Origin of the sequence: Rhodococcus sp. KRD197 (assembly GCF_017168235.1) — a bacterium.
In the GTDB taxonomy this organism is placed as follows: domain Bacteria; phylum Actinomycetota; class Actinomycetes; order Mycobacteriales; family Mycobacteriaceae; genus Rhodococcoides.
In genome coordinates, this window is record NZ_JABFAO010000002.1 from 412,829 (window position 1) to 469,073 (window position 56,245).

Consider the following 56,245-nt stretch of genomic DNA (forward strand, 5'->3'; position numbering starts at 1 on the left):
AGCCCCAGTTGTTCGCCGCCTCCCTTTTTGCCGCCCCCCCTTTCGGCATCAATGGCTCATTGATGCCGTCTAGCCGTTGCGATGGCCCATTCATGCCGGGGCCGGGGAGGCCGGGGGCCGGCCGATTCAGCGCGCCCCAGGCCAGCAACAGGGCCGGCGCGATGAGCAGGGCGATGACGGCGCTGTATGCCTCGGGAGATGCGTAGGCGACGACGAGAGCGGTGGTCACTGCGCTGACGGCGACTGCCCAATCGATGCGGACGAGTTCTTTCCACAGCGTGAAGGCGAGCACTGCGGTGACGGCGAGAAGTCCGATCGCGAACGGCTTGAAGACTTCCCAGCCGTCCATCCCGAGAGCACTGCCGACGCGGCCGCCGAGCCAGAACCACCCGGCCGGGTAGAACGGCGGCATGTCGACGTACGTCATATCGCGCAGTGCCGCGGAATCGGTGAGTCGCGTCAGGTATTCGGTGCGGAACTCCTGGTCGACGGAGATGCCGAACAGGTACAGCTTGGTCGCTGCCAAGGGCATACCCAAGGTGACGGTCACGAACCCGGACAGGCCCGCCCAGGTCAGTACCTTCGCGAGCCAGGACAGAGTGCTACGACGGTAGAGAATGATCGCCGCAGCCAGAGCGGCAACACAGCCCACCTGCCCGAGCGTCGTCACCGCCCGAGTCACGTTGGACGAGTTGAAAGCGGGCCAGTCGACGAGCGAGAAGGCGTACAACCCGACCGCCGCGATCAGGGTCGCGACCAGAGCGGCCAGTACGCCGTCGACGGCCGTCCCGAGCGCTCGCCTCATCTAGATGGGGAGCTTGCGGAAGATCGGCCGGGGGACGTGGCGGAGCCCCATCATGACGAATCGGAACGGTGCCGGCGCCCAGACCAATTCCTTGCCCTTCTGCGACGCGGAGACCGCCAGCTTGGCGATGTCCTCCTTGTCGACCGTCATCGGGGCTTCCTTGACGTGGGAGCTGAACTTGGTGCGCACCATGCCCGGGCGGATGACGGTCACGCGTGGACCGAACTCGCGCAGTGCCTCACCCAAGCCCAGGTAGAAGCCGTCGAGGCCAGCTTTGGTGGATCCGTAGACGAAGTTGGAGCGGCGCACGCGTTCACCGGCGACCGAGGACATGACGATGATGCGGCCGTAGGCTTGCGCCTTCATCTTCTCGCCCAGCAGAACACCGACAGATACCGAGGCGGTGTAGTTGATGTTGGCCGTCAGGACGGCTTTGCGCTGGTCCTGCCACAGTTCTTCGGCGTCGAAATCAACGGCGAACGCGACGATGGCGACATCGACATCGCCCTTTGACCAGGCTTCGTCGATGACCTTCGGGTGGGATGCGGTGTCGAGGGCATCGAAGTCGATGACGTCGACGGACTTCGCGCCCTTGGCGGTCAGCTGGGCGACGGCGCTGTCACGGAGCGGATCATTCGGCAGTGCAGCGAGAACGACACGTGCCGGCGACTTCGACAGGTACTCCTCGGTGATCGCGAGACCGATCTCGCTGGTGCCTCCCAGGACGAGAATCGTCTGAGGATTACCGACGGCATCTATCGTCACAGTAGGTCCAATCTTCTGGCCATATCGGAGGCGAAAACGCCTGAGGGGTCGACGGATCGGCGGACCTTGATCCACTCGTCGATCCTGGGGTACATCGAGTGGAAGGTTTCGGCGTCGGTGCGCGAATCCTTCGCGGTGTAGAGGCGTCCGCCGAATTCGAGAACGCGCTTGTCGAGCTCGCGGACGAACTCGTTGAGACCCGGCTTGATCGGGAAGTCGACGCAGATGTTCCAGCCTGGAATCGGGAAGCTCAGTGGCGCCTTGTTTCCTGGCCCGAACAGTTTGAAGACATTGAGGAACGAGTAGTGACCGGACCGCTGGATGTCGACGATGATCTTCTTGAACTCGTCGACGGCCTCGGGCGGTACCACGAACTGGTACTGCAGAAATCCGTTCGATCCGTAGGCGCGATTCCACTCACCGAACATGTCGAGTGGGTGGTAGAACGCCGTGAGGTTCTGGACCTTGTTCCGGTAGTTGCCCGCCTTGAGGTACCACGCCTGGCCCACGGCAGAGAGCGTGAATTTGTTGGCCAACCCGTTCGGAAACACGTCCGGGAAAGTAACGAAAGGCTTGGCGTTGAAGCGCAACGGATCCTTCTGCAGTTTCTCCGGCAATTGATCCAATCGAGCCAGCGATCCCCGTGAGACAGCGGCGCGGCCGAGTTTCGGCGGCGCAGCGATGGCATCGAACCACGCGCTCGAGTAGTCGTAGTTGTTCTCGCTGCCGTCGCTGTGCAGCGCGATGGTCTCGTCGAGGTTGTGCGTCACGTCGCCGTCGGCAATGAAGTATGCCGTCTCGGTCGGCGTCATCTCGATCGTTGCGCGCAGGATGATGCCGGTCAGTCCGTTGCCGCCGACCGTCGCCCAGAAGAGCTTCGAATTTCTGCCCGACGGGGTGAGATGACGAACCTGGCCGTCCGCAGTGAGCAGTTCCATCGAGCGCACATGGTTGCCGAAGCTTCCGGCGCTGTGATGGTTCTTGCCGTGAATGTCCGTGCCGATGGCGCCACCGATGGTGACCTGTCGGGTGCCTGGCAGCACCGGTACCCACAGGCCGAACGGGAGCGCAGCGCGCATCAACTGATCGAGATTCACGCCGCCGTCGACGTCGACGATTCTGGTCGACGCGTCGATGCTGTGGATCCCGTTCAACGCCGTCATATCGATGACGAGGCCGCCGGAGTTCTGGGCATTGTCGCCGTAAGACCGGCCGAGGCCGCGGGCGATGACGCCGCGGCGAAGGTGCGCCGGCTTCGAGTCGTTCCGCTCGGCGACCTGCTTGACCGCGTTGGCGATGAGCTCGGGGTCAGAGGTCGAAAGCACTTCACCCGTGGACGGCGCAGTGCGCCCCCAGCCGGAGAGAGTGCGAGTCTGCGTGGGTAGCGACGCAGTGTTCCCGGCCTGTGGTTCCAGGGGGAAGAGTGCGTCGTCGGCTGTCGTGGACATCGTTCAAGAGGGTACCCGGTGTGTCCGACTCGTTCTGCAGGCTGCGGTCCTGGGCAGGAGAACGACTAGTCTCGGACCTCGTGTCCACCCCTGATCCCTCGCGAAACGACGACGAGCTCGAGCACCACATTCCGCTGCCCGTCGAGTTGCCGCTGACCGAGAACACCGCCGACGAGGCACTCGACTTCAAGACGCAGGTCGTCCGCTTCCTCGCGACGGGTGTGCTCTCGGCCATCTTCGACTTCTCGATCACCATCGCCCTGCAGTACGGGCTCGACCAGCAGCTGTCTCTCGCCAAAGCAGTGGGCTTCGTCGTCGGCACCACGGTGGCGTACCTCATCAACAGGCGGTGGACGTTCAACGCTGCACCGTCGCGTGCGCGCTTCATCGCCGTCGTGGTGCTCTACCTCGCCACTTTCGGGGTGCAGAACGCGCTGTATACCCTTTTCGGTCACATCTGGCCGGAGATGATTCTGTACAGCGCCGTGGCGTTCGTCATCGCCCAGGGCACCGCGACGGTCATCAACTTCGTCGTCCAGCGTGCGGTGATCTTCAAGATTCGCTAGCCGACGCTCATTCGCGCACGTTTCAGGCGTTCGCGCGGGTTGCAACGTGAGCGAACAGCTGGAAAGTGAGCGAATGCCGCCACCAGCCGCGCGCTCAGAGGTACTTGGGCAGATACCCGGCTTCGATGGCCTGGGCGAGTGTGGGCGCGGCCCGGTCTTTGTCGGAGAGGGTGTACTCCAGCGCTGTTCCGTCGCGGGCGAGGGTGGGCCAGTCGATCGCGAGGTCCGGATCCAATGGATTGATATCGCGGTCGAGCGTCGGGGTGTACTCGATCGAGCACAGATACATCACGGTCGAGCCGTCTTCGAGGGAGAGGATCGCGTGCCCGAGACCCTCGGGCAGATACACCGCCCGCCGATCGACATCGTCGATGAGCACACTGTCCCAGGTGCCGAACGTCGGCGACCCGACACGCAGGTCGACGATCACATCGAGAAACGCGCCACGGGTGCAGGTGACATATTTCGCCTGCCCGGGCGGGGTATCGGTGAAGTGAATCCCACGCAGCACCCCGGCAGCGGAGACCGAGCAGTTCGCTTGCTGCAACTCGAGCGGCCGACCGACAGCCTCCTCGAACGCGGAGGATTTGAACCATTCGAAGAACACACCGCGGTCGTCACCGAACTGGCGCGGGGTGAACTCGTACGCGCCGGGAATCTTCAGTTCACGAAAAGTCATTTCCTGCCTCGTTCGAGCAGGTCGAGCAGATACTGCCCGTACCCGGATTTGACGAGCTTCTCCGCGCGCTCGCGCAGTTCGTCATCGGAGATGAACCCGCGACGCCACGACACTTCCTCCGGCGCCCCGATCTTGAGACCCTGGCGTTGTTCGATGGTGCGCACATAGTTCGAGGCATCGAGCAGCGAATCGAAGGTGCCGGTGTCGAGCCAGGCCGTCCCACGCGGCAGTACCTCGACCGCCAACCGCCCGGCGTCCAAATAGTGGCGGTTGACGTCGGTGATCTCGTACTCGCCCCGCGCGGACGGTTGCAGGTCGCGGGCGATGGCAAGGACGTCGTTGTCGTAGAAGTACAGGCCGGGCACCGAGAAGTTGGACTTGGGGACCTTCGGCTTTTCCTCCAGCGAGATCGCTTTGCCTGCCGCGTCGAATTCGATGACGCCGTACGCGGAGGGGTCCTTGACCTCGTACGCGAAGACGGCCCCGCCATCGATGTTGCCGAAACGCGAAAGCTGCGAACCCAAACCGGGGCCGTAGAAGATGTTGTCACCCAACACCAGGGCGGCACTGTCGGTGCCGACGTGGTCGGCGCCGAGCACGAACGCCTGGGCCAGTCCGTTCGGGGTGTGCTGAACCTTGTAGGTCAGGTCGATGCCGAACTGCGATCCGTCACCGAGCAGACGTTGGAACTGTTCGCGGTCCTGCGGGGTGGTGATGATGAGAATCTCGCGGATGCCCGCCAGGATCAGCGTCGAGAGCGGGTAGTAGATCATCGGTTTGTCGTAGACCGGCACCAACTGCTTGCTGATCCCCATCGTGATCGGATGGAGCCGCGAACCCGTGCCGCCCGCCAGAATGATTCCCCGCATACCCGGCAGTCTCCCAGACAGGGGATGGCTTCGCGCACCCGCTGTCCGTGCCAGTGGATGCGAAACGGTTGTTCTGCGACCCTCCAGGCTCACCCCGACGGCCGGTCGCCGTGAGCATCGGAGCCAAGCCCGTGAACCTCGGGCAGAACGAGTTTCGCATCCACTTCCAGACCCGAACGAACACGCTCAGGCCGGTAGGGTCGTCACCATGAAACTGCTCGTGACAGGCGGCGCCGGGTTCATCGGCGCAAATTTCGTGCTCCAGACCGTCGCCGAGCGCCCCGATGCTCAGGTGACAGTCCTCGACGCACTGACCTATGCCGGAAACCGCTCGTCACTGGACTCCGTCGCTGACAAGATCGAGTTCGTCGAGGGTGACGTCGCCGATGCGGACGTGGTGAATCGGCTCGTCGCCGAGACCGACCTCGTCGTCCACTTCGCGGCCGAATCCCACAACGACAACAGCCTGAACAACCCATGGCCGTTCGTCCACACCAACGTCATCGGCACCACGACGCTGCTTCAAGCCGTCCGCGAGCACGACGTCCGCTACCACCACATTTCCACCGACGAGGTCTACGGCGACCTCGAACTCGACGATCCCGCCAGATTCACCGAATCGACCCCGTACAACCCGTCGAGCCCGTATTCCTCGACCAAAGCGTCGAGCGATCTGCTGGTGCGAGCGTGGGTGCGCTCGTTCGGGGTTCGTGCCACGATCTCCAACTGCTCCAACAACTACGGCCCGTACCAGCACGTGGAGAAGTTCATTCCGCGCCAGATCACCAATATTCTGGCCGGCACCCGCCCCAAGCTCTACGGCGCCGGCCAGAACGTCCGGGACTGGATCCACGTCGACGATCACAACCATGCAGTGTGGACGATCATCGACAAGGGCGAGATCGGCGAGACCTATCTGATCGGCGCGGACGGTGAGAAGAACAATCGAGCGGTCCTGGAAACGATCCTGGAAGAGACCGGACAGGCGGCCGACGCGTTCGATTTCGTTACCGACCGACCAGGCCACGATCTGCGTTACGCGATCGATTCGACCAAGCTTCGCACCGAATTGGGTTGGACACCGAAGTACGTGGACTTCCGCAGCGGCCTGAAGGCCACCGTGGATTGGTACCGCGACAACGAGCAGTGGTGGCGACCGCAGAAGGACGCCACCGAAAGCGGCTACGCCCAGAAGGAATCGGTGCTGCCCTAGCTTTTCGACATACGGTGGCGCAGCAGTAGATAGACAGCACGTCGCATGAACGAGGTGGCCAGTGCTTTTGCGTTGCCGATCCGAATGTCGTTCTTGGACAGCAGATCCGGCATCTGCGCGCCGAGGGATCGATGAAAGTCAGCGGCCTGGCGTGCCTGCTGGGTGGCTAGTTCCACGCTCCACTGACCGGCGCTGATTCGGAACGAGGCCAGCGGCTCGGGAATTGCCACGACATCGCCATGTAGCGCTACGCCGATGAAGGTGGCCTGGTCGATCAGGTAGGGGTGATCGTTGTCCCACAGTCCGATGTCCTGCAGCACATTCTGCTTCATCAATACGCATCCCGGTTCACCGAAGATGTTGGCGCCGGCGCGAACCGCGGTTCGCGCTGCCTCGCGTCCGGACACCAGACCGCTCAGTCCGCCGAGCCCTCTGGCTGCGATGACGGTCTTGCCGTTGGCATCGACAAGCGTGCGCTGCGACGCCACCAGCACAGCGGAGGGATGCGAATCGAACGCCGTGACCTGGGCTTCGAGCGACGTGGGGAATATAGTGTCGTCGCCGCAGACGAGTTTGACGAACTCGCCCGTGGCTTCCGCGGTGACACGATCCCAGTTTCGTTTCGCACCACCGCCGGCCTCGGTGGAGAGAACTCGGATGCGAGGATCGTCGTATTCCTCGATGATCGAGAGCGTCTCATCGGTGGACGAATGGTCGGCGATGATCAGCTCGAAGTCGGTGAACGTCTGCCGCAGAATCGATTCGATCGTCTCGGCGATGTACTCGGCGTTGTTGTACGCGGGAACGACGACAGATACACGTGGGCTCATGATGCTGGCTTTCTGCGAAACGAGAAGTCGCGGTAGCCGAAGAAGCTGACCACCGCCATTACTGCCGTGACGACCAATTGCGAAGGGATGGGCGGAAAATGAAGGAAGGACACTGCCACCGTCATCAACGATATGTTCGCGAGGAACGCACCGAAATTGACGACGAAGAACCGTAGTAGATCTCGGAAGAAGTGACCACGGACTCGGAACACGAGGTATCGGTACATGGCAAACGCGCACAACACGTTGCACAGGTAGCCCAGGACGATCGCGGCGTGATAGCCGTATCGTTCGCCGATGAGTAGTTGCCACACGATGAACCAGCCGGTACCGAGCGTGGTGTTGACGCCGCCGACGAGAAGAAACGCGAAAGGCTGGTTCTTGATGATGCGCATGAGCGGCCCGGGCGACCCGCTCATACCGGCGGGCGGTGCCGGCGTCTCCGGTTCGGTCATCGGCCCGCCCCGAGTGCCTGTCGGGTCGCTTGCAGGGTCGACGCGATACCGGCGGGTAGCGTGCGGTGACTGCGGCGGTCGATCTCGGGCCACACGGTCGAACGCAGGCGGAGGTCGCGACCTTGGAACGCAGCCAACGGTGACGCCGCGAGAACCACATTGGGCCGTCGGCGAAAGACTGTGCGGCAAGCACCCAGGATTGAACCGATAGTGACGGCCTGACCGGTTGCGAATATTTTGGTGGTGGGCGAGAAGGAGTTTCGAGCCGACAATGCAAGCGCGTCGGCCACCATCTCGGCAGCGTCCGAGACGAAGAGGTAATCGCGCAGGGTGTCCATCGGGACGTAGATCGACACGGGTGACGCCATCAGGTAACCGCGGCACAGATGCGAAATGAGTCCCTGCGGTTTACTGAGGTTCTGGCCGGGCCCGTACAGATTGGCGAAGCGGCCGACGACGACGTTGATTCCGGTGCGGATGCCGAAGGCTTCCGCGATCTTTTCGGAATCGAGCTTGGCACGGCCGTAATCGCCCAGCGGAACCGCACGGGTGCCTTCGTGATGCGGTGCTCCGACGGCTCCTGCGTAGACGCCTCCCGCCGAGGAGGCCAAGAAGACCGTTCCCGCCGATGTGTGCAGATCGCCGACCTGGTCGAGGACCTCCGCGATCAGCGCATTCTCCTGAGCGAATTCGGCTGCGCTGGTGCCGTTGACCCCGGCACCTGCTGCCCAGACGATGTTCCAGGCCCCGTCACCGACCAGCCCGAAGAATGCGGTGCAATCCTGTAACAGAGTATTTCTGGCCGATTCGTGGTCCGCCCACGGGACGCTGCTGGTGAAGACACAGTTGCCGCGTCGGCCGAGTTCACGGGTGACCGAAGAACCCAACAGACCGCCGCTCCCTACGATCCAGCTGTATGTCGTTGTCACGCTTGGGGGTCGGGCTCGGTTGGATCGGCCTTTCCCGTCCGACCCAGTGGGCCGTCGGCAGGATCGGCGACGATCAGGTACGGCGGCTTGCCCATCGCGGTCTTGACGTTGACACCGACGTATTCGGCGACGACGCCGAGCGAGAACAATGTCGCTCCGAAGCCGAACAGCAGAATAACCATGGTCGACGCCCAACCGCGGACCTCGGAGCCCAGGTCGAACAGTAGGTAAGAGGCCAAGACCCACAAGACGAGTGCCAGTCCGAGCACGGCGAACGCGACCCCGATGATGCTGACCATCCGAAGACCCTTGGTGCCGCTGGAGAGGACCATGCGCCAAAAGTGCGACAGCAGCGTCCGCAGGTTGTAGCCGGACCGACGGCCTTGCTCCTCGCGAAGTTCGACCGGGCTCGTGGTCACCTCACCGGCAATCCAACCGAGCGCTACGTCTAGGTATGCCTCCGATCCGGCGTACGCAGCGACCGAGCGTCCGACTTCTCCGAGGACGAGACGGTAGCTCTGGTAGCTGACAGTGTTGTCCGCGGCCATCGCCTTCGCGATGAGCCACTTCGACCCTCGTGAGGCGGCGTTGCGCAACAGACCGTGCGGTGCCGCATTGGTCGGTTTCGCGTACACCACCGAGGATTGCTGATCGAGTGCGGTATCGAGCAGGCCCCCGATGTCCGCTGGGTCGTGTTGGCCGTCCTCGTCCATCGTGACGATCCACTCACCACCGCTCGAGGCCATGCCGGCGAGGGTTGCGGGGTGCTGGCCGAAGTTGCGGCTGAGCCATACGCCACGGACGAACGTGTGTTCGGCGACGAGTCCGCGAATGACGTCGGCCGAGCCGTCGGGGCCGTGATCGAAGACGAGGAGTACTTCCTCCACGATCAGCGGGCGGCCACCAGGCGAGTGCGTGACCGAGGTCAACGGCAGTATTTCCTCGATGAGCGTGCGCAATGTGCGTTCACCCTGGTAGACCGGCACCACGATCGAGATGCGGTGCGGGTCGGTGGCCTTCTCGGACGGGGTGATCACGGGTTGTGAGCCTATCTGCTCAGCGCTGAACTACCACGTTCCGTGGCATCAGGATCGGTGATGTCCTCGATCGACAGTGTGGTGCTCGCGCGTTCCGATCGACGTCGGCGCACGTCGACGCCCACGAGCACGGCCAACATGAGCAGGCCGCCAGCAATTCCGACGAGTCCGAGTCGCTGCCCGGGCGGCCGGAACGAGATCTCGAGCTCGGCGTTGTCGGTGCCGGGCGGCAGGTCGACGTACAGGAAGATGTCGCCCAGGCCTTTCGTCTGCAGTGGCTCGCCGTTCAGGGTGGCGGAGTAGCCAGGCCAGGCCAACCGTGCGAACACGACGCTGCCGCCGGTTGGCGAGCTCACGGTGACCTTCTCCGAATCAGCGGTCGAGGATTGCGAGGCCGCCGTCGCGTCGACTGTGGCCACCACCCGGCCGATGTCGTCGGGAATGAGTCCGTCGACACGTTCGAGGACGTAGATCTGACGCGCGGAGTCGGCGGTCGGTGGGATCACCCATGTCCATCCGGGAGGCGCAGGCTGCGCGTTCGCCAGCGGGTACTGATTCTTCTGCAGAACGACCCGGTCGAGGCGCATCAGGTCTGCATAGGTCTTGCCGGTGAAGATCTCCGTCTGGAAGAGGCGGCGGAAGGCGTCGGGACAGCTCGATCCTTCGTGTTGGAGGCACAGCAAATTCGAGAAGTCGAGGTAGCCGACCGGGGTGTAGGCATTGACGTAGTCGAGCCCCAGAACCTTGGCCGAGTTGCCGTACACCTGCGAGTGCCACGGCAGCTGCGGGTCGTCGGCGCTGTCGGCGCTGACTTCGGTCAACGCACGGTTGCCAAGCTGGAGCGTCGCACCTTCCCATTCCGGGAACTGAGCCTTGGCCTCGGATTGGGTCGTCGGCAACCACCACTTGTCGAAGGGTGGGTCGTACGAGGCCACCTGATACATCGCGATGGGTGCGATGGTGACAAGCAGCAGAGCTGCCGTCGCACGGGTGGAGAAGCGGTGGGCGAGGAACAACGCGAGCGCCCCGAAGACTGCGATGAGGATGCCTGCTACCACGTGACGGCCGAAGAGTTCGGGACCGGAAGAGCCGGCTCGGAGCACGAGAATCACCGTCAGCAACGACGCGGCGAGTAGGCGTGGTCGAAAGCGCTCCAAGGTCCCGTATCGGCTGACGAGGGTGGTGACCAGGATCAACGCCGTGATCGCGACGAACGGGAGGATGCGTGCCGGCCATCGGATTGGTCCGATGTCGCTGGGACCAGCGGTGAAGACCAGCGCGAACACCAGCAGGATCAAGGGGGCCGTCAACTCACGCAAGGCCTCGGGCACCCGTCGCCATGCGATGAAGGCGAGTGCCGGGACGAGAAACCAGGCTATATAGGTGACGGGAGAGGCGGTCGTCTCACCGGACCAGGACTCGATACTGGTCACCGCCGTCGGGATGCTCGCAGTCAGTGTCTCCGACCAGGGAGCCGTCAGAAAGTTGTCGTTGAACGTGCCCTCCTCGCCACTGCGCCAGGTCACGGACGAGGTCAGGACGCCAGGGAGGAACGTGATCAATCCACAGGCGGCAGCGGCGATCCCGACGGCTGCGACGCGGAGGGCGGGTCTCCACTGGCGCTGGAATACGCGCTCACCGATGGCGACCGATCCAATCATCACACCGGCCATGACGGCTGCGTGGACGTAACCGACACTGATAGCCAGGTAGAGAAAAGCGAACGGCAGCAGTGGGCCGGACCGTCCTCGCGCGTAGGACACAGAGCTGGCCCATGCGTTCATGATCCAGGCGGTTCCGATGAGAGCCGTGATCCACGACGTGTTCTCGAAGAACATGGTGAATCCGACGAACGGCGCGCTGGCACCGGCTACCGCCGCCCAGGACGGCCGCGAGCCGTACGCCAGCGCGACACGGTAGACGCCCCATGCCAGGACGATCGAGAACCCGAGTTTGACTGCGGTGGCCAGCAACGTCAGGTTGTCGATCGACGGGGAGATGTAGTTGATTGCCATCTGCACGGGGTTCCATAGCCCGCCTTGGCCTTCGACGGGATAGTTGCCGGACATCCACTGATCGAGAACGAGCGAGGGGAACTGGCCCTCGCGCATGATTCGTCCGAGTTGCAGCCAGTTGGGTACCGCGCCGGATTCTGTGTCGTCGATGTAGAAGAAACGTGGGTCCACGGTGAGAACCAGGAGGTAACCGACGACCACCACGACAGCGGCCGCGGCTCCCCACGCGAGGCGCTCTTTGCGACTGCCGAGCGCAGAGCTGTGCGTGTGCTCGGTTCGGCTGAGAATCACTGTTCACTCCGTGGGCAGATAGAGACACACGACTGTATCCCGCCACCACTCTCACATCCGAAACGGCGTGATACACCCGTGCGTCGAGCCGCCCGAGGCCGAGGTTGTGCAACCATAGACAGTGATTCTTCGACAAGATGGGGTTCCTCTCGGTATGGATGGCACTGCTCTCAATCGTCTCGATGCGCGGTCGAACGAGCCAGTAGGCGCCGACGCCGCTGGCTCCTACGGACTGACGGCGCAGCGTCTCCTGTTCGACGGGCCTTCACCGCTCGTGAGCGCCGACATGTACACCAGCGTTTCGAAAGGCAACGCCGAACGCTCGCGATACGTTGCTACGCTCGCCAAGCGATCCGTCGTCGAGACCAACAGCTACTTCGGGCGCTTTCCGGCGAGCTACTGGCAGCGATGGACGGACGTCACCGAGGCACGGTTCACGGCAACGGTCACCGGTCGGGGACGCATCGACGTCGTCGCCACCGATTCCAAAGGCCGCAAACGAACGGTCGCGAGTACCACCGTCGATACCGACGGGCAGTCGAGCCGACTTGGCATCGCGGCGAAGGTCCAACAGTTTCTCGACGGCGGCGCTCTGTTCGTTCGGTTCACCACGACCTCGCACGAGCTGACGGTCGAGGATGCCGAATGGACAGTCGACGCGCCGGCCGCGTTGCGTCCCACGTCCGTCGTCATCTGCACGTTCAACCGCGCCGACGATTGCGCCAACACCGTTGCCGCGATGGCAGAGGATCCCATTGCGTTGCACGGCGTCGACAACGTCTACGTCATCGACCAGGGCACCGATCGGGTCGAGACTCGTCCACTGTTCCAGCGCGTCGCCGCCGAACTGGGCGAGAAGTTGGTCTACATCACTCAGCCCAACCTCGGCGGAGCAGGCGGGTTCACCCGCGGCTTGTACGAGGTGCAGGGCAAGGGCGGCGACCCTGCCAACGTCATCTTCATGGACGACGACGTGCTGTGCGAGCCCGAGGCGATTGTCCGCATGAACGCCTTCGCCAACAAGACAGTCGAACCGGCGATCGTCGGTGCGCAGATGCTCTACCTCCTGCATCCAGACCGTGTGCACGTCGGTGCCGAGGTCGCGAATCTGCAGAAGCTCGAGGCTGGTCTGTACGTCAAGAACGCGATTTCGGACAAGAGCGCGTTCAAGAAGAAGCAGGACATTCGGGTCGACGCCGGATACAACGGCTGGTGGTCCTGTTTGATCCCATCGGAAATCGTCTCGCAGATCGGGTATCCGCTACCGCTGTTCTTCCAGTGGGACGACATCGAGTACGGCTATCGCGCCCGCGCCAACGGATTCGCGACGGTCACCCTGCCCGGTGCAGCGGTGTGGCACGCAGACTTCGCGTGGAAGGACTGGGACGAGTGGCACCGATACTTCAACCTGCGCAACGGCATGATTACCGCCGCACTGCATGCAGACCTGGACGGTCGTAAGCTCGCCCGTCAACTCGGCACCGATCTGTTCCGCTATCTGGTCTCGATGCAGTACGGCATGGCGTACACGTTGATCAAGGCCATCGAGGACTTCCTCGCCGGGCCGGGCAAGCTGGTCGACGGCGGTATGGACGCTGCCGGTTCTATTCGACGCGAGCGCGCTGAGTACGGAGAGACCAAGCGTCACAACGCCAATGCGGTCCCCGGTATTCGGCCCGCAGACATGGTCATCACGCCGGCGGGCCCGACTCCGAACAAGAGTCTCGAGTGGGCGGTGCTGGCCAAGCGGGTGCTCAACCAATGGCGCGGGCGAGTGCATCCGGGTCCGGTTGCCATCTCGGCCGACGACGCGCATTGGTGGCACGTCTCGCTGTTCGCGCACGCTGTCGTCACCGATCGCTCGCAAGAGGGCGTGCGAGTCCGTGTGCGCGACCAGGGCACCGCTCTCGTTCTGCTCGGGCGGGGACTCCAAGCGTTGCGCCGACTGAGAACAGAGACCGAGGACGTGTCGCAGGAATACCGAGTTGCGATGCCGGAACTCACCAGCCGGGAGAACTGGGCACGGTTGTACTCGATCGAGGTGTGAACGCCGGGTGCGCGGCGCGAGTGGGGCAGCTGGGCAGGCCCTGGCGGTCGGCGTTTTCGCTTTCGTCCTGGGCGTGGCCGGCAGCTGGATTCCCTCGTTCTGGTACGACGAGGTGGCTTCGGTGTACGCGAGCCGGCGGTCGCTGCCAGATCTGATCGATCTGCTGCGCAGTACCGACATCGTCCACGGTGCGTACTACATGGGTTTGCACCTGTGGGGCGAGATGTTCGGTTTCTCGGAGTTCTCGGTGCGATTGCCGAGTGCGATTGCGGTGGGCGGCGCTGCTGCCGGAGTGGTCGTGCTCGCCTCGCGTGTCTCCAGCGGTCCCGTCGCACTTTTTTCCGGGATCTTGTTCGCCCTGCTTCCGAGGGTGACGTGGGCAGCAGTAGAGGCTCGCAGCTACGCACTCACCGCCGCAGCAGTGGTCTGGCTGACGGTTCTGTTGTTGGTGTCCTTGCAGTCCCGAGCGCGTTGGTGGTGGGTTCTCTACTCCCTCGTGCTTGCCATGTCGATTGTGTTGTTCGTCTACCTCGCGACGATCGTTGCGGTCCATTTCCTGATCCTGTTGTTGCACAAGAAATTCAGGAGCGCAATGCTGTGGTGGTCAGGGGCCGTCGCCGCGTCGCTCCTGGCGATATTTCCGTTCCTGCTGGCGGTGCTCAGGCAAGCGGGGCAGGTGAGCTGGATTCCGCCGCTCGACGGCAACCTTCCTCGGATTGTCGTGGAATACCAGTGGTTCCTGGGCGCGCCCGCATTCGGAATCGTGTTCCTCGTGATCGTTGCTGCGGCACTGTTCGTCCGATCCGGCACCGGCACCGGCAGGCCGTGGCGCGACGGGATCGTGCCGATGTCGTTGGCATGGATCATCGTGCCGATGGTCTTCATGGCGTCGTACTCGCTCGTCCGGGCGCCCATCTACCTGGATCGGTACCTGACCTTCACCGCGCCGGCGGTCGCGTTGCTCGGCGGCGTCGCGCTGGGCAGGTTAGCCGCCCTACGGTGGTGGCTGCCTTACCTCGCATTGGGCATTCTGGCGGCCGCTCTGGTGCCCGCCTACGCCGAGCAGCGCTCCCAATGGGCAAAGCCGCTGCAGATGGACTTCAGCGCTGCGAACGACTTCGCGGCCTCGAATGTCGAACCCGGTGACTGCGTCCTGTTCGGAAAGGCGGCGTGGAATCCGTCCTCGCAACGGCTCGTCGAAGACGTCGATCCTGCTGCATTTGCCGGTACCCGTCGCATCGGGCTCGCGAAGGATGCGGCCGCCACGGGTCAACTGTGGGACGAAGAGCTTCCGCTGGGGGATCTGGCGCAACAACTGTCGACGTGTGACGTCGTCTGGTATTTCACTGATCGCGAACGCGACGAGGTCGAAAACCTACGTTTGTCGTCGAATGACGAATGGGCCCTGCAACCGTACGACTTCGAGAAGTCCAACGACTACGCACTGCTCAGTGCCAGTGGTTTCCGGATCGACGAGCGTGTGACGTTCCATGTCACCCAGGCAGTGCGGCTGGTTCGGTGAGTCAGCGCCGCGCCGGACGCTGTGTCGGAGCCTTGCGGATCCGCACGACCACCTGCTCGTTGTCGACGGTGTAGCCGAGGTAGTCGAACTCGGTACCGGTGCGGCCGACGAACTCGATCCACGCCCGATACTCGTGGTTGCGCCAGCCCGGGAAGTTGAAGTACTCGTCGAACACGATGACCGTCCCGACCACCAACCGATCGGCAACCAGGTCGAGAACGGTAACCGTCGAGGAGTACAGGTCCGCGTCGAGATGCAGGAAGGAAATCTTGTCCGTACGAGTCTTCAGGAACTTCGGCAGCGAGTCCTCGAACAAACCTGGCACGATCTCCGCGCCGGGCACCGTCGGAACGTTCTCCTGCTCGAAGATGCCCCTCGGAAACCCGGTACGCCAGGCGTCGGGCAGCCCCGAGAAGACATCGAAACCGGCGACGACGGAAATGTCGTCCCTCGGCGCCAGCTCCTCGGCGATGATCTCGAGGGTGGTCCCGCTGGCGACGCCGAACTCGAGCGCCATGCCTGGAACCGACACTTCGCCGAGCGCGAAGCGCAGCGTCGCATGCGGCAGCGGGAAGGTCGGCGCCTTCGGCATCATCTCCTCGGCGAATTCCGCGGACTGTGCCGCCGCCTCCACCTCGGAGGCGAAGAAGAGGTCGCGTCGCATCCGCAGTTCCAGTCCGCGAACGAATGCATGCAGGTCGTCGATCTCGCGGCGTTGGCGTTCGAGCAGCTCCACGAGCTTGGCATGTCGATCTTCGGTCTGCTCGGCCAACTGCGCCGTCTGCTTGTCCAGAACCTCACCGAATGCTCGCTGAAACTTCTCTCGTGCCGAATGCCGAATCCGATCCGTCAGCTTGCGAGGTTCCGTCATGCGCACACGGTAACCGAGGAGGGTGCAGTGCGTCTTTTCGGTCACTGCCGAGGGCGCTCGGAGGCCCGGTCAGCGCTGGAAATGCTCGCGACGCCCGAGCCGGCGCAGCCGCATCCACTCCGCCAAACCCTTGGGGTTGCGGGTGGTCACCAGGAAGAACCAGCCGAATCGGATCCACTCCTGCGGTAGCAGCTTTCGCATCCCGGGCTGAGACATCAGGTACCCGCGGTTGCGGTAGGTGAAATACCGCTTCGTCGCGTCGTCGGGATACTGGGTGTGCATCCGTCCACCGAGGATCGGCTTGAACTCGGCGGCGCCGTTCGGGTGCACGTACGCCGTCGTCAGACACGTGCCGAACTTCAGGCCCGAGCGCTGCAACCGTCGGTGCACCTCGACCTCGTCGCCGCGGACGAACAGGCGCAGATCGGGAACGCCCACGGCGTCGATGGTCGACGCCTTGAACAGTGCCCCGTTGAACAGCGATGCGATGCCCTCGAGCAGATCGTCCTCGGGGTTCTTCGGATCGATCAGCTCCGAACGCAACCGCCGCCACTCCACACCCCGTCGCAACGGGAACGCGAGCCGGTCCGGGGCGTCGATGTCGCACACGACGGGGGAGACCTCGTCGAGTCCATGCTTGATCGCGCAGTCGTACAACGTGCGCAGAACGTCGGTGCCCTCCGGCCGGCCGTCGTCGTCCGCCAGAAAGACCCAGTCGGCGCCCAGCGAGAGTGCGTAGAGGATGCCGAGCGCGAACCCGCCCGCGCCGCCCAGATTGTGGTGAGAGCCGAGATACGTCGTCGGGATGCCCGCGGACTCCACCAGCTCGCGCACTGCGTCCTCGTGGGCGTTGTCGACCACCACGAGGTGGTCCAGCGGGCGGCTCTGGTGCGTGATGACCTCGAGGGACTGGGAAAGAAGTTCACGACGCTTGTGCGTGACGATGACTCCGACGATCTTGTCAGCCATGCTCTTCATCTCTAGGTCGTTCCGCAGGCTCCACTCCCGCGTCCCTGGCGAGTTCTTTGAGAACCGTCGCCACGTGATCGCCCGCGTCGTCGCCCTCGTAGGCGCGCACGATCTCCTCGATACCGCCCTGCTGACGGATCTGACCGTGGTCGATCCACATCGCGGTATCGCACAGTTGGGCGAGGAACTCGTTCGAGTGGCTGGCGAAGACGAGAATGCCGGAACGCTTCACCAGTTCCTGCAGGCGCACGCGGGCTTTCTTCATGAACTCGGCGTCCACGGCTCCGATGCCTTCGTCGAGTAGCAGAATCTCCGGGTCGATGCTGGTGACGACGCCCATCGCGACGCGCACTCGCATACCTGTCGAATAGGTGCGTAGCGGCATGTCCAGGTAATCGCCCAGTTCGGTGAACTCGGCGATCTCGTCCATCTTCGCGAGCATCGACTTGCGCGTCTGACCGAGGAACAGGCCGCGAATGATGATGTTCTCGTAGCCCGAGATTTCCGGGTCCATGCCGACGCCGAGATCGAACACGGGCGCGACGCGGCCGCGGACCTCGGCGCTGCCCCGAGTCGGCTCGTAGATGCCCGAGAGCAAACGCAGCAGCGTCGACTTACCGGCACCGTTGTGTCCGACGAGGCCGACGCGGTCGCCGTCCTTCAGATCGATGGTGATGTCGCGTAGCGCCTCGACGACGACGACGTCGGAGGAGTTGCGGTCGATCGCGCCGCCGGCCTTGCCGAGGAACGCCTTCTTCAACGAGCGGGTCTTGGCGTCGAAGATCGGGAAGTCGACGCAAGCGTTGTGCGTGGTGATGCCGATTGCCATATGTACTTTCAGCCCCTAAACCCAGTAGGGCACGCGGGCCCGGTACTTCTTGAGCGCGAGAATCGTCAGTGCCCAACCGACGAGGGTGCAGGCGATGACGATGTACCAGTGATACGCCTGCTGTTCCTCGCCGATCATCGGTGCACGCAGGATGTCCAGGTAGTGGAAGAGCGGATTGATCTCCACCAGCCGGGCCCGGTTCGCGGCCTCGCCGCCCTGATTGATCAACCCCTGCGTGGTCCACACGATGGGCGTCATGAAGAACAGCAGCGTCACCATCGACGCGAGGATCGGGGCGATGTCGCGGTAGCGCGTGGCGACGATGCCGAATAGCAAACCGACCCACACCGCATTGAAGGCGATCAGCACGAACGCTGGAAGCGCCGTCAACGACGCCCAGCTCAGCGAGGGTTGGAAGATCACCAGGATGACGACGTAGACGATCAGGTTGTGCGCGAAAAGCAGAATCTGGCGCCACACCAGCCGATACACGTGCACCGACAGCGCCGACGGGAGTTGCTTGATCAACCCCTCGTTGGCCACGAACACGTCGCCGCCCTCGAGGATCGCCGCGCTGATGAACGTCCAGATGATGAGACCGACAGCCACGTGCGGCAGGAACTCACGCAGATCCACATCCAGCAGCACCGAATACAGCAAACCCATCGCCGTCGCCTGGACAGCAGTGGCAATGGTGATCCAGAACGGACCGATCACCGAACGGCGGTAACGCTGTTTGATGTCCTGCCAGCCGAGATGCAGCCACAGTTCACGCTGACTGAAACCCGTCCTCAGATCACCGAAGGCACGCTTGAAGCTCTGCGAGTCCGAAACGGGAACTGTCACACGCTCTCCTGCTTCGTTCTCGGATTTGGTTGCTGGGGCCGACACGACGGTCGACACTACCGCTTATTCGCCGACCACTCCGCAGGCTCCACTCACAGGTACTGGCCGGTACCGCTTCCGTGTGCCGGGCCACCGTGTCCAGTGTTGATGCTCACTCCGGGCGGCAGCGCACCCTGACGCATCTGTTCGAGCTGGGCGCGTGCGGCCATCTGCTGCGCGAAGAGTGCGGTCTGTATTCCGTGGAACACCCCTTCGAGCCACCCGACGAGTTGTGCCTGAGCGATCCGCAGTTCGGCATCCGAGGGAATCGCATCCTCATCGAACGGCAAGGTCAGCCGTTCGAGCTCATCCCGCAACTCCGGCGCGAGCCCCTGCTCGAGCTCACGGATCGAAGACTGGTGGATCTCCTTCAAGCGGCTTCGGCTGGCATCGTCGAGCGGTGCGGCGCGCACTTCCTCGAGGAGTTGCTTGATCATCGTGCCGATGCGCATCACCTTCGCGGGCTGCTCCACCATGTCCGATAGGGCGGTCTCACCGCTCTCGACGCCCTCGGTTCCGGCGGCGCGAGCCGCAGCGGCGGTTGCCTCTTCACGGCTGAGTGCGAGAGGCTGTCCGTTCGGGCCGATCACGCCGACGTGGTCACTGTTCTCGGGATTGGACTGGGAGTCCGATTGCGTCATGTCGCCATTTTTGCGCGCCCGGTGGGATTGCGCGAGAACTGGGTCCGTTTATCCTTGACGAGGGTCTGTACGGAGGGACGAAAAGCGTGCTTGACAGCAGGGTCGGCAATGCCAAAAAAGGATGTGGAACACACGCTGACGAAAACGGCGCTTAGAGTGTCCGGCATGGGGTACGACGTTGCGCGAGTCAGAGGGTCGATTCCCTCTTTGGGCGACGGCTGGATTCACCTCGACCCCCAGCATGGAATGCAGATTCCCGATCGCGTGTCGACGGCCGTGTCCACGGCGTTTCGTGGGAGTGCTCCCACACACACGTCGGGGCACATGTCCTCGCGTCGGAGCGCGGGACTGCTGGACGCGGCCCGGCAGGCCGTCGCGGATCTGGTCGGCGGGGACCCGGCAGGTGTCGTCCTCGGCCCCGATCGCGCGACGATGCTCGCCTGGCTCGCCGAATCTCTGTCCTCGCGCCTCGGCCTCGGCACCGGACTGGTGCTCTCGCGCCTCGACGAGGAAGCGAACGTGGCCCCGTGGCTGCGGGTGGCCAACCGGTACGGCGCGCAGGTGCGGTGGGCCGAGGTGGAGATCGACACATGTGAACTGCCGAGTTGGCAGTTCGAGGAACTCATCACCGCCACCACCCGTCTCGTCGCGATGACAGCGGCATCGCCGATCGTCGGCTCGGCTCCCGACGTACGCGCAGCCGCGGACCTCGTGCATGCCGTCGGCGGCCACATCGTCGTCGACGCTGCCGGCGCTGCGCCCTACGCGCACGTCGACATCAACGAGCTTGCCGCCGATGTCCTCGCAGTCGACGCGTCCGCGTGGGGTGGACCACAGGTCGGAGCGCTCGTCTTCCGCGACCCGGCGATGCTCGACCGGATCCCGTCGATGTCGCTCGATCCGTTCGCCAAGGGCGCCGCGCGGCTCGAGCTCGCCGGCCACCAGTACGCGTTGCTGGCCGGGGTCGTCTCCTCGATCGACTATCTCGCCAACCTCGACGACGCTGCCACGGGAACCCGACGTGAACGCCTCGACCTGTCCATCGGGTCGCTGCAGGACTACCACGACCGGTTGTTCGACTACCTGATGCGCTCGCTGGAGAAGCTGGACCACGTGATGGTGCTCGGCGACGCACCCAGCCGTATCCCCACCCTGAGCTTCACCGTCGCGGACACCTCGGCAGAGAAGGTCTCGGAGCATCTCGCACAGAACCGCATCGGAACCGTCAGCGGCGTCCACAGCGGAAGCCGACTTCTCGACGCCCTGGGCGTCAACGACGAGGGCGGCGCAGTCACCATCGGACTGGCCCCGTACACCACGCGGTACGAGATCGACCAGCTGGTCAAGGCGCTCGGCAAACTCTGAAGGCGGCTTCGCCGCATGTGCGTGGAAATACATAGCCCGCTATGTATTTCCACGCACATAGGTTGGCGCCTACTGGACGCGCAGGATGACCTTTCCGATGGCATCGGCGTCGAGCATCCGGTGGCCCTCTGGTGCGTCGGTGATCGGCAGCTCGGCATGAACGATGGGGCTGACGGTGCCCTCCTCGATCAGGGGCCACAGACGAGCGATCATGTCGGCGACGATGTCCGCTTTGCTGGACCTACCCGTTTCGGGTCGCCCGCGCAGTCCCGCCGCATGCACGGTTCCGCGCTTGCCGAGTAGCGCGCCGAAGTTCAGTTCTCCCGTGATGCCGCCCTGCATGCCGATGGTGATGAGCGTCCCGTCCATCGCCAGTGCGTCGATGTTCGGCTGAAGGTACTTCGCGCCCATGTTGTCCAGGATGAGGTCGGCGCCGTGACCGCCCGTCCTGTCCTTCAGCACCTCGACGAAGTCCTGGTTCTTGTAGTCGATCAGGATGTCCGCGCCCAGAGACGCGCAGAAGTCGAGCTTGGACTGCGAGCCGGCTGTGACAGCGACGGTAGCGCCGAACGCCTTGGCCACCTGGATACCGTGCGTGCCGATGCCGCTGCCACCGCCGTGCAACAGCACCACCTGGCCGGATCGCAGGCCGCCGTACATTACGAGGTTCGACCACACCGTCGCCGCGACCTCGGGAAGTGCCGCTGCCGCGTGCAGATCGAGGGCTCCCGGGATGGGGAGCAGCTGTGTCGACGGCACAGCGACCTGTTCGGCGTAGCCACCACCGGCGAGCAGCGCGCACACCCTGTCGCCAACCCTCCAGCCGTGCACGCCCTCGCCGAGCTCGGAAATGACACCGGAGCATTCGAGGCCGAGGATCTCGCTGGCTCCCGGAGGCGGCGGATACACGCCCTGCCGCTGCATCAGATCGGCGCGATTGACGGCGGTGGCGGCGACGTCGACGATGACCTGTCCGCGTTGCGGACGTGGGTCCGGTACCTCGGTCCACTGCATGACGTCGGGTGAACCGAACTCTGTCAGGGTGATTGCGTGCATGGACCGAGGCTACCCAGGTGAGTGGAAATACATGCCCTGCTATGTATTTCCGCTCACATGCGCGAAGCGCCTACACATCCCAGAGATTGATCCCGAAGTCCCGGGCATGCTCGTCGATCCGGGAGAGCTCGTCGCCGCTGAAGTCGAGATTGTCCAGCGCCCCGACGTTGTTCTCGAGTTGGCGCACACTCGAAGCTCCGATGAGCACGGACGTCACACGCGGGTCGCGCAGTGCCCAGCTGAGCGCGAGCTGGGCGAGCGACTGACCGCGCGAGGCAGCGATGTCGTTGAGCGAATTGAGATGCCCGACGTGCGCGTCGGTGAACCAGTCCGGGTTCAGCGACTTCCCTTGAGTCGCCCGTGAACCTTCCGGGATCCCGTCGAGGTACTTGTCGGTCAGCATCCCCTGCGCCAGCGGCGAGAACGCGATGGCTCCCGCGCCGAGACCGTCCAGGGCGTCGAGCAGGCCTTCCTCGATCCAGCGGTTCACCATCGAATAGCTCGGTTGATGAATCAGCAGGGGGACACCCGCCGACTGCAGTATCTCCGCCATCTTCACCGTGTTGTCGGGTGTGTAGGAACTGATGCCGACGTAGAGGGCTTTTCCCTGCTGCACCGCGCTGATCAGTGCGCCCGCTGTCTCTTCGAGCGGCGTCTCGTGGTCGGGGCGGTGGCTGTAGAAGATGTCGACGTAGTCCAGCCCCATCCGCTGGAGCGACTGATCCAGCGAGGCCGTCAAGTACTTGCGTGACCCACCGAAACCGTAAGGCCCGGGCCACATGTCCCAGCCCGCCTTGCTCGAGATGACCAACTCGTCGCGGTAGCCGGCGAAGTCCTCACGCAGGATCCGCCCGAAGTTCTTCTCCGCGCTTCCGTACGGCGGTCCGTAGTTGTTCGCCAGATCGAAGTGCGTGATGCCGAGGTCGAAGGCGCGCCGCAGCACCGCACGCTGCGTCATCAGCGGGGCGTCGTCGCCGAAGTTGTGCCACAGTCCCAGCGAGATGGCAGGCAGCTTCAGGCCGCTGCTACCGGTCCGGCGGTAGAGCATCGAGTCGTAGCGGTCCGCCGCGGCGACGTAGGGGGCATCGATGTGCGGTTCGGGCCTGCGGTGTTCGGACATGAACCGAGCGTATTCCGCATGTCGATTTCGGGCATAGATTGCGGTGGGTTACTCCTCGGTAAGAACAATGACTAATATGGCCGGGTGACGGCCGAACGATCCTTTGGTCCCGGGGGGGACCCGCAGTGGCTCGATGCTGCGGAAATGAGAGCGTGGCGCGCCTATGTGGACGGCGGCCAACGACTGATGGGGGTACTGAACAAGGATCTGCAGGACGCGCACGACCTGACGATGGCCGAGTACCGCGTCCTCGTGATGCTGTCGGAGTCGCCCGACGGTTCCCTGCGGATGAGTGATCTCGCCGACGGCGTCCTGTCCTCCCGGAGCCGACTGACCCACCAGATTCGCCGGATGGAATCCGACGGCCTGGTCGAGCGCAGCACCTGCATCGACGACGGACGGGGCGTGCTGGCCGTCATCACCGCCGAAGGCCGGCGTCGGCTAGTCGAAGCGGCCCCGACGCACGTGGTCAGCGTCCGAGCGCACCTCGTGGATCTGCTGACCGAACACGAGCTGACGGTTCTCGGTGACATCTTCGAGAAGGTCGACCGAGCAATGGGCACCGCATCGACCAAGGGGTGATTCGCTGCAGCGGGCGCTCAGCGTTTAGTATCTTGCACGGAAGCGTGGCAGAGCGGCCCAATGCACTCGCCTTGAAAGCGAGAGTGGGTAAAACCACCGGGGGTTCGAATCCCTCCGCTTCCGCCGCATGTCAGGGGCGGTTTCGAGAAACCGCCCCTGACCTTGTAGCGCTTGGCTACACGCCGGTATGACACACAAGTGACACGTCCTCAGTAGGATCGCGCCATGGCGTTGCGAAAAGGCGTGGATAAAGTGGCGCTCCCAAGCGGGGACATCCGATACGAGGTGCGGGTGCGTCTGGCACGGGCTGACGGCATGAGACGGCAGACCCGGCGTCGGTTTACTACTGCCGCGCTCGCGGGGGAGTACCTCGACAAGCTGCAAGAGACTATGTCGGCTGAGGCGGTGGCGGCTGCCGCCGACGAGGTTGGAGTCGTAACCGTGTCCGAGGCGGTCGAGCGCTGGCTTGCGGCGCAGCGGATCAATCTTACTACGCTCGCGGCTTACACGGCAGCACTGGCACCAATCGTCGACCGGTTCGGTAATCAAGATGTGCGGACCATCGGCGACCGCCAGGTGGAGCAGCTCGTGCAAGACCTGGTAGCGGGCACCGGGCCGGGTGGGCGGAAGTGGAAACGAACATCGATCAACCCGATGCTTGCGCGAACCAAAGCCGTGTGGAAGGACCTTGAGCGGCGGAAGGTATTGAGCGAGAATCTTATTCAATATGTGAAGCCGTTGCGCAAGAAGGATGACGTCGAAACCTACGAAGGTGCGTTGGACTTATCGGACCGACTCGGCGAAGACGAGTATGCGCGGCTGCTGACGGTGCACTCGAAAGTGGATCTGCCGCTGTTCGGCGGGCAGCGGTCGGCTGAGTACATGGCCGTGGTCCATGCGCCCATGGTGCACCTGGCGTTGATCGGGTTACGGCGCGGGGAGCTTGCAGGGTTACGTTGGAGTGCAATCGATTTGGATGCAGGGAGAATTACGGTAGCCGCACGGACTCGGGTTCGAATCAGTGGGCAAACCATTGATCAGAAGAACGGAAAGACCGCCCGCGCCCGACGATCCTTGAAGTTGCCGGCCCCGGTACTGGAAGTTCTGAGGGGCACGCATGAACGGCAGCAAATCGCCAGGAAGAGAGCCGGCGATGCCTGGATTGGGGCGAGAGATCTGCATGTGCTCACGCACTGGGACGGTCGAGCTGTGGCACCCCGGACACTCGATGATTGGTGGAAGGAAGCGCTGCGGTACGCGCGTGTGCCCCATCGCAGACTCCACGCCGCTCGGCACACCGCAGCGTCGCGACTGATCGCTGCGGGTGCGACACCGTCCGCGGTCGCCGCCTGGCTCGGTCACGCGGATGGCGGGACGCTCGTCTTACGCACCTATGCCCACACTGACGCGTCGGAGGTCGACGCGCTGGCGGCACTGCTCGGGTAGGGCTCCCTCCTGCAAAATATTTAGATCGGTTCGCAGATAGTCGTTGAGATACTCCGGCAGGAAACAATTGTTACTCGCCCAGTTATTCGGCAACGCTACTGACCTGCGTAATCGGCCGGTTCCAAGTTTGTCGTTCGTGCCTCCCGGCTTTATCGAACTAGTTTGTTCGACTAGAACTTGAGCACGAAAAAGGTTGATGCAGACGAAGATTCGGCCTTGCCTCCTGTATTCCTTCGGCCTACGGTTGCGCCATGGATGCCACGGGCGGAAAGTCAGGCGCAGGCAAGGATTCGCCTAACTCGCCACAGTTCTTGAGCGCGCGGGACTTCGCCGAGGCGACTGGCATTCCCCTGCGTTCGCTCCATCGCTATCTGGCGCAGGGATTGATCCCGGGTGCCGTGCGTGTCGGGCCAGGTACGAAATGGCGAATTTCCCCGCCCACCAAAGATTTTGGACACATCCAGAACTGCCCGAAATGACGTCCGTAGCAACACAACTCAGCTTATAAGTGGAAGAACCCCCGGCTGGACGGCCGGGGGTTCGTCGAGCCTAGCGAGAAGCGAGTAACCAGCTCGATCCTCGGTGTTATGCATCCCCCAACGAAAGGGACTGTCTTGACGGACAGGTCTCAGGGTAGCGCGCGCCCTCATGCGGACGCAATCCCTGATCAGAGCGTGTCGGAAGAAGTTGCCGACCACAGCTCTCCACCCACGCGGTGGCGTGAGCTCTACCAACTGATCGTCGACTTCAGCGTTCCCGGACGCGCGCTCGCCAAGGCCAGCGACGGCACCGAGACCGCCCAGTCGCTCAAGGCCGGGAACCCGCTCGCGCTCATCACCGAAGCCGAGACGCTCGGTTTCGGCACTGCCGCTCACGCCGTCGTCGGCCGTATCCGACCCGATCTGCTCACCGTCGACCTCGACGGCTGCGCAGACGTCATCGCCTCCGGTGTTCTGGACGCTGCTGAGACCGTGAACGCTCCGCTGGTCCACCTCGCAGCATCGGGATCGCACGACTCGGTCCACATCGTGCTCGCGCCGCCCACCGACTGGGCGCGGACCCACCTGACCAGCATGATCGACGAGCTGCGCGTCTGGGCCGGCTACGACACCCGCGCCGTCGACGTCCTCACCCCAGCTCGCTACCTGCGCCTGCCCGGTGCCGCGTCACTCAAGCCCACCGGCGACGTCTGCCGACCCATCGCCCTCGACGGCACTCCCCTTTCCGCCCTCGATGCGGCCGCCCGAGCCCGCAATGCACTGTCCGAGGTCGCGGCGTCGCCGGCAGCCGCTCCCCAGTTCGCGGCGACCGGACACGGACGATCACGACCGGCCAAGACCACTGTGAGCACCACAGATCGCATCGTCCGCACGCTCGCGCAGGACGCGGCACCGGTGGTCGTGACCGACGTCGCGCCCCGCGCGTGGCGCCGCAGGAAACGCTTCAGCTACGCAGACTGGCAGCTGCTCATGAGTCACCCCGCAGTCGGTGTCCGCTCGGACCGCGCCACGGAGGCCGCGTGGCTGCTCTGGCGTTCCGGCATTCGCGACTGGACGATGGCGCGCTGGTACTACCGCAACTGCCCCGTCTTCGAGAAGTTCGCCGTCCGCGAGAGCGCCACCCCGGGCAGCAGCCGAGCGCACTGGGAATCCATCGCGAGCCGTGCCCGCGCTCACCGCCCCCCGCTGTCCGATACCGACAGCGCCGTCATCGGGCGCGTACGCGAGCACCTCTGCACCTGGACAGATCGACCGGCCCAGGCCATCGCGATGCTGGCCGTCCTCGAGCACCGATTCACCGACGGTCACGGACTGACCGATCGCCCGATCGCGGTACGCGACCTGATGTCGTGGCTCAACGTCGCCTCCATCGGCACCGCGAAACGTCTCCTGGACGACCTCGTGGAGCAACGAGCTCTCGTGATCTCGATCCCCTACGCGCAGACTGCGCCCCGAGAAGCCTCGCGGTATTCACTCGTCGATCCACAGGTGGTTCTTTCACAGTCACATTCGGAACATGACGTCACAATCCTGGGCACTCCCCTCCCCCTGACGTTGCATCTGCGAGATGCCCTTCGTTGTGGCCGAATTTGATCCTCGAGAAATCTCATTCTTCCACTACGACAGGGCATTTCGTGTCTGCGACCCGCGCTTGGTCGCTACCGAATCGGTGCAACCAGGTTAAGGACACCTCCGTGGGAGGAGTGCGCTTTGGCGATGGCGATGACGGCCGTGTCGATGTGCGAGGCGGTGAGGCTTTCCGACAGATTTCGCGCAGAAGCGGCTGCTGTCGCCTCCCCCTGCCATGTGTCCATCGCCGCGTCGACCGCACGATCCATCCGGTGGATCTGATCGGTGAACGTACTGTTCGACGCCAGTAGAGACGTGGCGTAGTCGAGCATCGAGCTCGGTTGGCAGCCCTGCACGTGCGAGATGGTGGTCACCCCGGAACCCCGCCGCCGAAGCGCTGCAACTGAGAACTGAACGCCTCGTCGACGTCCTCGTAGCTCGTCGCGCTCCACTCACACGTTGCCGACATTTCGTTGACGTTGAGGGCGATGCGTGCGTAGGCGTCCGCCGTCGACCTCGTGCTCTGCTCGGAGTCGGCGGCAATGGGCGAGCCCGGCATGGTGACCGTCGCCGTCACACAGATTCCGTTCATCGTGCTCGCTGCATCGGCGAGTGTTCTGCCGAGTGCTCGAAGCTCCTCGAGATCGACTGCCAGCAGTTCACCCACTTCTCGCCCCCCAGCGGAATCGAATGACGTCAGCTCGAGAGCAGCGCCAAATCGCCAGAAGGCTAACACGCATGCACGTACAAGAGTTTCCCCTGCGCCCTTGTCCCCACTGCGCTCGTCAGCTTTGCCGCGTTGTCCTACCGGACCCGACTCCCACTCCTACGACCACCCATAGCGTTGGACAGCGGACCAGGTCGCTGCCGAGTATTCCAAGGTGACGACAGTGGGCCTCGATGTGACACAGAGATGACACACCGCGGAGTAGTCGTGAGTAGCAGTGGAACGGCCAACCCAAGGTAAACTTGCTGACCAGGAGAAATTCTGACTGGATTTTGTAATTATGCCCGCCCTCGTCTTGAAAGCGAGAGACGTGTAAAAGCGTCCGGGGGTTCAAATCCCTCCGCTTCCGCTACAGGTTGTTGTTCGAATCCGGTCCACCCGCAAGGGTGGGCCGGATTTGTTCCATCCCGTCGGTTCCGGCGCTATTCTTTCGCTAGCGCTGACCCGAGGAGTTCCATGACCGGATTGTCCCGTCGCCAGTTCGTCAGCCGTGTTGGCGCGTTGGCGGCGTTGTGGGGAATGGCTCCAGGCGTGCTGGGCGATCGACTCGCGGTCGCTCAGACGTCTCCCGAAGCGCCGTTGTCGACGTTGTCGGGGACTATTCTGCGGAACGCCGGGGACGCTCATTCGTACCGAACGCTGACGGCTGCGCCGGGTGAGAACTATGTGCAGCGATTGGATATTCTGCGTGCGGCACCGTCGCCAGTGAGAGCGAGCGTGCGCCGTTCGATCCTCTATCTTGGGCACCTGTCCGACATGCACGTCATCGATGCCCAGTCGCCCGGCCGTATCGAGCCGATGATCGTGCAGGATCACGCGACATGGGGATCGGCGTTCCATCCGCAGGACCCACTCACCGTGCACGTGACCGCAGCGATGGTGAAGTCGTTCGCCGACAACTCGGTCAGTCCGGTGAGTGGAGTGCCGCTCGGCGCAGCAATCGTTACCGGCGACAGTGCGGACATGCATTCGAATCTCGAACTACGCTGGTACATAGATGTTCTCGATGGTGTTCCGGTGACTCCGAACAGTGGATCTCCTACGGTGTTCGAAGGCGTGCAGGCATGGCAGGACGCGCAGTGGGCCTACCGGCCAGATGACCCGTCAGGTGGATCGTTCGGTGAATACGGGTTTCCCCGACTTCCCAATTTGTTGTCCCAGGCCATTGCCCAACCCGTGGAGTCGGTGGGGTTGCCGGTGCCGTGGTACTCGGTGTACGGCAATCACGACACTCTTTTGCTCGGCACTTTCGACCTCTCCTCTCAATTGCATTCGCTGGCAGTCGGATCGGAGAAGGCGTACACGTTGGGTGCCACCGCGACGTCCACGTTGGCAGGATACGCAGCGACCGCAAGTCCACTGCAGCGAATGGTGGACGCATTGGGTGTTCAATCAGGCTTGCGGCCGGGGTTTCGCAGTGTCACAGCGGATCCGCGGCGTTATCTGTTCGAACAACGTGAATTCATGGCCGAGCATTTCGACACCACGGAGTTACCCGGTCCTGTCGGGCACGGTTTCACCCAGCACAACCTCGAGTCAGGGGAAACCTGGTGGACAACGGATGTTACCCCTAACGTACGTTTCTTCGGGCTCGATACCTGCAATGCCGTTGCTGGAGCCGACGGTGCAGTGCCAGAGGACCAGTTCGAGTGGCTCAGAGGTCAATTGAATCGCGCGCAGTCAGAAAAGAAGCTCGTTCTTGTTCTGACGCATCACAACAGCCTCACCTTGGAGAATCGGGCGCAGCGACCGGGCTCGAACAAGAAACTCTACGGTGCTGAAGAATTCGTCGACCTTCTCTTGTCGTATCCGGTGGTGATCGGTTGGCTCAACGGGCATACGCATCAGAATCAGATCCTCGCTCACCGCGGAGCGGGTAGCGGATTCTGGGAGATCACGACGGCGTCGTGCATCGACTTTCCACAGCAACAGCAGACCGTCGAGATCGTCGACAACAGGGATGGAACGCTGTCGCTGTTCACGACGGTTCTCGATCACGCGTCGCCGATAACCCCCGGCTCGTCGGGTGGCTATCTGGATCTCGCATCGCAGAGTCGAGAACTGGCTGCCAACGATTGGGCCGAGAATCCACTCATGAGAAGGGGTTCGGCGTTGGACCGCAACACTGAGCTACTGTTGCCCGCACCGTTCGACTTGGCCGCCATCACGGATGCCTCGCTCGAACAGCAACACATGAGCGAACGCGCTCGCCTGCTCGCGTACCAGCAGCGAGCGCAGCGATGAAGGGTGCGATCGGAGCAGTGGCCCTCGCGCTTGTTCTTGCGGGATGCTCGCAAGTCGACGCACTCGCGCCAGTCGGGGGAGCTGGTATCGCAGACTTGCGATACGCGACCAACGAGGTGCTACTGGAGAAGGGTGTCGATATTCTCGTTGCACCTGTGTGCGACGGCGAGGGGTTGGCTCTTCGATGTGTTGGAGAGACCGTCGGCAACGAGACCATCACGGCAACATCGACATCCGAGGAGGAGTCGTCGTTCGATCTCGTGGTCGGAACTTCCGTCATCTACTCAGGGCCCGTGCAGTCCGTGCTCGAGCGCAATGGAACAGCGGGTGCACGGTGATCGGGATGTGGCGCGGGCTCGCGCGCGGCGCCCGAGTAATACTGCCGGTAGTGCTTGTCGGTGCCATAGTTCAGGGGCTACTGGTGGTCGGTGATCCGACCCCGCACGTCGACTGGGTTTTCGCACTGCGCGTGGTGGTGTCAGGACTGGTTGTGATCGTCCTGACCTGGCTGATCGTGGGGGTGGCGGCGACCGCTGTCGATGCCGACGCGGGCTTGTCGATCCCTCCGATCAGGCTGTTGATAGGAGTGACGTCAGCAGTGGTCGGTGGAGCGCTTGCCGGCGTTCTCTCGCCGATTCTGCCGATAGTCGTTGCGGTGGTTGGATTGCCGGTGCTGTCGGCTTTGGCGGTACGACCATGGACGGCTCCGATCCGGACGGTCATGGTCTCGCCGTTTCGTACGCTCCTCGGGTTCGTTCTGGTAGCAACGCTGTTCATCGTCAACTGGGTGACTGCGTTGCTGCTTGGCTTCTTCATCGCCGGTCCCGTTGCGGCCATGCTCACGTGGGTGATGTTCGGCTTCAGCACCGCAATTGCGGCAACCTATTGGGCGGCTCTGCATCGCAGATCTCTGGCGCAGGACAAGCCCGAAGCGGGTGCGTCGACTCGAACCGTGTAATCGAAGCGAACGCGTCCGGACTGCTCTTCTGCGAGAGGTATCAATCGTGTCCGATCTTGCGTACGTGAGTGTTCGCCGCATCCAGTCCGATCTTCTGCGCATTGACCAATCGAAGCGTGGGCACCTGATCTCCTGTGGTGTCATCGATCAGCGTCGAGCGCAGTTCGCCGTCACGGAAGGCGTGGCGCTCACCCCACTGCCGCAAGCTCACGATCACTGTGAACAGGTCCATGCCACGTTCGGTCAGAACGTACTCGTTCCGGGTCCCCTGTTCGTTGGATCGAGTCTCCAGAATTCCTTGCTCGACAAGCCCTCGTAGCCTGTCCGTCAGAATGTTCTTCGCGATACCCAGGTTGCGCTGAAACTGACTGAATCTGCGTGCACCGTCGAAGGCATCGCGCACTATCAGCAGTGACCATCTGTCTCCGACGATGTCGGCTGTCCTGGCGACGGGGCAATGCGAGTCCGTCCACTGCGAACGATCGATCATCTAGCCTCCTCGATTGGTTGCGTTTTGAAACCATTCCAACGTACCCTCGAAATGGTATCAAAATGCAACCGAATGGAGGTCGTTGTGGTCGATCGTGCCGTACACGAGATTGCACCGGTCCGGCGGAGAATGTCTCGGGGACTACGCATCCTGCTGGCCGTGCTCTGTGGGGTCTCGGTGGCGAACATCTACTACGCCCAGCCGCTTCTCGAACAGATCGGGTCGGACCTCTCGCTTCCCACGGCAAGCCTCGGCCTGGTCGTCGCACTCGCCCAGCTCGGCTATCTGGTGGGATTGATCATGCTGGTACCGCTGGGCGACCTGGTGGACCGCAGGAAACTGATCGCAATCCAAACTGCCGCTGCCGCAACAGGAACACTGCTTGTTGCGTTCTCCACCACAAACGCGCAACTACTGATCGGCATCACCGTCACGGGGGTGTTCTCGGTAGTCGTCCAAGTCATCGTCGCCTACGCCGCGGCGATCAGCGACCCCGATGAGCGGGGCGCAAACATCGGTGTCATCACCAGTGGCGTGGTGGTGGGCATCATCCTTGCCCGCACCGTAGCCGGGATGGTCGCCGACGTGGCCGGCTGGCGCGCGGTCTACTCGGGGTCTGCCGTCATTTCCATCCTGATAGCCGCAGTCGCCTTGACGATGTTGCCGAAAGACGTACGTTCGCGACCGAAACAGGGCACGTATGCACGCGCAGTCGGGTCAGTAGTAACGCTGACGACTACGAACCGAGTGTTTCGTACCCGAGCATTGATCACCTTGTTCTTGTTCGCGTCCTTCGGTGCACTGTGGAGCGGCATGACCTTGCCACTGACCGAGGAACCATGGCGGTTGTCGACAACACAGATCGGGCTGTTCGGAATCGCCGGGCTGATCGGCGCACTGGGAGCGGTCAGCGCCGGCCGATGGGCCGATCAGGGGAAAGCGCAACGCGTCACAGGCCTGTCCCTGGTAGTTCTCGTACTCTCGTGGGTACTGAGTGCGCAGGCGACCCACTCGCTTGCTCTGCTCGTAGTCGGCGTGATCGCGCTGGACTTCGCCGTCCAGGCTGTGCATGTCACGAGCCAGAACCTGATCGTCGCGCACGATCCCGAATCTGCCGGTCGAATCATCGGTAGTTACATGGTGTTCTACTCGTTGGGCAGTGCAATCGGAGCGATCTCCACGACTGTGGTTTTCCATGCTGCGGGTTGGGGTGCTGCGAGCGTCTTGGGTGGTGCATACGCTACCGCCGCCCTCAGCGTGTGGGTCATCGACCGATTGCGTGTTTCCGAACGGCTCGATGAGTTGAGCTGCGACTCCCGATGAACCATCGAGATCTGGGCTTCGTCATCGCCTCCCCGCTGCGGCCAGCACGCTCAGCGCCGCGCAGCTCACCCATTCGTTCGACTGCTTTCGGCTGGTCGGTCCCCACCGGACCAGTGAGCGTCCGTTGGCGTTCGTCGATGCGCTGACGCGGTAGAACTTCGCTTCAGCGGGAAATCCGCCGTCGGGCAGCTGTTTCGACTCCAGGACCTCGAGTGCCTCGACGCAGCGTTCGTCGTCGAGCATCTCCGCTTCGGCGAGCACAGTGAGCGCCATGAGGATGTCGTAGTGCCAATAGCACGGGAAGTGAAGCTGCAGGAAAGACGGGTCGATCACGCTCCCATTGGATAGTCTGCGAAAGAGCTGGTGCTCGAGAAAGAGTTCGGCGGCACGCACGACTGCGTCGCGGGTGTCGCTGCGGCCTGTGGTGCGTGCATGCACGTTCAATGCTCGAAGGGGCACAAGGCTTTCGCCGAACGACGAAGCATGACCGGTTGCTTTGCGGTCGCAGTTCCATCCGCCATCGGGCCATTGGGCGCGGAGGAGTCGGGCGACGAGATAGTCGACGCGCTCGTCTGCCAGTCCCAGGCGCAGCAGTGCCCAGGCCAGGTTGCCGTCGATCGAGGCGTGCAGCGTCGGCAGTGCGGTACCGCGGACTCGGCCGATGTGGCGTTTCTCGTACAGATCCGACAACAACCAACCCAACGCCTGCTCACGCAACGGGACGAGCGTTTCATCGCCCGCCGGGTACCCCACCTCTGCCAACGCGACGAGCACCCAATGAGCGCCGAACCACTTCGCGTTGTACGGGTGAAAGGGCAAGGTGCCGTCGGCTGATCGCTCCGAAAGCAGCTGGCGCACCCGTTCGCTCGTAGCTACTTCTGCCTGCGCAGCTGTGACCGCAGGACTGTCCGCCGATTCGCCCAACACACCGATGCGAGTCCGCACACGGATGGATGGCTCGTCCGAAGCAAGCAACCGGGCCACGATCGGTTCGGCAGACAGGATCACTCACCGCCCTGACCGCGTCGATTTCGAACACTTCACCCGTCGATCATCCACGCCCGGCGTCGACAACACCAGGGACATCCCGCCACTGAATTTCCAACTCGAACCGCCGCCGGGACTCGAATCGGCGAGTTGCGCCGGTGATCGGATCGGTGAACTCGAGCGTCGCCGCCAGCGGTTGAAGCGGTTCGGTGTAGTCGTCGACGGCTCGGCCCGACGCGACTGGATAGAGGTCGTCGCCGATGATGGGAAGTCCCAGGGAGTTCATGTGCAGCCGAAGTTGGTGGGTGCGGCCGGTCGTGGGATGCAACCGATATCGGCCGCGTCCGCTCCGGTGTTCGACGAGCTCGATGAATGTTTCGGCATTCGGTTCACCGTCGACCTCGTGTGCCTCGAAAGTGTTCTTTTCCTTCATGATTCGGCTGCGAACAGTGCGCGGAAACCGCAGGGAGGGATCGTAGGGTGCGATCGCCTCGTACACCTTGAGTACTTTCCGATCCTGGAACAGCGTCTGATATGCGCCGCGAAGAGAGGGTTCGACGACGAACAGCACGAGCCCGGCGGTCACCCGGTCCAGGCGATGGGCCGGAACGAGCTGCGGCAGATCGAGATCCTCGCGCAACCGGACCAGTGCGGTCTGCAGGATGTGCCCGCCCCGCGGAATGGTGGGAAGAAAGTGTGGTTTGTCGATCACCAGCAGCGTCTCGTCGCGGTGGACGATCGAGATATCGAACGGCACAACGGTTTCCACCGGAAGATCGCGGTGAAACCAGACGGCCTCTCCCGGGACGTAGGACGCGTCTGGGGCGACGGGTCCGGCCATGTCGACGATGTCACCGGCGTCGAGCATCTCGTCGATGCGTGTTGCCGCGATGCGCGGGACCTCGTCGACGAGGAAATCGCGGATCGTCACCCAGGTGCCGTCCTCGGGCATGCGGATGCGAGCAGGGTCGAGTCCATGCCGCTTCTGCAGCGGCGGTTGTTGCCGTCGGCGCACCCGACGAGCCTATCGGTGCGCCGAGTTCGCACTTGTGCAGCGGAGTGCAGCCACTACGTCAGCACAAGTGCGAATTCGATGGTGCTATTCGCAGCCGATGCCGTCGTTGTCGCGGTCGAGGTGCTGGCCGAAGCCGTAGTCGCCGCGATAGACGGGTGCGGCGCCGGCGTCGCGGGCTTCGGTGCAGTTTCGGTACTGGAATGCGCTCGGCGCGGGAGCAGATCGGGGCGCCGGTGCCATCAGGGGAGCCGGGGGCAGAGGGACCGGGCAGAACTGCGCCGAGCCGGAGTTGCACAGAAAGTCGGTGATCGGATCGGCCGCCGCAACTGCGGGTGTGGTGGCCATCGCGGCTGCGAGGACGAAGCCACCGAGGCCGGCACGAACGAGCATGGTCTTGCGAGTCATCTACTGCTCCTGAGAACGAGGGGACCTGAATCTTGGGACTCGAGTTGTTCAACAGTCAATCGAAATCATTCGCGTGAATGAACGTGTTGGAGAAATTCCCCGCTGTCACCCCGAGCCATGCGCCGATCCAGTAAACTCATCCGCCGCGGATGATGACATGCCCGGCTTTGTGGAGACAGGATCGAGGCATGAGTTCGTCCCTCGATCGTGAGACCCGGCGCAAGCGCGGAAAGGACGCGCGACGCTCGACGCCGTTGGCATCGCTCGCCGAACATCGAAAAAGTGAACGTGACCCGATCGCGTTGCTGGAATCTCAGGCTGCAACCAGGGTTCCCGAGCTCGTTCCCATCCGATACGGCAGGATGGCGGGTGGGGAGTTCCCGTTCTATCGAGGAGCGGCGCTGGTCATGGCCGACGATCTGGCTCGATCTCCGAGTTCGGGCATCGTCACTCAGTTGTGCGGCGACGCGCATCTGAGCAACTTCGGCGTGTATTCCACCCCCGAACGACGACTTGCGTTCGACATCAACGATTTCGACGAAACTCATCCGGGTCCGTTCGAGTGGGACGTCAAGCGGCTCGCAGCCAGTCTCGCAGTCGCATCGCGTGCGCGGGAATTCTCAGGCAAGATGCGACGCAGAATCACCACCTCGTGTGCGTGGGCGTATCGCGAAACCATGAGGCAGCAAGCGCTTTTGGGAAACTTGGCGGTGTGGTACTCGAATGTCGAGATTACCGACGAGCTAGAGACGATCCATCATGAGCTGGACTACACGATGCGCGTTCGAACCGCGGCCAATATTCAAAAAGCACGCTCCAGGGACAACGTACAGGCCTTCAACAAGCTGACCGCGGTCGTCGACGGCAAACGCCGGATCATCTCGAATCCCCCGCTCATCGTTCCCGTCGAGGAACTCTTCGACGACGTCGATGCTGTCTACCGTGATCTCGCCGAACGTCTCGTTGCCTATCGCGCGACGTTTCAATGGGACAAGCAGGTCCTGCTCGATCAGTTTCGTATCGTTCAGTTCGCTCGCAAAGTCGTCGGCGTCGGAAGCGTCGGCACCCGCGCGTGGATCTTCCTGATGCAGGGTGTCGACGAGAACGATCCACTGTTTCTGCAGGCGAAGGAGGCCCAGCGCTCCGTGCTGGCGGCGTACGTCGACGGGCCCGACTACGAAAATCAGGGCCGACGCGTCGTCGACGGTCAGCGTTTGATGCAAGCGTCGAGCGATATCTTCCTCGGTTGGCAACGAGGACCGGATCCGAACGGCGACATGCGTGATTTCTACCTGCGTCAACTGCGCGACGGCAAAGGGTCGGCGGTGATAGAGGCGATGTCACCCGGCGGGATGGAGCTGTACGGCAAATTGTGTGGGAAGGTCCTAGCCTACGCCCATGCCCGGGCGGGTGATCGCGTCGAGATCGCGGGCTATCTCGGTTCGAGTGAAAAGTTCGAGGGTGCGATCTCGGAATTCGCGGAGACCTACTGCAAGCAGAACCGGGCGGACTATGCACTGCTGAGGAAGGCGATCGACAGTGGCCGGGTAACGGCGCAGACAGGAATCTGAGTGCTGCTCCGTCGTGAGTCGTGGGGATTCGTCATCGGCTCGCTGTTGTTCGCGTTGGCGGCGGCCCCCGGCTACGCCCGGTGGGTAGGTGTAGATGGCGACAACATCACGTACTTCGTCGGCTCGTTGTTCTTCACCGCCGCGGGGTTCATCGCGCTCCGGCTCAGCGGTCGCCCGGTGCCCACGAGCGAATCCGCGAGGGTCGAGCGTTTCGATTGGTGGGCCGCCGCCATCCAGTTCGTCGGCACACTGTTGTTCAACCTGAGCACCGCGATCGCGATGATCAGCGGCCTGACTGTCAGGGCGGTGGACAAGTGGGTGTGGCGCCCGGACGTGTTCGGCTCGCTCGCGTTCCTTGTGACGAGTGCATTGGCGGTCGTCGCCACCACGGAGACCGACAAACTGTGGGATCCGCAGGCGCGTGACTGGCGCAGCACGTGGTTGAACATGGTCGGTTCCATTGCGTTCGGGGTCTCGGCCGTGGGCGCGTTCGTGCGGCCCTCGACGGGGCAGTTGGCCGACGCGGCGCTGGCCAATGCGGGCACATTCATCGGTGCCCTGTGTTTTCTCGCCGCGGCCCTGCTCATGCGGCCTTTGGGAGGTATCCCAAACAAACGGTAGAACTTTTGTATGACCATCAGATACGACTACTGTGGGCCACGGCACAGCTGGCGGCGTGGGTACCTACTCGTGGGTTAGGTTGTGCGACGGATGTAATTCGTGTTGCGCTCTCTGCGGGCGCGGCGGGGGAGGATGGATCGTTGACGCACCGTCGTGTTCTGGCTGCGCTCGGGACCTGTATCGCTTTGTCGGTACTGGGAACCGGTGTCGTGTCTGCTCAGCCACTGCCGGGCACGGGGAGTTCCGATGGTTCTGCCCCCGCCCCAAGATTCACACCTTCGTCGCAGTCGGCCCGAATCGACCACGTCGAGATGATCACCGACCGTCGCGCCGCTGTTTTCGTCGAGTCCCCCTCGATGAGCAAGATCATCCAGGTGCAGGTGCTGCTGCCGGCTGCTCAGGCTGTCTCGCGCCCCACCCTGTACATGCTCGATGGCGTCAGCGCGGGCAAGGAATCGAACTACGCGGAGAGCACCTGGACGCAGAAGACCGACATCGTCGACTTCTTCGCGGACAAGCAGGTCAATGTCGTCCTCCCCATCGGCGGTTCGAGCAGCTACTACACGGACTGGAACGTTCCTGATCCAGTGCTCGGCGTCAACATGTGGGAGACGTTCCTGACCTCGGAGTTGCCGCCGCTGATCGATGCGCGGTTCTCCGGCAACGGCGTGAACGCCATCGCCGGCGTTTCCATGGGTGCGCAGGCCGCAATGGACCTCATCACGCGCCATCCGGGGTTGTACACCGGCGTCGCGGGCCTGAGCGGCTGCTACGACAACTCGCAGAACAACTTGAAGGACGCCGTCCGCGCCACTGTCGCGACCAACGGCGGCAATGCCACCAACATGTGGGGCGAGAACTCCGATCCCCGGTGGATGGAGCACGATCCGACGCGTAATGCCGAGGCACTGCGTGGCAAGGAAGTCTTCGTCTCCGTCGGCACCGGTCTGCCCGGGCCGTACGAGATCGGACCCGGCGGAACCGGAATCGAGTCCGCTGCCATGGGTGGGCCACTCGAAGCGGCCGCTCTGTATTGCACGACGCTCTTCGACACGCGGCTGCGCGCGCTGGATATCCCCGCGACGGTCGTCTACCGGCCCTACGGCATCCATCAGTGGCCGTACTGGGAGGACGACCTGCGTGAGTCCTGGCCGACCCTCGAAAGTGCCCTCGGCCTCTAGGCGGTCGCCGCTATTGCCTCGATGATCGGACCTGAGCAGAATCGTTGCTCATGAACGGTTCTCGCAGTTTGGTCGCGTTCGCAGCCAGCACAGATCTGGCTCGATCCGAGCGCTTCTACGTCGACGTGATCGGCCTGACTGTGGTCGATCGAAACCCGTTCGCCATCGTGTTCGATGGGGAGGGGGCGCAATTGAGGGTGACTGCGGTCGACTCGCACACACCCGCCCCCTTTACCGTTCTGGGCTGGGAGCTGGCCGATATCGATACCGGTATCGCAGAGCTCATCACACGCGGCGCAGTGCCCATCAGGTACGACGGGATGGAGCAGGACTCTCGGGGAGTATGGACAGCGCCGGGCGGAATGCGGGTGGCCTGGTTCCACGATCCTGATCGCAACGTGTTGTCCTACCAATCGCGGGCGTAATCCACGTTCCGCCCTCTAGGCCTACTGGGGTGCGGCGGTCGACGCGTACTTCAGGAACGTGTCGTTCTCGTGTGGATCGCCGATCGTGATCCGCACGCCGTCGCTGCCGTAGGCGCGCAGAAGCACCCCGACTTCGGCAGCTCCCTCGGCGAACGGGACGGATCGGTCACCGAGCGGCATGAAGACGAAGTTGGCCTCGGATTGCGGCACGTCGTACCCCATGCCGACTAGCGCGTCGCGTACGCGCTCACGCTCGGCGACCAGGGCGTCGGTGCGTGCGAGTAGTTCGTCCCTCGCAGCGAGAGATGCCAGCGCCGCGTGCTGCGCGACGGAGTTGACCGCGAACGCGATTCTCACCTTGCGGAGTGCGGTGATGACCGACGGATCGCCGACGGCATATCCCACTCGCAGCCCGGCCAGTCCGTAGGCCTTGGAGAACGTCCGAAGAACTACCACGTTGCGACGACCGCGGGCCAGCTCGACGCCGTCGGTGTACTCGCCGCCGGCATCCTCGCGGGCGTACTCGAAGTACGCCTCGTCGAGGACGACGAGGACGCTCGCGGGTACGGCGTCGAGGAACTTCTCGAGGGCTGATCGTGCGACGACGGTGCCGCTGGGGTTGTTGGGGTTGCACACGAAGACGACGCGGGTGCGTTCGGTGATCGCGCCGAGCATCGCGTCCAGATCGTGCGTGTGGTTCGTGTCGAGGGGAACCTGGACGGGCAGCGCTCCGGCGACGTGGGTGATGATGGGGTAGGCCTCGAACGAGCGCCAGGCGAACACCACCTCGTCGCCGGGGTTGCACGTGATCTGCACGATCTCTTGGCAGAGGGCAACCGAGCCATTGCCGACGGTCACGTTCTCCCGTTCGACCTTCAGCATCGCAGCCAGCTCATCCACCAGGGCCGTTGCCATGATGTCTGGATAGCGGTTGACGGTGGTGACGGCCTCGGCGATCTTGTCGCGGACGCTCGGCAGGGGCCCCTGTGTGGTCTCGTTGCTGGCCAGCTTGATAGCGCCGGGAAAGTTGCGGCCCGGAACGTAGACGGGGATGGCATCGAGATCGGAGCGAATTCGGGCAGTCACGGCTCACATTATGCGCCTGGCGTGGTATCACGATTTGCGCGCGTCCGGCCGTATTGATGCGGTGGCCGCGCGGCAGCACTATTTTGGATTCATGTCGGAAATCTTCACGGATGTGGCAGTGCTCCGAATCGACGTGGACCCGGTTGCCGAGAACCCAGGTCTCGAGACGTCGGATGCGGGGAACGAGGTCGAGTCCTCGCCTGCCGCCGGGCAGAAGGTTCCGTTGACCGCCATCGAACCCGACAGTGCTGTGCGAGGCGGAATCGTGGTGCTCCACGAGTCCCGCGAAATCCCCGAGTCGCTTCTCGATCTGTTGCGCGCGCTCGCCCTCGAAGGATGGCTGGCGGTGGCGCCGGACCTCTTCCATCGGGAAGGATCCCGCAACAGTGACGATGGCAGCGACGACGACAGTGACGACGACAAGGTCGACGAAGTTTTCGGTGACAACCTCTTCGCCGACTTCGACGCCACCTTCGACTGGCTCACCGCCCGCGGGGTGTATCCCGATTCCGTCGGAGTCATCGGATTCGACGACGCCGGCACCGCCGCCCTCATCGTCGCCACCAACCGACCCGTCGGAGCAGCCGTGAGCGTCGCGGCCGGCGGGATCCTCGAACCACTCAACTGCGACGCCGTCGCACTCACCGTGGCCGCGCCGTCGCTCAAGGCGCCGTGGCTGGGTCTGTTCGGTGAGGATGACCCCAAGGCCCCACCGGAGCACATCGAGGCGCTCCGCGAGGCAGCCACACGGGCGTCCGTCGCCACCAACGTCGTGACCTACAGCGGCCGGCGCCATCAGGCGGACGCCGCGCCGTCCCTCGGAAGTGCCGAGGACCTCGATCCCGCACTCGCCGCACTCGACGAGGCGCAGCTGCGGATCTTCGACTGGTTCGACTCCTTCCTCAGGTGAACGAGACATTGACCAGGCGTTTTGCGTTGGTGGCTTTCCCATGTGTAATCTCTTTCCTCGGCGGTCCGAGAGGGCCGGCAGCCTAGGAGGCGTGCCAGAGCGGCCGAATGGGAGTCACTGCTAATGACTTGACCCTTCACCGGGTCCGGAGGTTCAAATCCTCTCGCCTCCGCCACGGTCGGTAGAGTTTTACTGGCCAGCTAGATAACAACTGAACACGCGCCCGTAGCTCAACGGATAGAGCACCTGACTACGGATCAGGAGGTTAGGGGTTCGAATCCCTTCGGGCGCACAGAAGAACATCCCCCCACCAGCAGAGATGCCGGTGGGGGGATGTTCTCGTTGTAGGGCAATGAGGCTCCCGACACGGAATCGACACGGGTTGGAATAAGAACAGCCATGATCGCAGCACAATCGAACGACCCAGTACGTACAACCGAGGGCGGGGAAGCGGGAGCCACGCGAAGCGAGGATGCCGGCGCAAACAACGTCGAGGTGTTTGCTTTGGCACCGGAGAAGAACGCAGACGGAACAAGGGGCCGCGTGTTCATGCGGTTCTCGCCATCGCATGCGCGCAACCTCGCGGCTCAGATCATCGAGAGCGCCCAGGCGCTAGACAACGAGCAGAATCCAGCGGCCGAGAAGCGCTAGCCTCCGAGCTGGTTCAGCACCTCGGTAAGGTCGGGGCCTCGGCCGCCCTCTCGATGTAGTGCCGTTTGGTCACGGCCGTACTGGAGTGTCCGAGCTATACTGACGCGTCACCCTCATTGCTTTCGCGATCGACACGGCCTTCGCCGATAGTGGAGAGCATCGCCTACTTCGCTGTGCTCGAACTACTTACGAATATCCAGAAACAGCTGTTGGCAGAAGGGCGTTCCAACGGAGCGATCGCTACCGCGATGTTCCTCTCCAATGGCACGGTCGAGAAGCACATCACCACTGTGTTCAACAAGCTCGGCCTCGAGACGTCACCCTCGAGTCATCGACGAGTTCTGGCAGTCCTTCGATATTTGTCCACGTGATCGAGTGACTCGCAACGTGAATCAGCTGCGACGGAGTAAGGCAAATGGTGCAGACAGTTCCCGCGTAGAGCCTCGGGGCGCGACATCACGCTGATGGCCCTCATTCTCGGCCGAGAATACAATCGGCAACGCTGCCGCCGGTTCTATTGGACGCGGGTGATGCCACGTGCTCGACGGCATGTGTTGCAGCAACGATCGCGTGGGACGGCATGTGTCGCTCGAGGTCGAATATCCCCAGTATTAGTTGCCCGGTCTCGTCGATGGGACTTGTGGCTGATGGTGTGGGGGCGGCGATACGCCCGGAGACGACTTCGTCGGGGAAGTTTGGGCGCCCGTCTGTGAGCCACGCGAGTACACGCCCGCTCGCGGCGTGCAGCACCGCCGTAGATGTTCCGGCGTAGGTCGCCGTTGCCTGAAGTGCGGCGCGTGGAAGCAGCTCTTCTTCTGTGGAGGCGGTCGTCTCCGGGAGGCGCAGGGAGACTCCGAGGATGGCCGGTCCATCGAAGGTCGCCACGACGCGCATCGTGTAACGCTCGACGGTCCCGTCGGTGCGGATCCAGTCTCCGGCGAAGCGGTCACCGACCGTGGCACCGTAAACGTCTGCGGCGGTGCGACGGATGTCGGACAGGCGAGCGCATCCGGAAAGCCAGTCGGTCATCGTGCCGGTCTCTGGGTCGTCGACGAACTCCGGCGAGATCGGGTCGGCGAGTTCCCAGGCGAACGCCCACACCGGGGGCTCGGGTGGCGGCGTCTCGGTGGCGTCGCCGATCCACATGAGTATCGCGTGTACCTGTCGCGACGGCCCGAGGACGGGCTGTGCCAGCGCCAATCGCGGCCCGCCGACGTCGAGGAGCACCTGCGACTGCTTCAGGTTGTTGAGGACGGTGTCGAGTAGTTGTAGCACCGTCGTGTAGACCGAACCGCGGAACATATTGGAGACCGGTCGCCATTGCTTCGAGCGCGCACCGACCATGACCACTGCGGGCGTCGATCCCGAGGTCTCGACCAGAAACCAGCCTTTGTCCACGACTCCCTCATCTCTGGCCGAGTCGACGAAATCGGCAACGGGCGGCAACGGTATCAGTGACCCTGCATCCAGCGCAGGGCGAAATGGCCCTCCAAAACCTTGCGCATCTGTGCGACCTGCGAACTTTCTCCGGCCCATGCGACGTATCCGTCCGGTCGGACGACGACGATCTCTGGGTACAACTTGGGCAATCCCTGGGCGACGACGGTGTCGGTGAACGGGATGGCTGCCGTCTCGGCGATGGCCGCACGTGCGTGCGCACTGACAAGTATCACGATTCGGCCGCGGGCGAGCAGCTCCGACACGGTCGTCCGTGTGCCGTCGACATCGATTTCGTGGTCGGGTAGGAACGACCCGTCGAGCTCGCTTTCCGATGGTCCGGGGATGTCGTGGCGCAGGGAGTGACCGTTGATCTTGTCGCCTAGCCAGTCGTGGGTGTCTTTGTTGCACAGCATCTGTGAGACCATTCGACGCAGTGGGTCCTGGGCCGGATCTGGATTCATGATCGCCGACTGGACACGAGTGTTGTCGACGACCCACTGGCCAACAGGTTGACGTTCGGCGGAGTAGCTGTCGAGCAGGGTGTCGTCTGCGGCACCGGTCACCACGGCGGCGAGCTTCCATCCGAGGTTGACCGCGTCGGAGATTCCGGTGTTGAGGCCCTGCCCACCGAGCGGGTAGTGGATGTGGGCAGCATCGCCGACCAGGAACAGTCGACCGTCTCGGTAGTCGTGCACGATCCGGCTGAAGTCGCTGAACCTGTTGAGGTAGTGCGGCGACTCGAGCTCGACGTGTGACCCGACCACGCGGTCGATCGCGGCTCCGAACTCCTCCGGTGTAACCGGTGCATGCCGGTTGGCGGCGGGACCGTCGAACTCGAACACGATTATCCGGCTGTGTCCGTAGCGGTTCAGGTTGAGCAGCGTCCACCCGGCGTCGGTGTGGTTCCATCCTCCACGGAGATGCTCGGGGTGCGGCAACTGCGCGAGGCCTAGGATCGCGCGCATTGTCGGTGCGTATTCGGTCGTTGTGAACCGGCCCGAGCGCAGCACCGCGCTGCGGCCGCCGTCGGCACCGACCACGTAGCGCGCAGCGTACCGTTGCTCGGCACCATCGGCGTCATACGCGATGACGACTGCGTGGTCGGCGGACTGTTCCACTGAGGTGACCGTGATGCCCCGGATAACCTGTGCACCATGTGTGGCAGCCTTCGCTGCGATCGCGCGTTCGAGTTCGGCCTGGGCGATGCCCATCATGACCGGCCCGTCGATGGTTCGCGATCGCAGCGTCAGCCACGGGTATCCCGCGAACTGGAACAGCTCCGAGGAGATGGTCGTGTGATCGTTGGTGCGGCGTGGGACGGCGACGACCTGTCTGCGCGCGAGGGTCGCGATGGCGCGCGCGTGATAGGTCCCCGCCTTGGGGTACTCGTTCACGGCATCGCGACTCTCCAGTACCACCGCCGAGATGTTGTGCAGCGCCAATTCGTTGGCGATCAGCATCCCCACCGGCCCACCGCCGACCACGATCACGTCATACATCTACACAATTCCTCTCACACCGAGATCCACTGGCAGAACGGCAGGTCGCCGCAGTCCGGTTCCTAGATCCCATTCGACGTCCGACGGATCCACACGCAGAGCCAGGTCGGGGTAGCGCGTGACGACCCGGGTGAGTATCGCGATCAACTCCGTCTGCGCCAGCGCCGACCCCATGCACCGATGCATGCCGTACCCGTATTGCAGATGCCGACCACGCGGGCGATCCAGCCGGATTTCCAACGGTGCGTCGAACACCGCCGGATCGCGGTTGGCCGCGTTGATGTGTGGGTAGACGATCTCCCCGACCGGAAGCGGACCGGCCGTGGTGTTGAGAGGCCGGGTGAGTTCACGCGGGAACGACCCCGGCGTTCCAAGCGGCATGAGGCGCATGATCTCCTCCACCAGGTCCGGTACCAGGGAAGGATCGTCGACCACCTGCGAATACAGATCACGATGTGCCAGTGAGGCATACAGCGTTTTGCCGAGCATCGTCGCGACGTTGTTGTCCCCTCCGAGGACGATCCCCATGACGGTCCCGCTGATGAGGGTGTCGACGACGGCGGCGAATTCCGGCTGCCGGGCCCGGCGCTTGTAGGTGGCGAGAAGTCCGGTGTCGTCGTGTTCGGAGTCGTCGGCGACGAGTTCCTGCACCCAGCCGTACAGCTCGACCCACGAGTCGACGATGAGAGGTATCTCGTCGCGACGAGCAAGCTGAATCCGTCGACCGAGCTCGTTCATCCATGGCGCATGGTCGAGGGAGATGCCCAGCAGGGTGCACACCATCTGCGCCGGCACCAGGCGGAAGACCTGCGCCATCACGTCGGGGTCGGCCACCGCGTCGAGTGTGTCCAAAGCAGCATCGGTAAGGGCGATGATGGTGGGTTCGAGTCCGGCGATGGCGCGGGCACCGAACTCGTGGGACACGAACTCTCTCACTACACCGTGCACCGGGGCGTCGAGATTGATGAGCACCTCGGGTGCCCAGTTGGTGGGCATGAACGACGGGCCGCCGTCGACATTGCACAGCGTGCGGCTGGCGGTCCGGTCGAGCATCAACGTCTTGACGTCTTCGTAGGACGTCAGGCAGATCGCGCTGTGCCCACTGGGCAGCTCTATCCGTTGGTGCCCGTCGTCGCTGGCGAGTTCGCGGACATATGGTGCCGGGGTGTCGAGATTCGGGATGCCGGTGACCAGTGGGGTTGTCGATGTCCCGTCGGGGCTATGGATGGTCTGGGTCATTGCTGGATCTCCTCGGGATCGAGAGCGGTATCGGCATCGAGGACCGGGGCGGCTGCGGTAGGTGTCGTCGGGGTATCGACGGGGCGCCGCAGCAGGAGTATGACGGCCACGGCGAGGACGAGACTCAGGGCGGCGAGCACCCAGAGCAACGGGGTGAATCCGTCGGCGAACGCGGCTCGCAGCAGACCGGTGTCCACGGAGCTGTCGATGCCTCCGATCTCACCGGTGAAGACCTTGTCCACGATGCTCTCCCGCTCACCGGGGCCCAGGGCGGCCGGCAGGCGGTCACGGACCTGGCCACCGACGCCCGAGGTCAGCGCGCTGGCAAACACCGCGACGACGACGGCCTCGCTACCGAGCCGCACCGTGGACACCAGACCTGACACCATTCCCGACTTGTCGGCAGGTACCGATCCGATCGCCTGGCCGTCCACCAGCCCGACGCCCAACCCGAACCCCAGGCCGAGCAACAGGAACGGGACGACGATGGTGCCGATGTTCTCCTCGGTACCGACCAGGGTGAGCGCGGCCGCACCGGCAACGAACAACAAGACGCTGCCACCGAGGATCACCCATACCGGTACGCGACGGGTGTGCATGGCCCCGGCGATGAGCGGGCCGACGATGACCGGCACGGTCATGATCAGCATCACCAGTCCTACGGTCCCGGTGCCCAGCTGCCATACCGTCGACAGGAACGTCGGGTAGTAGGTGAGCAGCGTGACGAAGCCGACTGCACCGGCGACGGGGACAGCGAGCAGACCGACGAGCCGGGATGATTGCAGCAACTTCAGGTCGAGCAACGGGTGAGCGGTGGTGAGTTCGATCCGGATGAACGTCGCGAACAGCACCACCCCGGCGATCAGGGTGCCGAGTGTCGCGGGCGAGCGCCAGCCCCACGAATCTGACTGCACGATAGCTGCAATCACCAGCGTGAGTGACGCGGCGAAGGCGACCGCACCGGGGTAGTCCAGTCGACCGGTGGACTGAGCAGGCTTGTCGTGCACGTTCGATGCGATGACCAGGGCTGTCGACACCGCGATGACGACGGCGTTGAACCAGAAGATGCCCGACCACCCCACCAGCGCGATGGCGGTCGAGGAGATCGTCGGCCCGAGACCGAGTCCCACTCCCGCGGCGGTGCCGAACAGCGCGAACGCCCGCGCCGCGGCAGCGCCGTCGAAGGTGATGGCCAACAGCGCTCCTGAGCAGGCGAAGATGATCGCGGCCCCGACGCCGGCGAGCGCTCGAGCGATGTCGAGCAGTAGCAACGACGGTGCGACAGCGCTGAGGACCGCCGCCCCGGCGAACAGCGCGCCGCCCAGGACCAGGCCGCGGCGACGGCCGAGGTGATCGGCGATCGATCCGGCGACCAGGCTGAACACTGCGAAGGTGAGATTGAAGCCGTTGACGACCCACTGCAGCAGTGCCGGATTGGAGCCGAGATCGGCAGCGATGTGCGGCAGCGCCACACCGGTTCCGGACACACCGGTGGGTACGACGACGACACCGAGCAGGATTGCCGCCAGGAGGAGGTTGGGTCTGGCGGTCGATGTGGCTGTTGAGGACGACGCGGGTGCGGTCATGCGCTGGTCTCCCTGTCTGCGATGGCGCCGTGGTCTGCGCCTAGGAGCGCGGCGAGGTCGGCGAGGGTCTGATCGTTGTCGACGAAGCGAATTGCTCCCCAACCGGATCTGCGTGCGGCAGCACAGTTGGACTCGAGATCGTCGATGAGGACGGCGGTTCCAGGGGCGGCCCCGATCCGGGTCTCGGAGATCGCGAAGATTTCCGGCTCTGGTTTGCGACACCCGACGTCGTAGGAGTCGATGATCGCGTCGACGTCGTCGTCGAGTCCGACCATCGGGCGCCAGTGGGCTTCCCACTCACGGACGTTGTTGGTGAGAATCCCGACTCGGTAGCCCTGCGCCTTCAGCTCGTAGACCAGGTTGCGCATCGTCGTGTTGACCTGGTGGCCTGCGAACCACTGGCGACCGAAGTCGGTCTCTGCCCGCGAGACGTCGATCCCTCGGGATGTGAGCCATCGGTGCATACGATCTACCCACTCGGCCTCGGTCAGTAGGCCGAGTTCGACGGGAGCGAGCACGTCGACGCCGAGGCCGTCGGCGACGCCCGCCATCGCGGCTTTGAGAGCGGCCGGGCTGATACCGGTCTTGCGTTCGTAGTCTACGAACAGGTCTTCGATCGGGGGCGAGAGCACGCCTCCGAAGTCCAGGAAAACCGTCGTGTATCGCGGCGCGGCGGCGACCGGCGGGACGGTGCCGGCGCGTGCTGAGGCGGTCATGGCGCGACCGCCACGTGGCTAGAAGCGTACGACCGGGCGAAGAGCACTCCACACGACGCGATGACCACGCCTTCCTGCGTGATGTCCACGTCGAAGCCGACACCCTGGTCGCAGGTGTCCGTCTGCGGCCGGACAAGCGCATTGGTCTGTAGGTCGAGCTCACCGAAGCGGGTGAATGTCGCAGACAGAGAACGTATTCGGAGACGGCGTGCACTGAGTCCGAAGTACTCGTCGGCACCGATGATCCCAGCCTGGCGTACCGCTTCGAAGATGACCGCTCCGGGGATGTGATCCAACGGGTGGTCGAACAGACTCGGGTGATGCTGGTCGACGAATACATCGATGTCGAAACCGCCCGAGACGTGGCGTGCAGCACCGACAACAACATTGCGACTCAGGCTACGGCCGAGGGCCTCAGGCTGGTGCGCACCGACCTGCCGGTGGGGGTGCCGTCCCGGCAAAGGTTCTATGCCGCTGCAATATTCAGCCAGTCCCAGCTTTGCCCGTCCCGAGGCTCGGACCCGAGCCCAGACAGATTTCGGCATCCACTGAATCGACATAGTCATGGTGACCGCAGTCGTCCCGGCAAGTGTGACCGTCATATCGAGTGTGATGCCGATGATCGTGGTGTCGCGGACCTTCTCGCCGACGATCACCGCACTCAGCTCACCGTTGCCAGGGGCGGGCGTCACCGTCATCGCTTCATCCGAAACGACGGTGAAGGAACCGGCATTGAAAATGAAGGACTGGTCGAACTCGACTCCCACGTGGCGATGGGCGATCAAGATCGACGCCTGCCGGAAGCACTCCAGGACGAGCAACGGGTCGTATCGGCCGGCGGCGGGCCCTACGTGATCGCTGTAGTAGCTGTGCGACTTCGGGAGATGAATGCCGACGCGAACGTTGGGGTACCGATCGCAGATGATGTCGGTGAGATAGACCTCCGACAGTGCGTCGCGGTGCACGTGTTCGCGCGGGACCAGGGTCGAATGTGAAAGTTGAGGGTAAAGAGTAGACGTCACGGTGAGCCCCTTGCTGAAGATTCGGACGGAAACACAGACGAGAGGTCTTGTGGGCACCGCACGGCACCAGTCACGTCTGCGATTTGTCTCAAGCGATCCGGCAGGTCTCGGGCTTGTAAGCAAGGGGCTCTCAAGCGACTCTGTTCGGACTGTGGGTAGCTTAGCGCGCGCAACGAATTCCGGCGCGCCCGAGGAGCAACTGCGCGCGAAGTCACATCGCCGGCTCGAGGGTGAACTTTCGCACAGATATTTTGCCAGTGACGCACGTCATGTGTTGTCGCGGTGTCGATTCCGCATTCAGCCCGCATAGTGATCCGATGACACCGAAACGGCGACGGGTTGCCGTTATGCCCTTGTGACTGATGTGTCTAGCTTATCGGGAGGCCGCCGACCCTCATTCATGGCCGCGTTCTCCTTTGCGTGGGCGTACCGAATTGACCTCGTTGTCTTCGGGTTCGATAGACAAGTGATTGCCCGCCCAGTCACGCACTGTCGGAGTTGGACTTGCTCAAACACTTTGGCGGATTCGGGTGGTTCCGTATGTCCGCGCGCGTGAGCGGGGCGGATACAGTCGACTCATGAATGCCACATGCTGGAATTTGGACGCCTCCGTTGGCGAGTTGCTTCTGCATACTGGTGTCACCGGCCGGGCGGCGAAGCTGGGTCACAACCTGACGATCGCCATGAAGGCATGGGAAGCTACGGTGTCCTGGGACGGGGACGGTCCCGTCGCTGCGGAACTGACCGTCGAGGTGTCGTCGCTCGACGTGCTGCGGGGTGACGGGGGTGTGAAGTCGCTGTCCGGGCCCGAAAAGGCGCTGGCGCGGTCGAACGCGCTGGGCGCGCTCGATGCGGACCGATTTCCCGCCATTACCTTTCACACGGATTCCATCGAGAAGATTGACGACGGCTATCGACTCACCGGGTCGCTCGACATTCACGGATTGACCCGGCCGCAGACTGTCGATCTGCATACCGAGGACCTCGGCGACGCATGGCGGGTGTCGTGTGAAGCCGTCGTCTGCCAGAGCGAATTCGGCGTCAAGCCGTACTCGCTGTTCCTGGGTTCGGTCAAGGTCGCGGACAACGTGACAGTAACCTTTACCGCCAGCTGGGCCAAGGACGACTGAAGCTCGCCCGACCGAGCCGGAGGCCCTCAGACGGACGCCCCAAGGATCGTCCGGGGGCCGTAATGGCATGTTCCATCGCGAAGCGGGCCGTCGAGTGTCAACAGAGGGTGTTACGAGGCCTGTTGGTGTCCCTATGGATGGTCGCTCGTTCGGGCGCCCGCCATTTCCCGGAGCTGCCGAAAGTCGAATACTCGCGTGGATATCTATGCAGTTCGCGGGTTGGTTTGTAATCGTCGCGGTGTATCGATTTGCCGCTGGCGCGCCGATGCGCGCGACTAGGTTGTGAAGATGAGTCTTCGCGGGTCTATCGCACGCTTCGTCGGCGGTGTACCGGGTCCGGCGGTAGGGGCCGCTCGGATGCTCGGTGCCGCGTCTGCGGATCTCGCAGCCGTCGTGGATCCACGTCGCGTGATCAGCCGGCGGTCGGCCGAGGACCCCTTCGACCTTCGCGACCCCGAGTACATCCGGCGGACGCTGCCGGCGCTTCGTGCGTTGTCCGACATCTACTTCCGAGGGGAGGTGCGGGGGATGGACAACGTGCCGGCGCGAGGTCCGGTGCTGCTCGTCGGTAACCACTCCGGCGGGACGCTCATCGCCGACACATTCGTATTCACGCAAGCGTTCTGTGACCACTTCGGCGCCGAACGGATCTTCTACCAACTTGCCCATGATCTCGTCTTCAAGGTCCCTGGTGTGCGTGCCCTAGTTGTCCCGTATGGGACGGTGCCGGCCTCGCCGGAGAACATGCGGCGGGCGCTCGCGCGGGACGCGGCGCTGCTTGTGTATCCGGGTGGCGATCATGAGACCTACCGAGCGACATGGCATTCCGCGGACATAGATTTCGCCCACCGGACCGGGTTCGTGCGGCTCGCGCTGCAACTGGACATCCCGATCGTCCCGGTCGTGGCGATCGGTGGCCAGGAGACAGCGCTGTTCCTTGGGCAGGGCGAACGCGTCGCGCGGCTGCTGCACCTGCACCGGCTGCTGCGGCTCGACGTCGTCCCGGTGCAGATCGCGCCACCATGGGGCGTGACCGTGCTCGACGTTCCGGGCCGGGTACCGCTGCCGGCGAAGATTACCGTCGAGGTCCTGTCGCCGATCGATCTCCGCGCGGAGATCGGAGCCGATCTCGACCCCGAGGCTGGGTATGAACTCGTCACCGAGCGAATGCAGCAAGCCCTGAACGAGCTCGCCCACGCCCGCAGGTTCCCGTTGATCGGCTGAGGTAGGGCCCGACCATAAGAACGTTGCCAACACCGGCTGACCCCGGCCCCGGCGATGAAGAGTCAATTGTGGCGTCGCCGAGGTTGATCTTCGCGACGTCCGAACGACGCTGGAGGACCCGGTCGTGCGACGGGGGGCAACGACTACGCATTGGCGCCCATCGCGGCGCGCCACGATTTCGGGGCGATTGCGAAAGCGGCCGGCTCGCGCCGCCCAGGGCTATCGCTGACTGGCGTCCGGCAACCGGGGCGGGCAGGTGCCGCCGGGTATGGTGGCCAATTCGAAATGCCACCATTCGTTGTCGTACGTCCGGCACAGCCCCCACTGGTTACCGCGTGCCTCCAGCCACTGGGCGCCCTGCTGCGGACCGACATCGAGGGCCCGGCCATGGACGTGGCTGGATGCCTCCGGCGGTAGCACCCAGTGGCGCGCCGCATCGGGGCTGCCGTAGGTCCGGATGCCGTCCTCCCACAGCTCCTGCTGCTCCGCTGGCGTGCGGTAGCCCGAAGTGATCGACAGCGGAACCCCTTCCGCGTGGGCCTGCTGTTCGGCCAAGATGTAGGCGGCGGCCAGCACAGGGTCCAGCCCGGGCGTACCGACCGCAACGTCCGCGTGCGCGGCCGGCACGGACCATCCGGTCAATGGCACTGACCATCCGGACAACCCGATGCCCAGGGCAAGGACCGATCCCGCGATACGTCGCATGCGGTGATCGTATCGGTACGGCCACGAGTGAACCGTCGACTCGTATCAAAGGCAACGACTTCCTGCGCCGGGCCGCGGACCAGTCGCTCGCCGGCATCGCTGCCAACGACCCAGGTCAAGGGTTCGAACCTGGTTGTCTCAACTGTACGAGGCAGCGAAGACCAGGAAAACGACGAACAAAGCCACACCACCCAGGGCTGCGCCGAGCATGGCCTCACGGCCGTTGGTCGCCGTGCCGTCGACCGCCCGGTTCAGGCCGACCCACCCACACGCCACAGCGACCACACCGGCTGGAATCGCAATGAAGTCCCCTATGAAGGGGACGAACGCGCACACGACGGCAACGATGCCCGCAATCAACGCAAGGCTTCCGACGCCGTCTCGATACATCGATCGAGTAGAAGGTTTCTTTGCCATACCGCCTCCACTAGCAGCTGATGCACAGCCCGTGCGCGGCAGAGTCGCCGATCTCGGGCGTACGTCAGTGCCGACCTTCGAAAGATACCCCGGCTTCGCAGATCGCGTCGGTCGGCTGGGCGGCGATGGCTCCTATTGCGGAATCAGGCGTCATCACTTTAGGGTGGTGACGCCCGTCACCGACCGACGTGGCTTGTTCATGGGGGGTGCGGCATCTACACCGTTGTCATCATCGGAAGCGGGTTCGGCGGTCAGTGCGCTGCGAAAGCGCTGCTTGCACGCGGTATCGACGATTTCGTCATGCTCGAGCGGAGGCCGTTCCTCGGCGGAACGTGGAAGCAGAATCGATATCCCGGCGCTGCCGTCGACGTGCAGAGCCCGCTGTACTCGATTGCCTCCGAGCCGTTCGAGTGGACCAGGATGTTCGCCGAGCAAGAAGAGTTGGAGCGGTACACCGAGCATGTGCTTCGGTCCAACGAACTCCCCGGCCGCGCTCGTCCGAACACCGAGGTCGAGAGGATCGAGTGGCGGGGCGACCACTGGGAGATCAGCACATCTCAGGGCGTGCTGCATGGACGGTTCGTCGTCAATGCCTCAGGGCCCTTGAGCACGCCGGTGATTCCGCCGTTCCCCGGCCGGGACAGGTTCGCGGGGAAGACGTTTCACACGAACGACTGGGACGTGGATTTCGACCACACAGGTAAGCGTGTGGCCATCGTCGGTAGCGGGGCCAGCGCCGCTCAGGTAATCCCGGCAATTCAGCCCGACGTGTCGGAACTGCATGTCTTCCAACGCACCCCGCACTGGGTGATTCCGAGGCACGATCGCGAGTTCACCGCTCTCCAGCGCAAGTTGCTGCGTTTCGAACCGATCCGAAGGCTGGTCCGCGCTGCGATCTACTGGAGCCACGAGACCCGCATCATCGGGTTCAAGTACTCGCGTCGTGCACTGAAACTCGTCGCCGAGAACGAGGCCGTGAAACACCTGCGCCGGCAGGTTCCCGACCCGGATCTACGCACCAAACTCACCCCGGACTATGCACTCGGTTGCAAGCGAGTAATTCTGTCCAACACACTCTTTCCGGCCCTCGGTGCGTCCAACGTGACCTTGCACGACAAGAACGACGGCATATCCGAGATCACCGAAACCGGCATCGTGACCGCCACCGGCGAGCACGTCGAGGTCGATCTGCTGGTGTGGTCCACCGGGTACGACGCCACCGACGGGGTGATCTCGTATCCGGTCATCGGGCGTGACGGACGCGCGCTGTCGGATGTGTGGGACCCGTACCCGCGGGCCTATCTCGGAACAACCGTGCCGGGCTTCCCCAACCTCTTCGTTGTCACCGGTCCCAACACGGGCATCGGACACACCTCGGCGATCTTCTTGATCGAGGCGCAGATGGAGTACATCGTCCGGGCACTCGACGCCGTGCGTGATGCAGGCGCCGTCGCGGTGGAGGTCACTTCGGCTGCGGAACAGGCATACACCGACAAGATCCATCGTGAGATGGAAGGCACGGTGTGGAAGGACGGTGGTTGCCACAGCTGGTACCAGTCCCGCTCCGGCCACGTCGTAGCCATGTTCCCCGGGTTCAGTTTCACGTTTCGTCGCTGGGCCAAACGCTTTCGCGCCGAGGAGCACGACATCCATATGACAGCGACCGACGCAACCGACAAGGACGTGATGCCGGTATGAAGGATCGTTTGGACAAGGTCGTTCTGATCACGGGAGCGGGCGGCGGTATCGGTGCGGCTGTCGCTGAGGCACTACATCGGCGCGGCGCTTCCATTGTGCTGGTGGACGTGCCCGCCGCAGACCTTGAACGTGTGTCGGCGCAATTGGGTCACAGCAGAGTTGCCATCGTTCGCGCCGACGTGACGAGTAGAGAGCAACTCGACAATGCGGTCGCCACCGCAATAGAACAGTTCGGACGGCTCGACATCGTCATCGCCAATGCAGGTATATCGAGCGGCGCCAGGGCTTCCACTATTAGATCGGTCGACGACGGGGTGTTCGAACGTGTCATCGGAGTCAATCTCACCGGTGTCTGGAATACAGTGCGCGCGTCGTTGCCGCACATCGTCGACTCCGGCGGCTACATCCTGCTGACCGCATCGACCTACGCGTACGTCAACGGAATGGCCAACGCCCCGTACGCGGCGTCCAAGGCCGCAGTCGAGCAACTGGGTCGAGCGCTGCGGGCGGAGTTGGCGGGCACCGACGCAACCGCGGGTGTTCTCTACCCTGGATGGGTGTCGACTCCGATCGCCGACGTCGCCTTCGGTGGCGACGAGATCGCGACGGCTCTCGTCGCACGCGCATTCCCGGCGCCGATTCGGCGCCCGATCTCGACGGAAAAGCTCGCACGTGCCACCGTGCGTGGGATCGAGCGTCGCGCTGCCCGTATTCAAGTTCCAGGACGGTGGATTCCTTACTCCCTACTGCGCGGCATCATCAATCCCCTGTCCGACATCATTCTCGAACGCGATGCCGAGATCGCCCGGCTGACGGCCGAACTCGACGGACGCCGGACGTGAGCGAGGGCTCCGCGAACTCTGCTGGACGCGCGTACGGGGGCGTGAGCGCCGTCGAACGGGACGGCCGACGCCGCCGCCAGCTACTGGATGCGGGGCTACTTCTCTTCGGCAATACCGGGTATCGAAGCGCCACAGTCCGCGGGCTCTGTCGGGAGGCCAAGATCGCGGATCGTCATTTCTACCAGTACTTCGCTGGGACAGAGGACCTTCTGCTCGCGGTCTATGGCGAATGTATGACACGCCTCACGACCGAAACCGTCGCGGCCATGGCGAGGGTGGAAAGCGAAAACGACGTGGAGAGCGTGGCTGCTCGGGGTCTCGACGCCTTCTTTCGCGTCATGGAAGATCCGCAGCTTGCGAGAGTGGTGTGGATGGAGGTGCTCGGGGTGAGCCCTCGGGTCGAGCGAGAGTATCTCGCGGCTATGACCGGCTTCGCCGATCTGATGCTCGCGCACCTTCGAGGAATGGGCGTCGCGGTCGAGGCGGAAAACGATGTGGATCCCGAAATCCTCGCGACTGCTGCCGTCGGCGGGATCAGTCACACGGCGATGACGTGGTTTCTGAGCGGTTACGCTGCCGACCGCAAGGTAGTGGTTGCAACCACAGCACGCTACCTCGCGAACATCGGTGGATCCTTGGCATCGGTATCGATCACTGGCCCCTGACGATGCCCTGAACGAGCGTGTCGATGATGGATCGAGCTGTAGCCGGGTCGTGATCGTGGGTCAGCAGACCTTCGACGACGAAGGTGATGATCTGACAGTGTGCTTCGGCATCGGCAGTGGGCATATCGGCTGGCAGCTCGGCACGGGTGAGTGCATCGGCCATG

Annotated in this window: 57 protein-coding genes and 3 tRNA genes (1 of these 60 only partly in view); 27 read left to right on the forward strand and 33 right to left on the reverse strand. The window is 63.5% G+C overall.

The annotated features are described in order from the left end of the window. From J1M86_RS04155 to J1M86_RS04165, 3 genes are all read right to left on the reverse strand, one after another. Nucleotides 1-805: arabinofuranosyltransferase (locus J1M86_RS04155; RefSeq protein ID WP_206508917.1), on the reverse strand; the 805-nt coding region annotated here is incomplete at its 3' end. Next, complete coding sequence (locus tag J1M86_RS04160; RefSeq protein ID WP_206508918.1) at nt 806-1,570, reverse strand: decaprenylphospho-beta-D-erythro-pentofuranosid-2-ulose 2-reductase; 765 nt, start codon at nt 1,568-1,570, stop codon at nt 806-808. Continuing rightward, nucleotides 1,567-3,018 (reverse strand): FAD-binding oxidoreductase, encoded by a 1,452-nt coding sequence (locus tag J1M86_RS04165; protein WP_241259537.1) that lies wholly within the window; start codon nt 3,016-3,018, stop codon nt 1,567-1,569. The genes J1M86_RS04160 and J1M86_RS04165 overlap by 4 nt, the downstream gene beginning before the upstream one ends. Nucleotides 3,019-3,098: 80 nt before the next feature. Here J1M86_RS04165 and J1M86_RS04170 point away from each other — a divergent pair, with 80 nt between their 5' ends. Further along, nucleotides 3,099-3,584: a GtrA family protein gene (locus tag J1M86_RS04170; RefSeq protein WP_206508919.1), complete on the forward strand. Its 486-nt coding sequence runs from the start codon at nt 3,099-3,101 to the stop codon at nt 3,582-3,584. A gap of 94 nt (nt 3,585-3,678) precedes the next feature. On the opposite strand, the gene J1M86_RS04175 is transcribed toward J1M86_RS04170, so the two are convergent. After that, nucleotides 3,679-4,263 (reverse strand): dTDP-4-dehydrorhamnose 3,5-epimerase family protein, encoded by a 585-nt coding sequence (locus J1M86_RS04175; protein WP_075837419.1) that lies wholly within the window; start codon nt 4,261-4,263, stop codon nt 3,679-3,681. Further along, nucleotides 4,260-5,132, reverse strand: a complete 873-nt coding sequence (gene rfbA, locus J1M86_RS04180) for a glucose-1-phosphate thymidylyltransferase RfbA (protein WP_206508920.1) — start codon at nt 5,130-5,132, stop codon at nt 4,260-4,262. Before rfbA ends, J1M86_RS04175 begins: the two co-directional genes overlap by 4 nt. Before the next feature lie 208 nt (nt 5,133-5,340). Here rfbA and rfbB point away from each other — a divergent pair, with 208 nt between their 5' ends. Next, nucleotides 5,341-6,345 carry a dTDP-glucose 4,6-dehydratase gene (gene rfbB / locus J1M86_RS04185; RefSeq protein WP_206508921.1) on the forward strand — a complete coding sequence of 335 codons (1,005 nt, stop codon included), beginning with the start codon at nt 5,341-5,343 and terminating at the stop codon, nt 6,343-6,345. Here the strand turns inward: rfbB and J1M86_RS04190 are convergent. From J1M86_RS04190 to J1M86_RS04210, 5 genes are read right to left on the reverse strand one after another with little or no spacing between them, the layout of a single operon-like run. Continuing rightward, nucleotides 6,342-7,175, reverse strand: a complete 834-nt coding sequence (locus J1M86_RS04190; RefSeq protein WP_075838886.1) for a glycosyltransferase — start codon at nt 7,173-7,175, stop codon at nt 6,342-6,344. The two genes, rfbB and J1M86_RS04190, sit on opposite strands and share 4 nt — an antisense overlap. Continuing rightward, nucleotides 7,172-7,630: a GtrA family protein gene (locus tag J1M86_RS04195; protein WP_206508922.1), complete on the reverse strand. Its 459-nt coding sequence runs from the start codon at nt 7,628-7,630 to the stop codon at nt 7,172-7,174. Before J1M86_RS04195 ends, J1M86_RS04190 begins: the two co-directional genes overlap by 4 nt. After that, nucleotides 7,627-8,559, reverse strand: a complete 933-nt coding sequence (locus J1M86_RS04200) for an NAD(P)-dependent oxidoreductase (RefSeq protein ID WP_206508923.1) — start codon at nt 8,557-8,559, stop codon at nt 7,627-7,629. Before J1M86_RS04200 ends, J1M86_RS04195 begins: the two co-directional genes overlap by 4 nt. Continuing rightward, complete coding sequence (locus tag J1M86_RS04205; RefSeq protein WP_206509139.1) at nt 8,556-9,557, reverse strand: glycosyltransferase; 1,002 nt, start codon at nt 9,555-9,557, stop codon at nt 8,556-8,558. The genes J1M86_RS04200 and J1M86_RS04205 overlap by 4 nt, the downstream gene beginning before the upstream one ends. Before the next feature lie 50 nt (nt 9,558-9,607). After that, complete coding sequence (locus J1M86_RS04210) at nt 9,608-11,902, reverse strand: hypothetical protein (protein WP_206508924.1); 2,295 nt, start codon at nt 11,900-11,902, stop codon at nt 9,608-9,610. Nucleotides 11,903-12,056: 154 nt separating this feature from the next. Here J1M86_RS04210 and J1M86_RS04215 point away from each other — a divergent pair, with 154 nt between their 5' ends. Both J1M86_RS04215 and J1M86_RS04220 read left to right on the forward strand, forming a co-directional pair. Beyond that, the gene (locus tag J1M86_RS04215; protein ID WP_206508925.1) at nt 12,057-13,949 is read left to right on the forward strand and encodes a glycosyltransferase; all 1,893 of its coding nucleotides are present in this window, start codon (nt 12,057-12,059) and stop codon (nt 13,947-13,949) included. Between the two features lie 7 nt (nt 13,950-13,956). Beyond that, entirely contained in the window at nt 13,957-15,471 is a 1,515-nt protein-coding gene (locus J1M86_RS04220) for a glycosyltransferase family 39 protein (RefSeq protein ID WP_206508926.1), read from the forward strand. Nucleotide 15,472: 1 nt separating this feature from the next. Here the strand turns inward: J1M86_RS04220 and J1M86_RS04225 are convergent, their stop codons facing one another. The 5 genes from J1M86_RS04225 to J1M86_RS04245 form a co-directional block, all read right to left on the reverse strand. Further along, complete coding sequence (locus J1M86_RS04225; protein ID WP_075838983.1) at nt 15,473-16,342, reverse strand: TylF/MycF/NovP-related O-methyltransferase; 870 nt, start codon at nt 16,340-16,342, stop codon at nt 15,473-15,475. Between the two features lie 69 nt (nt 16,343-16,411). After that, on the reverse strand, nt 16,412-17,320 hold the full coding sequence (locus J1M86_RS04230) for a glycosyltransferase (RefSeq protein WP_274611656.1): 909 nt from the start codon (nt 17,318-17,320) through the stop codon (nt 16,412-16,414). Next, a complete protein-coding gene (locus J1M86_RS04235; RefSeq protein ID WP_206508928.1) occupies nt 17,304-18,140 on the reverse strand; it encodes an ABC transporter ATP-binding protein in 837 nt (278 codons plus the stop codon). The genes J1M86_RS04230 and J1M86_RS04235 overlap by 17 nt, the downstream gene beginning before the upstream one ends. 15 nt (nt 18,141-18,155) lie before the next feature. Continuing rightward, a complete protein-coding gene (locus J1M86_RS04240) occupies nt 18,156-18,986 on the reverse strand; it encodes an ABC transporter permease (RefSeq protein ID WP_294636466.1) in 831 nt (276 codons plus the stop codon). A 92-nt stretch (nt 18,987-19,078) separates the two neighbouring features. After that, nucleotides 19,079-19,666, reverse strand: a complete 588-nt coding sequence (locus J1M86_RS04245) for a bacterial proteasome activator family protein (protein WP_075838894.1) — start codon at nt 19,664-19,666, stop codon at nt 19,079-19,081. Nucleotides 19,667-19,831: 165 nt separating this feature from the next. On the opposite strand from J1M86_RS04245, the gene J1M86_RS04250 reads away from it, so the two are divergent. Beyond that, nucleotides 19,832-21,031, forward strand: a complete 1,200-nt coding sequence (locus tag J1M86_RS04250) for a cysteine desulfurase-like protein (protein WP_206508930.1) — start codon at nt 19,832-19,834, stop codon at nt 21,029-21,031. A 69-nt stretch (nt 21,032-21,100) separates the two neighbouring features. Here J1M86_RS04250 and J1M86_RS04255 read toward each other — a convergent pair whose 3' ends face one another. Both J1M86_RS04255 and mgrA read right to left on the reverse strand, forming a co-directional pair. Then, complete coding sequence (locus J1M86_RS04255; protein ID WP_206508931.1) at nt 21,101-22,087, reverse strand: NAD(P)H-quinone oxidoreductase; 987 nt, start codon at nt 22,085-22,087, stop codon at nt 21,101-21,103. Between the two features lie 70 nt (nt 22,088-22,157). Next, nucleotides 22,158-23,207, reverse strand: coding sequence for an L-glyceraldehyde 3-phosphate reductase (gene mgrA / locus J1M86_RS04260; RefSeq protein ID WP_206508932.1), 1,050 nt, complete (start codon nt 23,205-23,207; stop codon nt 22,158-22,160). 144 nt (nt 23,208-23,351) lie between these two features. Here mgrA and J1M86_RS04265 point away from each other — a divergent pair, with 144 nt between their 5' ends. From J1M86_RS04265 to J1M86_RS04280, 4 genes are all read left to right on the forward strand, one after another. Further along, the gene (locus tag J1M86_RS04265; RefSeq protein ID WP_075838895.1) at nt 23,352-23,789 is read left to right on the forward strand and encodes a MarR family winged helix-turn-helix transcriptional regulator; all 438 of its coding nucleotides are present in this window, start codon (nt 23,352-23,354) and stop codon (nt 23,787-23,789) included. A gap of 38 nt (nt 23,790-23,827) precedes the next feature. Further along, nucleotides 23,828-23,912, forward strand: a tRNA-Ser gene (locus J1M86_RS04270). Between the two features lie 129 nt (nt 23,913-24,041). Continuing rightward, nucleotides 24,042-25,235, forward strand: coding sequence for a site-specific integrase (locus J1M86_RS26795; RefSeq protein ID WP_206508933.1), 1,194 nt, complete (start codon nt 24,042-24,044; stop codon nt 25,233-25,235). Between the two features lie 674 nt (nt 25,236-25,909). Next, nucleotides 25,910-27,328 (forward strand): hypothetical protein, encoded by a 1,419-nt coding sequence (locus J1M86_RS04280; RefSeq protein WP_206508934.1) that lies wholly within the window; start codon nt 25,910-25,912, stop codon nt 27,326-27,328. Between the two features lie 65 nt (nt 27,329-27,393). Here the strand turns inward: J1M86_RS04280 and J1M86_RS04285 are convergent, their stop codons facing one another. Both J1M86_RS04285 and J1M86_RS04290 read right to left on the reverse strand, forming a co-directional pair. After that, nucleotides 27,394-27,678, reverse strand: coding sequence for a hypothetical protein (locus J1M86_RS04285; RefSeq protein WP_241259538.1), 285 nt, complete (start codon nt 27,676-27,678; stop codon nt 27,394-27,396). Further along, entirely contained in the window at nt 27,675-27,971 is a 297-nt protein-coding gene (locus J1M86_RS04290; protein WP_206508935.1) for a hypothetical protein, read from the reverse strand. The genes J1M86_RS04285 and J1M86_RS04290 overlap by 4 nt, the downstream gene beginning before the upstream one ends. Before the next feature lie 516 nt (nt 27,972-28,487). Here J1M86_RS04290 and J1M86_RS04295 point away from each other — a divergent pair. The 3 genes from J1M86_RS04295 to J1M86_RS04305 are packed head-to-tail and all read left to right on the forward strand — an operon-like array spanning nt 28,488 to nt 31,233. Continuing rightward, entirely contained in the window at nt 28,488-30,275 is a 1,788-nt protein-coding gene (locus J1M86_RS04295) for a TIGR03767 family metallophosphoesterase (RefSeq protein WP_206508936.1), read from the forward strand. Beyond that, nucleotides 30,272-30,613, forward strand: a complete 342-nt coding sequence (locus tag J1M86_RS04300; protein ID WP_075838896.1) for a hypothetical protein — start codon at nt 30,272-30,274, stop codon at nt 30,611-30,613. The genes J1M86_RS04295 and J1M86_RS04300 overlap by 4 nt, the downstream gene beginning before the upstream one ends. A 5-nt stretch (nt 30,614-30,618) precedes the next feature. Further along, complete coding sequence (locus tag J1M86_RS04305; protein WP_139318074.1) at nt 30,619-31,233, forward strand: hypothetical protein; 615 nt, start codon at nt 30,619-30,621, stop codon at nt 31,231-31,233. Between the two features lie 40 nt (nt 31,234-31,273). On the opposite strand, the gene J1M86_RS04310 is transcribed toward J1M86_RS04305, so the two are convergent. Beyond that, a complete protein-coding gene (locus J1M86_RS04310; RefSeq protein ID WP_206508937.1) occupies nt 31,274-31,723 on the reverse strand; it encodes a helix-turn-helix domain-containing protein in 450 nt (149 codons plus the stop codon). Nucleotides 31,724-31,795: 72 nt separating this feature from the next. Between J1M86_RS04310 and J1M86_RS04315 the strand changes: the two genes are divergently transcribed. Then, entirely contained in the window at nt 31,796-33,046 is a 1,251-nt protein-coding gene (locus tag J1M86_RS04315; RefSeq protein ID WP_241259539.1) for an MFS transporter, read from the forward strand. A 21-nt stretch (nt 33,047-33,067) separates the two neighbouring features. Here J1M86_RS04315 and J1M86_RS04320 read toward each other — a convergent pair whose 3' ends face one another. The 3 genes from J1M86_RS04320 to J1M86_RS04330 all read right to left on the reverse strand — a co-directional run bounded on the left by J1M86_RS04320 (nt 33,068) and on the right by J1M86_RS04330 (nt 35,453). Further along, nucleotides 33,068-34,054 carry a hypothetical protein gene (locus J1M86_RS04320; RefSeq protein ID WP_083667632.1) on the reverse strand — a complete coding sequence of 329 codons (987 nt, stop codon included), beginning with the start codon at nt 34,052-34,054 and terminating at the stop codon, nt 33,068-33,070. Between the two features lie 43 nt (nt 34,055-34,097). Beyond that, nucleotides 34,098-35,048, reverse strand: a complete 951-nt coding sequence (locus J1M86_RS04325; protein ID WP_307786521.1) for a pseudouridine synthase — start codon at nt 35,046-35,048, stop codon at nt 34,098-34,100. An 84-nt stretch (nt 35,049-35,132) separates the two neighbouring features. After that, on the reverse strand, nt 35,133-35,453 hold the full coding sequence (locus tag J1M86_RS04330; RefSeq protein ID WP_075838899.1) for an excalibur calcium-binding domain-containing protein: 321 nt from the start codon (nt 35,451-35,453) through the stop codon (nt 35,133-35,135). Nucleotides 35,454-35,641: 188 nt separating this feature from the next. On the opposite strand from J1M86_RS04330, the gene J1M86_RS04335 reads away from it, so the two are divergent. From J1M86_RS04335 to J1M86_RS04350, 4 genes are all read left to right on the forward strand, one after another. After that, the gene (locus tag J1M86_RS04335) at nt 35,642-37,024 is read left to right on the forward strand and encodes a DUF2252 domain-containing protein (RefSeq protein WP_206508939.1); all 1,383 of its coding nucleotides are present in this window, start codon (nt 35,642-35,644) and stop codon (nt 37,022-37,024) included. Beyond that, nucleotides 37,025-37,645, forward strand: a complete 621-nt coding sequence (locus J1M86_RS04340) for a YrhK family protein (RefSeq protein ID WP_206508940.1) — start codon at nt 37,025-37,027, stop codon at nt 37,643-37,645. Nucleotides 37,646-37,824: 179 nt separating this feature from the next. Beyond that, a complete protein-coding gene (locus J1M86_RS04345; RefSeq protein WP_206509141.1) occupies nt 37,825-38,826 on the forward strand; it encodes an alpha/beta hydrolase family protein in 1,002 nt (333 codons plus the stop codon). Nucleotides 38,827-38,876: 50 nt separating this feature from the next. Further along, nucleotides 38,877-39,251, forward strand: coding sequence for a VOC family protein (locus J1M86_RS04350; protein ID WP_206508941.1), 375 nt, complete (start codon nt 38,877-38,879; stop codon nt 39,249-39,251). A 21-nt stretch (nt 39,252-39,272) separates the two neighbouring features. On the opposite strand, the gene hisC is transcribed toward J1M86_RS04350, so the two are convergent. Then, entirely contained in the window at nt 39,273-40,337 is a 1,065-nt protein-coding gene (gene hisC / locus J1M86_RS04355; RefSeq protein WP_206508942.1) for a histidinol-phosphate transaminase, read from the reverse strand. Nucleotides 40,338-40,428: 91 nt separating this feature from the next. Between hisC and J1M86_RS04360 the strand changes: the two genes are divergently transcribed. The 5 genes from J1M86_RS04360 to J1M86_RS26800 all read left to right on the forward strand — a co-directional run bounded on the left by J1M86_RS04360 (nt 40,429) and on the right by J1M86_RS26800 (nt 42,269). Next, on the forward strand, nt 40,429-41,247 hold the full coding sequence (locus tag J1M86_RS04360; protein WP_206508943.1) for a dienelactone hydrolase family protein: 819 nt from the start codon (nt 40,429-40,431) through the stop codon (nt 41,245-41,247). A gap of 85 nt (nt 41,248-41,332) precedes the next feature. Next, nucleotides 41,333-41,422: transfer RNA gene (locus J1M86_RS04365), tRNA-Ser, on the forward strand. 44 nt (nt 41,423-41,466) lie between these two features. Further along, a tRNA-Arg gene (locus J1M86_RS04370) sits at nt 41,467-41,539 on the forward strand. 107 nt (nt 41,540-41,646) lie between these two features. Further along, a complete protein-coding gene (locus tag J1M86_RS04375; protein ID WP_206508944.1) occupies nt 41,647-41,898 on the forward strand; it encodes a hypothetical protein in 252 nt (83 codons plus the stop codon). A gap of 173 nt (nt 41,899-42,071) precedes the next feature. After that, complete coding sequence (locus tag J1M86_RS26800) at nt 42,072-42,269, forward strand: LuxR C-terminal-related transcriptional regulator (RefSeq protein ID WP_307786522.1); 198 nt, start codon at nt 42,072-42,074, stop codon at nt 42,267-42,269. Between the two features lie 100 nt (nt 42,270-42,369). On the opposite strand, the gene J1M86_RS04385 is transcribed toward J1M86_RS26800, so the two are convergent. Genes J1M86_RS04385 through J1M86_RS04410 form a run of 6 tightly spaced genes read right to left on the reverse strand, consistent with a single transcriptional unit; the run spans nt 42,370 to nt 49,400 of the window. Continuing rightward, the gene (locus J1M86_RS04385) at nt 42,370-43,296 is read right to left on the reverse strand and encodes a GAF domain-containing protein (protein ID WP_206508945.1); all 927 of its coding nucleotides are present in this window, start codon (nt 43,294-43,296) and stop codon (nt 42,370-42,372) included. Nucleotides 43,297-43,349: 53 nt separating this feature from the next. Further along, nucleotides 43,350-44,837: an FAD-dependent monooxygenase gene (locus J1M86_RS04390; RefSeq protein WP_206508946.1), complete on the reverse strand. Its 1,488-nt coding sequence runs from the start codon at nt 44,835-44,837 to the stop codon at nt 43,350-43,352. Beyond that, nucleotides 44,838-46,076 (reverse strand): cytochrome P450, encoded by a 1,239-nt coding sequence (locus tag J1M86_RS04395; RefSeq protein WP_206508947.1) that lies wholly within the window; start codon nt 46,074-46,076, stop codon nt 44,838-44,840. It abuts the gene before it with no gap. Then, nucleotides 46,073-47,662, reverse strand: a complete 1,590-nt coding sequence (locus J1M86_RS04400; protein ID WP_206508948.1) for an MFS transporter — start codon at nt 47,660-47,662, stop codon at nt 46,073-46,075. The genes J1M86_RS04395 and J1M86_RS04400 overlap by 4 nt, the downstream gene beginning before the upstream one ends. Continuing rightward, nucleotides 47,659-48,378 carry an HAD-IA family hydrolase gene (locus J1M86_RS04405; RefSeq protein ID WP_206508949.1) on the reverse strand — a complete coding sequence of 240 codons (720 nt, stop codon included), beginning with the start codon at nt 48,376-48,378 and terminating at the stop codon, nt 47,659-47,661. Before J1M86_RS04405 ends, J1M86_RS04400 begins: the two co-directional genes overlap by 4 nt. Next, nucleotides 48,375-49,400, reverse strand: a complete 1,026-nt coding sequence (locus tag J1M86_RS04410) for an AfsA-related hotdog domain-containing protein (protein ID WP_206508950.1) — start codon at nt 49,398-49,400, stop codon at nt 48,375-48,377. Before J1M86_RS04410 ends, J1M86_RS04405 begins: the two co-directional genes overlap by 4 nt. A 578-nt stretch (nt 49,401-49,978) precedes the next feature. Between J1M86_RS04410 and J1M86_RS04415 the strand changes: the two genes are divergently transcribed. After that, nucleotides 49,979-50,530 (forward strand): YceI family protein, encoded by a 552-nt coding sequence (locus J1M86_RS04415; protein ID WP_206508951.1) that lies wholly within the window; start codon nt 49,979-49,981, stop codon nt 50,528-50,530. 288 nt (nt 50,531-50,818) lie between these two features. Continuing rightward, nucleotides 50,819-51,754, forward strand: a complete 936-nt coding sequence (locus J1M86_RS04420; RefSeq protein ID WP_241259542.1) for a lysophospholipid acyltransferase family protein — start codon at nt 50,819-50,821, stop codon at nt 51,752-51,754. 219 nt (nt 51,755-51,973) lie between these two features. On the opposite strand, the gene J1M86_RS04425 is transcribed toward J1M86_RS04420, so the two are convergent. Then, nucleotides 51,974-52,459 (reverse strand): M15 family metallopeptidase, encoded by a 486-nt coding sequence (locus J1M86_RS04425; RefSeq protein ID WP_206508952.1) that lies wholly within the window; start codon nt 52,457-52,459, stop codon nt 51,974-51,976. Nucleotides 52,460-52,597: 138 nt separating this feature from the next. Then, a complete protein-coding gene (locus J1M86_RS04430; RefSeq protein ID WP_075838907.1) occupies nt 52,598-52,876 on the reverse strand; it encodes a hypothetical protein in 279 nt (92 codons plus the stop codon). Nucleotides 52,877-53,104: 228 nt separating this feature from the next. On the opposite strand from J1M86_RS04430, the gene J1M86_RS04435 reads away from it, so the two are divergent. Genes J1M86_RS04435 through J1M86_RS04445 form a run of 3 tightly spaced genes read left to right on the forward strand, consistent with a single transcriptional unit; the run spans nt 53,105 to nt 56,081 of the window. Further along, nucleotides 53,105-54,574 (forward strand): flavin-containing monooxygenase, encoded by a 1,470-nt coding sequence (locus J1M86_RS04435; protein ID WP_368857261.1) that lies wholly within the window; start codon nt 53,105-53,107, stop codon nt 54,572-54,574. Further along, nucleotides 54,571-55,416 carry an SDR family NAD(P)-dependent oxidoreductase gene (locus tag J1M86_RS04440; protein ID WP_206508953.1) on the forward strand — a complete coding sequence of 282 codons (846 nt, stop codon included), beginning with the start codon at nt 54,571-54,573 and terminating at the stop codon, nt 55,414-55,416. The genes J1M86_RS04435 and J1M86_RS04440 overlap by 4 nt, the downstream gene beginning before the upstream one ends. Further along, nucleotides 55,413-56,081 carry a TetR/AcrR family transcriptional regulator gene (locus J1M86_RS04445; RefSeq protein ID WP_206508954.1) on the forward strand — a complete coding sequence of 223 codons (669 nt, stop codon included), beginning with the start codon at nt 55,413-55,415 and terminating at the stop codon, nt 56,079-56,081. The genes J1M86_RS04440 and J1M86_RS04445 overlap by 4 nt, the downstream gene beginning before the upstream one ends. Here the strand turns inward: J1M86_RS04445 and J1M86_RS04450 are convergent. Next, nucleotides 56,068-56,245 carry the final stretch of a TetR/AcrR family transcriptional regulator gene (locus tag J1M86_RS04450; protein WP_075838911.1) on the reverse strand. The gene runs 368 nt beyond the window's last position, so 178 of the gene's 546 nt are visible here — the last part of the coding sequence; its start codon lies beyond the right edge, outside the window; its stop codon occupies nt 56,068-56,070. The two genes, J1M86_RS04445 and J1M86_RS04450, sit on opposite strands and share 14 nt — an antisense overlap.

What these genes read in the sequence shown, in the direction of transcription:
- J1M86_RS04335 (WP_206508939.1), top strand. Translation starts at nt 35,642, where the DNA reads ATGAGTTCGTCCCTCGATCGTGAGACCCGGCGCAAGCGCGGAAAGGAC.
- rfbB (WP_206508921.1), top strand. Translation starts at nt 5,341, where the DNA reads ATGAAACTGCTCGTGACAGGCGGCGCCGGGTTCATCGGCGCAAATTTC.
- J1M86_RS04255 (WP_206508931.1), bottom strand. Translation starts at nt 22,087, where the DNA reads ATGCACGCAATCACCCTGACAGAGTTCGGTTCACCCGACGTCATGCAG.
- J1M86_RS04390 (WP_206508946.1), bottom strand. Translation starts at nt 44,837, where the DNA reads ATGTATGACGTGATCGTGGTCGGCGGTGGGCCGGTGGGGATGCTGATC.
- J1M86_RS04415 (WP_206508951.1), top strand. Translation starts at nt 49,979, where the DNA reads ATGAATGCCACATGCTGGAATTTGGACGCCTCCGTTGGCGAGTTGCTT.
- J1M86_RS04310 (WP_206508937.1), bottom strand. Translation starts at nt 31,723, where the DNA reads ATGATCGATCGTTCGCAGTGGACGGACTCGCATTGCCCCGTCGCCAGG.
- J1M86_RS04420 (WP_241259542.1), top strand. Translation starts at nt 50,819, where the DNA reads ATGAGTCTTCGCGGGTCTATCGCACGCTTCGTCGGCGGTGTACCGGGT.
- J1M86_RS04430 (WP_075838907.1), bottom strand. Translation starts at nt 52,876, where the DNA reads ATGGCAAAGAAACCTTCTACTCGATCGATGTATCGAGACGGCGTCGGA.
- J1M86_RS04375 (WP_206508944.1), top strand. Translation starts at nt 41,647, where the DNA reads ATGATCGCAGCACAATCGAACGACCCAGTACGTACAACCGAGGGCGGG.
- J1M86_RS04175 (WP_075837419.1), bottom strand. Translation starts at nt 4,263, where the DNA reads ATGACTTTTCGTGAACTGAAGATTCCCGGCGCGTACGAGTTCACCCCG.
- J1M86_RS04350 (WP_206508941.1), top strand. Translation starts at nt 38,877, where the DNA reads ATGAACGGTTCTCGCAGTTTGGTCGCGTTCGCAGCCAGCACAGATCTG.
- J1M86_RS04425 (WP_206508952.1), bottom strand. Translation starts at nt 52,459, where the DNA reads ATGCGACGTATCGCGGGATCGGTCCTTGCCCTGGGCATCGGGTTGTCC.
- J1M86_RS04230 (WP_274611656.1), bottom strand. Translation starts at nt 17,320, where the DNA reads ATGAAGAGCATGGCTGACAAGATCGTCGGAGTCATCGTCACGCACAAG.
- J1M86_RS04395 (WP_206508947.1), bottom strand. Translation starts at nt 46,076, where the DNA reads ATGACCCAGACCATCCATAGCCCCGACGGGACATCGACAACCCCACTG.
- J1M86_RS04295 (WP_206508936.1), top strand. Translation starts at nt 28,488, where the DNA reads ATGACCGGATTGTCCCGTCGCCAGTTCGTCAGCCGTGTTGGCGCGTTG.
- J1M86_RS04190 (WP_075838886.1), bottom strand. Translation starts at nt 7,175, where the DNA reads ATGAGCCCACGTGTATCTGTCGTCGTTCCCGCGTACAACAACGCCGAG.
- J1M86_RS04405 (WP_206508949.1), bottom strand. Translation starts at nt 48,378, where the DNA reads ATGACCGCCTCAGCACGCGCCGGCACCGTCCCGCCGGTCGCCGCCGCG.
- J1M86_RS04250 (WP_206508930.1), top strand. Translation starts at nt 19,832, where the DNA reads ATGGGGTACGACGTTGCGCGAGTCAGAGGGTCGATTCCCTCTTTGGGC.
- J1M86_RS04400 (WP_206508948.1), bottom strand. Translation starts at nt 47,662, where the DNA reads ATGACCGCACCCGCGTCGTCCTCAACAGCCACATCGACCGCCAGACCC.
- J1M86_RS04440 (WP_206508953.1), top strand. Translation starts at nt 54,571, where the DNA reads ATGAAGGATCGTTTGGACAAGGTCGTTCTGATCACGGGAGCGGGCGGC.
- rfbA (WP_206508920.1), bottom strand. Translation starts at nt 5,132, where the DNA reads ATGCGGGGAATCATTCTGGCGGGCGGCACGGGTTCGCGGCTCCATCCG.
- mgrA (WP_206508932.1), bottom strand. Translation starts at nt 23,207, where the DNA reads ATGTCCGAACACCGCAGGCCCGAACCGCACATCGATGCCCCCTACGTC.
- J1M86_RS04305 (WP_139318074.1), top strand. Translation starts at nt 30,619, where the DNA reads ATGTGGCGCGGGCTCGCGCGCGGCGCCCGAGTAATACTGCCGGTAGTG.
- J1M86_RS04360 (WP_206508943.1), top strand. Translation starts at nt 40,429, where the DNA reads ATGTCGGAAATCTTCACGGATGTGGCAGTGCTCCGAATCGACGTGGAC.
- J1M86_RS04195 (WP_206508922.1), bottom strand. Translation starts at nt 7,630, where the DNA reads ATGACCGAACCGGAGACGCCGGCACCGCCCGCCGGTATGAGCGGGTCG.
- J1M86_RS04315 (WP_241259539.1), top strand. Translation starts at nt 31,796, where the DNA reads ATGGAGGTCGTTGTGGTCGATCGTGCCGTACACGAGATTGCACCGGTC.
- J1M86_RS04300 (WP_075838896.1), top strand. Translation starts at nt 30,272, where the DNA reads ATGAAGGGTGCGATCGGAGCAGTGGCCCTCGCGCTTGTTCTTGCGGGA.
- J1M86_RS04225 (WP_075838983.1), bottom strand. Translation starts at nt 16,342, where the DNA reads ATGACGGAACCTCGCAAGCTGACGGATCGGATTCGGCATTCGGCACGA.
- J1M86_RS04165 (WP_241259537.1), bottom strand. Translation starts at nt 3,018, where the DNA reads ATGTCCACGACAGCCGACGACGCACTCTTCCCCCTGGAACCACAGGCC.
- J1M86_RS04265 (WP_075838895.1), top strand. Translation starts at nt 23,352, where the DNA reads ATGAGAGCGTGGCGCGCCTATGTGGACGGCGGCCAACGACTGATGGGG.
- J1M86_RS04330 (WP_075838899.1), bottom strand. Translation starts at nt 35,453, where the DNA reads ATGACTCGCAAGACCATGCTCGTTCGTGCCGGCCTCGGTGGCTTCGTC.
- J1M86_RS04235 (WP_206508928.1), bottom strand. Translation starts at nt 18,140, where the DNA reads ATGGCAATCGGCATCACCACGCACAACGCTTGCGTCGACTTCCCGATC.
- J1M86_RS04245 (WP_075838894.1), bottom strand. Translation starts at nt 19,666, where the DNA reads ATGACGCAATCGGACTCCCAGTCCAATCCCGAGAACAGTGACCACGTC.
- J1M86_RS04215 (WP_206508925.1), top strand. Translation starts at nt 12,057, where the DNA reads ATGGATGGCACTGCTCTCAATCGTCTCGATGCGCGGTCGAACGAGCCA.